Annotated in this window: 52 protein-coding genes (2 of these 52 cut by a window edge); 28 read left to right on the forward strand and 24 right to left on the reverse strand. The window is 64.4% G+C overall.

The genetic code is table 11. The features are described from left to right. The 4 genes from IVB07_RS25375 to IVB07_RS25390 all read right to left on the reverse strand — a co-directional run. On the reverse strand, nt 1-164 hold the 5' portion of the coding sequence (locus IVB07_RS25375) for a tripartite tricarboxylate transporter TctB family protein (protein WP_018458587.1). 322 nt of this gene lie to the left of the window's left edge; only the first 164 of its 486 coding nucleotides appear in the window; it begins with the start codon at nt 162-164; the stop codon falls past the left edge of the window. Further along, nucleotides 161-1129, reverse strand: coding sequence for a tripartite tricarboxylate transporter substrate binding protein (locus IVB07_RS25380; RefSeq protein ID WP_018458586.1), 969 nt, complete (start codon nt 1127-1129; stop codon nt 161-163). The genes IVB07_RS25375 and IVB07_RS25380 overlap by 4 nt, the downstream gene beginning before the upstream one ends. Before the next feature lie 103 nt (nt 1130-1232). Continuing rightward, nucleotides 1233-2075: an IclR family transcriptional regulator gene (locus tag IVB07_RS25385; RefSeq protein WP_018458585.1), complete on the reverse strand. Its 843-nt coding sequence runs from the start codon at nt 2073-2075 to the stop codon at nt 1233-1235. Between the two features lie 61 nt (nt 2076-2136). Beyond that, the gene (locus IVB07_RS25390; RefSeq protein ID WP_018458584.1) at nt 2137-4266 is read right to left on the reverse strand and encodes an acetate--CoA ligase family protein; all 2130 of its coding nucleotides are present in this window, start codon (nt 4264-4266) and stop codon (nt 2137-2139) included. A 348-nt stretch (nt 4267-4614) separates the two neighbouring features. On the opposite strand from IVB07_RS25390, the gene IVB07_RS25395 reads away from it, so the two are divergent. The 4 genes from IVB07_RS25395 to IVB07_RS25410 all read left to right on the forward strand — a co-directional run bounded on the left by IVB07_RS25395 (nt 4615) and on the right by IVB07_RS25410 (nt 9017). Continuing rightward, the gene (locus tag IVB07_RS25395; protein WP_162496371.1) at nt 4615-5307 is read left to right on the forward strand and encodes a GntR family transcriptional regulator; all 693 of its coding nucleotides are present in this window, start codon (nt 4615-4617) and stop codon (nt 5305-5307) included. A 78-nt stretch (nt 5308-5385) separates the two neighbouring features. Next, entirely contained in the window at nt 5386-7119 is a 1734-nt protein-coding gene (gene oxc / locus IVB07_RS25400) for an oxalyl-CoA decarboxylase (RefSeq protein WP_007608367.1), read from the forward strand. Nucleotides 7120-7183: 64 nt separating this feature from the next. After that, entirely contained in the window at nt 7184-8461 is a 1278-nt protein-coding gene (frc, locus tag IVB07_RS25405; protein WP_018458582.1) for a formyl-CoA transferase, read from the forward strand. 373 nt (nt 8462-8834) lie between these two features. Next, nucleotides 8835-9017, forward strand: coding sequence for a hypothetical protein (locus tag IVB07_RS25410; protein WP_007608360.1), 183 nt, complete (start codon nt 8835-8837; stop codon nt 9015-9017). Nucleotides 9018-9081: 64 nt separating this feature from the next. Here IVB07_RS25410 and IVB07_RS25415 read toward each other — a convergent pair whose 3' ends face one another. The 3 genes from IVB07_RS25415 to IVB07_RS25425 form a co-directional block, all read right to left on the reverse strand. Further along, a complete protein-coding gene (locus IVB07_RS25415) occupies nt 9082-9306 on the reverse strand; it encodes a hypothetical protein (protein ID WP_026233616.1) in 225 nt (74 codons plus the stop codon). A gap of 54 nt (nt 9307-9360) precedes the next feature. Continuing rightward, complete coding sequence (locus IVB07_RS25420; RefSeq protein WP_026233615.1) at nt 9361-9603, reverse strand: hypothetical protein; 243 nt, start codon at nt 9601-9603, stop codon at nt 9361-9363. 97 nt (nt 9604-9700) lie between these two features. Next, a complete protein-coding gene (locus tag IVB07_RS25425) occupies nt 9701-9910 on the reverse strand; it encodes a cold-shock protein (RefSeq protein WP_007593324.1) in 210 nt (69 codons plus the stop codon). Nucleotides 9911-10308: 398 nt separating this feature from the next. Between IVB07_RS25425 and IVB07_RS25430 the strand changes: the two genes are divergently transcribed. After that, nucleotides 10309-10752: an SRPBCC family protein gene (locus IVB07_RS25430; RefSeq protein ID WP_026233614.1), complete on the forward strand. Its 444-nt coding sequence runs from the start codon at nt 10309-10311 to the stop codon at nt 10750-10752. A gap of 39 nt (nt 10753-10791) precedes the next feature. Here IVB07_RS25430 and IVB07_RS25435 read toward each other — a convergent pair whose 3' ends face one another. After that, entirely contained in the window at nt 10792-12123 is a 1332-nt protein-coding gene (locus IVB07_RS25435; protein WP_018458577.1) for an Hsp70 family protein, read from the reverse strand. A 278-nt stretch (nt 12124-12401) separates the two neighbouring features. Between IVB07_RS25435 and IVB07_RS25440 the strand changes: the two genes are divergently transcribed. The 13 genes from IVB07_RS25440 (at nt 12402) to IVB07_RS25500 (ending at nt 28109) form a co-directional block, all read left to right on the forward strand. Then, nucleotides 12402-12539: a hypothetical protein gene (locus IVB07_RS25440; RefSeq protein ID WP_018458576.1), complete on the forward strand. Its 138-nt coding sequence runs from the start codon at nt 12402-12404 to the stop codon at nt 12537-12539. Between the two features lie 251 nt (nt 12540-12790). Further along, nucleotides 12791-14077, forward strand: a complete 1287-nt coding sequence (gene oxlT, locus IVB07_RS25445) for an oxalate/formate MFS antiporter (protein ID WP_026233613.1) — start codon at nt 12791-12793, stop codon at nt 14075-14077. Between the two features lie 255 nt (nt 14078-14332). Beyond that, nucleotides 14333-15655: an oxalate/formate MFS antiporter gene (gene oxlT, locus IVB07_RS25450; protein ID WP_018458574.1), complete on the forward strand. Its 1323-nt coding sequence runs from the start codon at nt 14333-14335 to the stop codon at nt 15653-15655. 174 nt (nt 15656-15829) lie between these two features. Beyond that, complete coding sequence (locus IVB07_RS25455) at nt 15830-16255, forward strand: CBS domain-containing protein (RefSeq protein ID WP_018458573.1); 426 nt, start codon at nt 15830-15832, stop codon at nt 16253-16255. A gap of 103 nt (nt 16256-16358) precedes the next feature. Then, nucleotides 16359-17378: a 2-dehydropantoate 2-reductase gene (locus tag IVB07_RS25460; protein ID WP_018458572.1), complete on the forward strand. Its 1020-nt coding sequence runs from the start codon at nt 16359-16361 to the stop codon at nt 17376-17378. Next, nucleotides 17378-18163 (forward strand): fumarylacetoacetate hydrolase family protein, encoded by a 786-nt coding sequence (locus IVB07_RS25465; protein WP_204510720.1) that lies wholly within the window; start codon nt 17378-17380, stop codon nt 18161-18163. The genes IVB07_RS25460 and IVB07_RS25465 overlap by 1 nt, the downstream gene beginning before the upstream one ends. Nucleotides 18164-18437: 274 nt before the next feature. Then, nucleotides 18438-19844 carry a hypothetical protein gene (locus IVB07_RS25470; protein WP_018458570.1) on the forward strand — a complete coding sequence of 469 codons (1407 nt, stop codon included), beginning with the start codon at nt 18438-18440 and terminating at the stop codon, nt 19842-19844. 183 nt (nt 19845-20027) lie between these two features. Further along, complete coding sequence (locus tag IVB07_RS25475; protein ID WP_007608336.1) at nt 20028-20228, forward strand: hypothetical protein; 201 nt, start codon at nt 20028-20030, stop codon at nt 20226-20228. A 70-nt stretch (nt 20229-20298) separates the two neighbouring features. Next, nucleotides 20299-20946 carry a hypothetical protein gene (locus IVB07_RS25480; protein ID WP_085352311.1) on the forward strand — a complete coding sequence of 216 codons (648 nt, stop codon included), beginning with the start codon at nt 20299-20301 and terminating at the stop codon, nt 20944-20946. A 1027-nt stretch (nt 20947-21973) separates the two neighbouring features. Further along, nucleotides 21974-22969: a nitronate monooxygenase family protein gene (locus IVB07_RS25485; protein WP_247363426.1), complete on the forward strand. Its 996-nt coding sequence runs from the start codon at nt 21974-21976 to the stop codon at nt 22967-22969. Between the two features lie 25 nt (nt 22970-22994). After that, on the forward strand, nt 22995-23963 hold the full coding sequence (locus IVB07_RS25490; RefSeq protein WP_018458567.1) for a zinc-binding dehydrogenase: 969 nt from the start codon (nt 22995-22997) through the stop codon (nt 23961-23963). Nucleotides 23964-24177: 214 nt separating this feature from the next. Next, on the forward strand, nt 24178-25551 hold the full coding sequence (locus tag IVB07_RS25495) for a cation-efflux pump (protein ID WP_085362399.1): 1374 nt from the start codon (nt 24178-24180) through the stop codon (nt 25549-25551). 227 nt (nt 25552-25778) lie between these two features. Then, nucleotides 25779-28109: a PAS domain-containing sensor histidine kinase gene (locus tag IVB07_RS25500; protein WP_018458565.1), complete on the forward strand. Its 2331-nt coding sequence runs from the start codon at nt 25779-25781 to the stop codon at nt 28107-28109. Nucleotides 28110-28112: 3 nt separating this feature from the next. Here IVB07_RS25500 and IVB07_RS25505 read toward each other — a convergent pair whose 3' ends face one another. The 14 genes from IVB07_RS25505 to IVB07_RS25570 form a co-directional block, all read right to left on the reverse strand. After that, on the reverse strand, nt 28113-29006 hold the full coding sequence (locus tag IVB07_RS25505) for a LysR family transcriptional regulator (protein ID WP_247766730.1): 894 nt from the start codon (nt 29004-29006) through the stop codon (nt 28113-28115). A gap of 152 nt (nt 29007-29158) precedes the next feature. After that, nucleotides 29159-32149: a bifunctional [glutamine synthetase] adenylyltransferase/[glutamine synthetase]-adenylyl-L-tyrosine phosphorylase gene (locus IVB07_RS25510; protein ID WP_247300167.1), complete on the reverse strand. Its 2991-nt coding sequence runs from the start codon at nt 32147-32149 to the stop codon at nt 29159-29161. Further along, a complete protein-coding gene (locus IVB07_RS25515; RefSeq protein ID WP_247766734.1) occupies nt 32146-33600 on the reverse strand; it encodes an ATP-binding protein in 1455 nt (484 codons plus the stop codon). Before IVB07_RS25515 ends, IVB07_RS25510 begins: the two co-directional genes overlap by 4 nt. Then, nucleotides 33584-34264 carry a response regulator transcription factor gene (locus IVB07_RS25520; RefSeq protein WP_035969420.1) on the reverse strand — a complete coding sequence of 227 codons (681 nt, stop codon included), beginning with the start codon at nt 34262-34264 and terminating at the stop codon, nt 33584-33586. Before IVB07_RS25520 ends, IVB07_RS25515 begins: the two co-directional genes overlap by 17 nt. Before the next feature lie 283 nt (nt 34265-34547). Next, a complete protein-coding gene (locus IVB07_RS25525; protein WP_018458561.1) occupies nt 34548-36131 on the reverse strand; it encodes a Do family serine endopeptidase in 1584 nt (527 codons plus the stop codon). Between the two features lie 232 nt (nt 36132-36363). Beyond that, on the reverse strand, nt 36364-36846 hold the full coding sequence (locus IVB07_RS25530) for a cytochrome c-type biogenesis protein (protein WP_026233610.1): 483 nt from the start codon (nt 36844-36846) through the stop codon (nt 36364-36366). 4 nt (nt 36847-36850) lie between these two features. Further along, nucleotides 36851-38833 (reverse strand): heme lyase CcmF/NrfE family subunit, encoded by a 1983-nt coding sequence (locus IVB07_RS25535; RefSeq protein WP_018458559.1) that lies wholly within the window; start codon nt 38831-38833, stop codon nt 36851-36853. Continuing rightward, nucleotides 38830-39339 (reverse strand): cytochrome c maturation protein CcmE, encoded by a 510-nt coding sequence (ccmE, locus tag IVB07_RS25540; protein WP_026233609.1) that lies wholly within the window; start codon nt 39337-39339, stop codon nt 38830-38832. Before ccmE ends, IVB07_RS25535 begins: the two co-directional genes overlap by 4 nt. A gap of 37 nt (nt 39340-39376) precedes the next feature. Next, nucleotides 39377-40492: a c-type cytochrome biogenesis protein CcmI gene (gene ccmI, locus IVB07_RS25545; RefSeq protein WP_026233608.1), complete on the reverse strand. Its 1116-nt coding sequence runs from the start codon at nt 40490-40492 to the stop codon at nt 39377-39379. Nucleotides 40493-40623: 131 nt separating this feature from the next. Next, nucleotides 40624-40893, reverse strand: a complete 270-nt coding sequence (locus IVB07_RS25550) for a hypothetical protein (RefSeq protein WP_007593394.1) — start codon at nt 40891-40893, stop codon at nt 40624-40626. Nucleotides 40894-40993: 100 nt separating this feature from the next. Further along, the gene (locus IVB07_RS25555) at nt 40994-42394 is read right to left on the reverse strand and encodes a hypothetical protein (RefSeq protein WP_018458556.1); all 1401 of its coding nucleotides are present in this window, start codon (nt 42392-42394) and stop codon (nt 40994-40996) included. 158 nt (nt 42395-42552) lie between these two features. Continuing rightward, nucleotides 42553-43929: a sensor histidine kinase gene (locus tag IVB07_RS25560; RefSeq protein ID WP_018458555.1), complete on the reverse strand. Its 1377-nt coding sequence runs from the start codon at nt 43927-43929 to the stop codon at nt 42553-42555. A 121-nt stretch (nt 43930-44050) separates the two neighbouring features. Then, nucleotides 44051-44722 carry a response regulator transcription factor gene (locus tag IVB07_RS25565; protein ID WP_018458554.1) on the reverse strand — a complete coding sequence of 224 codons (672 nt, stop codon included), beginning with the start codon at nt 44720-44722 and terminating at the stop codon, nt 44051-44053. Between the two features lie 231 nt (nt 44723-44953). Next, nucleotides 44954-45109, reverse strand: coding sequence for a hypothetical protein (locus tag IVB07_RS25570; RefSeq protein ID WP_007593402.1), 156 nt, complete (start codon nt 45107-45109; stop codon nt 44954-44956). Nucleotides 45110-45342: 233 nt separating this feature from the next. Between IVB07_RS25570 and IVB07_RS25575 the strand changes: the two genes are divergently transcribed. The 7 genes from IVB07_RS25575 (at nt 45343) to IVB07_RS25605 (ending at nt 50940) form a co-directional block, all read left to right on the forward strand. After that, nucleotides 45343-46326 (forward strand): Ku protein, encoded by a 984-nt coding sequence (locus tag IVB07_RS25575; RefSeq protein WP_247766735.1) that lies wholly within the window; start codon nt 45343-45345, stop codon nt 46324-46326. Nucleotides 46327-46383: 57 nt separating this feature from the next. Further along, on the forward strand, nt 46384-46620 hold the full coding sequence (locus IVB07_RS25580; protein WP_018458551.1) for a hypothetical protein: 237 nt from the start codon (nt 46384-46386) through the stop codon (nt 46618-46620). A 169-nt stretch (nt 46621-46789) separates the two neighbouring features. After that, on the forward strand, nt 46790-46972 hold the full coding sequence (locus IVB07_RS25585) for a hypothetical protein (RefSeq protein WP_018458550.1): 183 nt from the start codon (nt 46790-46792) through the stop codon (nt 46970-46972). 192 nt (nt 46973-47164) lie between these two features. Next, on the forward strand, nt 47165-47329 hold the full coding sequence (locus IVB07_RS25590) for a Flp family type IVb pilin (protein ID WP_018458549.1): 165 nt from the start codon (nt 47165-47167) through the stop codon (nt 47327-47329). 185 nt (nt 47330-47514) lie between these two features. Next, nucleotides 47515-49077: a hypothetical protein gene (locus IVB07_RS25595; protein ID WP_018458548.1), complete on the forward strand. Its 1563-nt coding sequence runs from the start codon at nt 47515-47517 to the stop codon at nt 49075-49077. Nucleotides 49078-49252: 175 nt separating this feature from the next. Beyond that, complete coding sequence (locus tag IVB07_RS40730) at nt 49253-50248, forward strand: glycosyltransferase family 2 protein (protein WP_018458547.1); 996 nt, start codon at nt 49253-49255, stop codon at nt 50246-50248. A gap of 8 nt (nt 50249-50256) precedes the next feature. Next, nucleotides 50257-50940: a class I SAM-dependent methyltransferase gene (locus tag IVB07_RS25605; RefSeq protein WP_018458546.1), complete on the forward strand. Its 684-nt coding sequence runs from the start codon at nt 50257-50259 to the stop codon at nt 50938-50940. A 1-nt stretch (nt 50941) separates the two neighbouring features. On the opposite strand, the gene IVB07_RS25610 is transcribed toward IVB07_RS25605, so the two are convergent. Further along, nucleotides 50942-52321 carry a hypothetical protein gene (locus tag IVB07_RS25610; RefSeq protein ID WP_247766739.1) on the reverse strand — a complete coding sequence of 460 codons (1380 nt, stop codon included), beginning with the start codon at nt 52319-52321 and terminating at the stop codon, nt 50942-50944. Between the two features lie 264 nt (nt 52322-52585). On the opposite strand from IVB07_RS25610, the gene IVB07_RS25615 reads away from it, so the two are divergent. From IVB07_RS25615 to IVB07_RS25625, 3 genes are all read left to right on the forward strand, one after another. Beyond that, nucleotides 52586-53005, forward strand: a complete 420-nt coding sequence (locus tag IVB07_RS25615; RefSeq protein ID WP_026233607.1) for a hypothetical protein — start codon at nt 52586-52588, stop codon at nt 53003-53005. A 215-nt stretch (nt 53006-53220) separates the two neighbouring features. After that, complete coding sequence (locus tag IVB07_RS25620) at nt 53221-54855, forward strand: thiamine pyrophosphate-requiring protein (protein WP_018458542.1); 1635 nt, start codon at nt 53221-53223, stop codon at nt 54853-54855. 114 nt (nt 54856-54969) lie between these two features. Continuing rightward, the gene (locus IVB07_RS25625; protein ID WP_018458541.1) at nt 54970-57471 is read left to right on the forward strand and encodes a GAF domain-containing protein; all 2502 of its coding nucleotides are present in this window, start codon (nt 54970-54972) and stop codon (nt 57469-57471) included. Between the two features lie 6 nt (nt 57472-57477). Here the strand turns inward: IVB07_RS25625 and IVB07_RS25630 are convergent, their stop codons facing one another. Further along, nucleotides 57478-57671, reverse strand: partial view of an MDR family MFS transporter gene (locus tag IVB07_RS25630; protein WP_018458540.1) — the end only. The gene runs 1387 nt beyond the window's last position; the window shows 194 of its 1581 coding nt (coding positions 1388-1581); the start codon falls outside the window, past its right edge; its stop codon occupies nt 57478-57480.

The following is a 57671-nucleotide window of genomic DNA, read 5'->3' on the forward strand; positions in this document are numbered from 1 at the left end:
ATCACGACCGGCATGGCTTCCGGCCCCATCCCGTACATCGCGGTCGATTGCAGGCCGTGCGCATCCCAGACCAGCACCGCGGCAAGACCTGCGAGCAGCGCGGCGATGACGACGCCGGCGCGATCGATGCGCCGCGGTGGCTGGACGGGATCGCCTGTGGTCATGACTTGACCAGGCCGACTGATCTCAGCACGTCCGTCACACGCACCGTTTCTTTCTTCAGGAAATCGGCGAAGGCGTCACCGCCGAGATAGGCATCCTCCCAGCCCTTCTGCTTGAGGATGTCTTTCCAGGCGTCCGACTTCACCATCTTCTCGACCGCGTCGCTGAGCGTCTTGCGCTGCTCCGGCGTGATTCCGGGAGGCGCGACCACCGAGCGCCAGTTGGCGATCACGAGGTCGATGCCCTGCTCCTTGAAGGTCGGGATGTCGCTGCCTGGAATGCGCTTCTCCGAGGTCACGCCGATCGCGCGCAGCTTGCCCGACTTGATCTGCCCATCATATTCGCTGAGGCCGGAAATGCCGGCAGTGACCTTCGCGCCGAGAATGGCGGCGAGCGACTCGCCGCCGCCCGAGAACGGGATGTAGTTGATCTTCTTCGCGTCGGCGCCGACGGCACCAGCGAACAATGCCGCCATCACGTGATCGACGCCGCCGGCCGAGCCGCCGGCGAAGGTCACCTTGGCGATGTCGGCCTTCACCGCGGCGGCCAGATCCTGCGCGGTCTTGATCGGCGAATTGGCCGGCACCACGATCACCTGGATTTCCTCGGTGAGGCGCGCGATCGGCGTCACCTGCTCGAGCGTGACGGGTGATTTGTTCATGGCGAGCGCGCCCACCATGACGAAGCCGTTGACCATCAGCTGGTTGCCGTCGCCCTTGGCGCCGTTGACGAACTGCGCGATGCCGACACTGCCGCCTGCGCCGGGAACGTTGGTGACCTGCACGCTGCGTGCGACGCCGGCAGCGACCAGCGCCTGCTGCATCGAGCGCGCGGTCTGGTCCCAACCACCGCCCGGCGCCGCAGGTGCCATCAGCTTGAGCTCGAGCTGCTGGGCAAAGGCCGGCGTGGCTGCCGCAAGGGTCAGCGCGACGGCTGCGCCGACGAGGCGCGCGGGAAGTTGAAACATGGGACGTCTCCGGGCTCATGCGGACGTTTGCCGCATCGTGTCGTTTGGTCGCATATCAGCCAAAACGGCCGACACTGTCCAGTGACATACCCCCGGTTTCCGATTAGCGGGGCGTCGGAATTGCCCCGCCGAGCGCTGCCGTCAGTTCGGCGGCAACATCACGGACGATTTGCCCGATTTCCGGTAACCGCTGATCGGTCAGCCGGCTGGTCATGCCGGACACCGAAATCGCAGCAAGCGGCTCGGCGCAGGCGTTGTAGACCACCGCTGCAACGCAGCGCAGGCCCATGCAGGCCTCTTCATCATCCAGCGCGTAGCCTTGCTTGCGGATCTTTTCGAGCTCCTTGAACAGGTCGCTCGGCCGCACGATCGACTTCTCGGTCAGGCGTGGCATGCCGTGATGGCGGATGACGGCGCCGACGTCCTCGTCGGAATAGGTCGCGAGCACCGCCTTGCCGACGCCGGAGGTCACCATCGGAACGCGGCCGCCGACTTGGGTCAGCGAGCGCATGATCTCGCGGCTCTCCATCCGGGTCAGCACGATGATGAACTCGTCGTCGACCACGGCGAGATTGGCGGTCTCGCGGGTAAGATCACGCAGCTTGCGCAAGTAAGGAATGGCCTGGGCACTGAAATTGCGCCGCCGCGCAAAGCTCGCGCCCACCGTGAAGCTGCGCACGCCGACATGCCATTTGGATTCGGCGCGGTCGAACTGCACGAAGCGGCGGCTTTCCAGCGTCGCCAGCAGGCGATGCACGGTCGAGGCCGAGAGCCCGGTGCGGACGGCGAGATCGCTGAGGCGATAGCCTTCGTCGTCTTCGGACAATGTCTCGAGGATCGACAGCGCGCGATCGACGGACTGCACGCCGCCGTCGCGCGCGTCGTGATCGGCCGCCGATGGCGATCGGGGCTCGATCGATTTGCGCCGGATCACGTTCCTGCCCATCGCGACCTGACTGTTCTCACCTCTCCCCGCGCGCGGGGAGAGGTGAAGCGGCATCGTCGGCTCAGAGCAGCCCTGCTCCGCGCGCCCATTTGTACTTGGCACCGAGGACCTCGACCGGCAGTTCGGTCGAGTAGGCATAGGCCGGAATGCCGTTCTGGTAGAGATATTCGGCGGCTTCCTCAACCTCGACGTCGCCGGCGAGCGAGGCGACGATCGGCTTCACGAAGCCCTTGGCCTCCATCTCCTTCTTCACCTCGACCATGTTGCGGGCGAACACCATCGGCGGCGTGACGATGGTGTGCCAGTAGCCGAGGATCAGCGAGTGGATGCGCTCGTCCGTCAGGCCGAGTTTTACGGTGTTGACGTAGGTGATCGGCGGCTCACCGCCGGTGATGTCCACGGGATTTCCGGCCGCGCCAAACGGCGGGATGAACTTGCGGAAGGCCGCATCCAGATCCGGCGGCATCGACATCAGCGACAAGCCGTTGTCGACGCAGGAGTCCGACAACAGCACGCCCGAACCGCCTGCACCGGTAATGATCAGCACGTTCTCGCCCTTCGGCGTCGGCAGCACCGGCACGCCGCGCGCGAATTCGAGCAGCTGCCGCAAGCTACGGGCGCGGATCACGCCGGACTGGGCCAGGACATCCTCGTAGATCTTGTCGTTGCCGGCGAGCGCGCCGGTGTGCGACGAGGCCGCCTTCGCACCGGCGGAGGTGCGGCCGGCCTTGAGCACGATGACCGGTTTTTTCTTGGAGACGCGTTTTGCGGCTTCCGCAAAGGCGCGGCCGTCCTTGAGGTCTTCGCAGTGCTGCGCGATCAGGTTCGTGTTCGGATCCTGCTCGAAGAAGGCGAGCAGATCGTCCTCGTCGATGTCGGACTTGTTGCCGAGGCCGACGATCGCCGACACGCCCATCTTGGCCGAACGGGAGAAGCCGATGATGGCCATGCCGATGCCGCCCGATTGCGAAGACAGTGCCGCGTGGCCCTTGACATCATAGGCGGTGCAGAAGGTCGCGCAGAGGTTGGCAGGCGTATAATAGAAGCCGTAGATGTTCGGTCCCATCAGGCGGATGTCGTACTTCTTGCCGACTTCGACGATCTCGGCCTGGAGCTCCGGCGCGCCGGCTTCCGCGAAGCCCGACGGAATCAGAACCGCGCCGGGAATTTTCTTCTCGCCGCATTCGGTGAGCGCCGCGGCCACGAACTTCGCGGGAATTGCGAACACCGCGGTGTCGATCACGCCGGGCACGTCCTTGACGCTCTTATACGCCTTGTAGCCGAGGATCTCGGCGGCCTTGGGATGAATCGGGTAGATGTCGCCCTTGTAGCCGCCGTTGATGAGGTTCTTCATCACGGAATTGCCGATCTTGCCGTCTTCGGCTGAAGCGCCGACCACTGCAACCGCCTTCGGCTGCATGATGCGGCTCATGGCCGCGACGATCTCTTCGGTCGGGCGCGGCTTCGGCTTGGGCACGTAAGCGAAGTCGACGACGATGCGGACGTCGGCCGCGATGGCGTCCTTGGCCGTCGCGAACACCGGGTTGAGATCGAGCTCGACGATCTCGGGGAAATCCGTGACGAGCTGCGAGACCTTGACGATGACATCCGCAAGCGCGGTGCGGTTCACCGGCTCGCCACCGCGAACGCCCTTCAAAATCTCATGCGCCTGGATGCCGTCGAGCATCGACAGCGCATCTTGCTTGGTCGCGGGCGCGAGGCGGAAGGTTATGTCCTTCAGAACTTCGACCAGCACGCCGCCGAGGCCGAAGGCAACCAGCTTGCCGAACGAGGCGTCGGTGATCGACCCCACGATCACTTCGGTGCCGCCGGCCAGCATCTGCTGCACCTGGACACCCTCGATCTTGGCATCGGACTTGTACTTCCTGGCGTTGGAGAGAATCGTCTCGTAGGCCTTCTCGGCGTCTTCGGCCGTCTTGAGGCCGACGATGACACCGCCGGCTTCGGTCTTGTGGAGAATGTCCGGCGAGACGATCTTCATCACCACCGGAAACCCCATCGAGGCGGCCATTTTGCCGGCCTCGCCGGCCGACTTCGCCACACCCTCCTTCGGCACCGCAATGCCGTAGGCGTCGCAGACCAGCTTGCCTTCCGGCGCGGTCAGGCTGGTGCGCTTGTCCGCCTTGACCTGGTCAAGCACCTTGCGGACGGCATCTTTGGAATTGGACATGTGGCTCTCCCTTGACCTTGGTTCTTGCGTTCTCAAAGCGCGCGCGCGTTGCGGCTGCCCGTGATGCTTTCCATTCGCCGCGCTCTGTTCCATGTCGCGGAACGGAGTGGCATAAAGCCGAGATTACTCCGCCGGCTTGGATCAAAAATGGCTGGCGATGGCATTTGGTATGCCAGAAGCCAACTTGTCAAGCTGCAGCGCACCTTAGAACGCTGCAAAAAATAGGCAGCTTGACATTCTGGTATTTGGTATGCCAAAAACTTTCCCGTTAATAATCCTGTAAAAGACGACTCCCACTGGAGGAGATTCGTCGTGTCACTGCGGAAACCAACCAAGGCGTTGCCGAACATGGCCGAGGCAGATATCGCAATCGTTCGTATTGCCCCGGAGTCGAGCTTCAAGAACAAGGCGTATGACGCCTTGAAGGAAGCCATCCTCAAGATGGACATCTACTCGACGCCCGAACCCGTCATGCTCGACGAGCGCGCGTTGTCCGAGCGCCTCGGCGTGAGCCGCACGCCGATCCGCGAAGCCATCGCGATGCTAGAGCAAGACGGTTTCGTGAAGACGGTTCCTCGCCGCGGCATCATGGTGGTCCGAAGGACCAAGAGCGAGATCGTCGACATGATCCGCGCCTGGGCGGCGCTGGAGAGCATGGCGGCTCGCCTCATCACCGCCACAGCGCGCAAGAAAGACATCACGGCGCTGCGCGACTACTTCAAGGAATTTGGCAAGGATCGCCTGCCCGAGGATCACGTCGAGGAATATTCGCGCGCCAACATCGCCTTCCACCAGGCGCTGATCTCGCTGTCGGAATCACCGGTGCTGGTCGATCTCACCAACGACTTGCTGCTGCATGTGCGTGGCTATCGGCAATTGACCATCGGACGCAAGGACCGCACCGCGACGTCGCTTCCCGAGCATCTCGGCATGATCGAAGCCCTGGAGGCGCGCGATACCGAGCTCGCCGAGAAGCGCGCCCGCGATCACACCCTTGGCCTTGCCGCTTACGTCGAAGCGCATGGTCAGGAACTCTTCTAGCCGGCAACGTTCACCAAAGGGCGAGGCATCGCCCCCAAAAGCCTGAAACGGCATCTTGAGACCAGGGAGACAAGGCCCATGCTGAATACCGCGACCAAGTCCGAAGCACCGGGCACCGAGCAGGAATTGACGGATGGTTTTCATCTCGTCATTGACGCGCTCAAGCTGAACGGCATCAACACCATCTATAATGTGCCGGGCATCCCGATCACGGATTTGGGCCGCATGGCGCAGGCGGCCGGTATTCGCATGATTTCGTTCCGCCACGAGCAGAACGCCGGTTATGCGGCGGGCATCGCCGGCTACCTCACCAAGAAGCCCGGCATCTGCCTCACCGTCTCCGCGCCCGGCTTCCTCAACGGTCTCACCGCGCTCGCCCACGCCACCACCAACTGCTACCCGATGATCCTGATCTCGGGCTCCTCCGAGCGCGAGATCGTCGACCTCCAGCAGGGCGACTATGAAGAGATGGACCAGCTCGCGATCGCCAAGCCGCTGTGCAAGGCAGCCTACCGTGTGCTGCACGCCCAGGACATCGGCATTGGTCTTGCCCGTGCCATCCGTGCCGCCGTCTCCGGCCGTCCGGGCGGCGTCTATCTCGACCTGCCGGCAAAGCTGTTCGGCCAGGTGATGAACGCCGATGCCGGCCAGAAGTCGCTGGTCAAGGTAATCGACGCGGCTCCCGCGCAGATCCCCTCGCCCGCTTCGATCAAGCGCGCGCTTGATGTTTTGAAGAGCGCAAAGCGCCCTCTCATCATCCTCGGCAAGGGCGCGGCCTACGCGCAGGCCGACGAGGAGATCAAAACCTTCGTCGAGAAGAGCGGTATCCCCTTCCTGCCGATGAGCATGGCCAAGGGTCTCCTCTCAGACACCCATCCGCAGTGCGCAGGCGCTGCCCGCTCGACGGTGCTGAAGGAATCCGACGTCGTCCTGCTGATCGGCGCCCGGCTGAACTGGCTGCTCTCGCACGGCAAGGGCAAGAACTGGGGCGAAGCGCCCAAGAAGTTCATCCAGGTCGACATCGAACCGCGCGAGATGGACTCCAACGTCGAGATCGTCGCGCCCGTCGTCGGCGACATCGGCTCGGTCGTCTCCGCCTTCAACCAGGCGATGGCTTCGGGCTGGACCGCCCCGCCTGCCGAATGGACCAAGGCGATTTCGACCAAGCGCGAAGAGAACGTCGCCAAGATGGCGCCGAAGCTCATGAACAACAAATCGCCGATGGACTATCACGGCGCGCTCGGCGTGCTGAAAAACGTCATCAAGGATCATCCCGAGGCGATCCTCGTCAACGAGGGCGCCAACACGCTCGACCTCGCCCGCGGCGTCATCGACATGTATCGCCCACGCAAGCGTCTCGACGTCGGCACCTGGGGCGTGATGGGCATTGGCATGGGCCAGGCGATCGCGGCTGCTCTCGAGACCGGCCATCCCGTGCTCGCGGTCGAAGGCGACTCGGCCTTCGGCTTCTCCGGCATGGAGGTCGAGACCATCTGCCGCTACAATTTGCCGATCTGCGTCGTCATCTTCAACAATGACGGCATCTATCGCGGCACCGACGTCAACGGCGCCAACGCCGATCCGGCGACGACGGTGTTCGTCAAGGGCGCCCGCTACGACAAGATGATGGAAGCCTTCGGCGGCGTCGGCGTCAATGCCACCTCACCGGACGAGCTCAAGCGCGCCGTCAACGAGGCCATGGCTTCGGGCAAGCCGACGCTCATCAACGCCGTGATCGATCCGGCCGCCGGTTCCGAGAGCGGCCGCATCGGCAACCTCAATCCGCAGAGCGTTCTGCAGAAGAAGAAGTAAGCATCCCCGTCAACCCACAAGGTCCCTGCGGGTGCAGGGGTAGATCAGAGTACGGAGCAACACGATGACAAAAGCGCTCGAGGGCGTTCGCATTCTCGACTTCACCCACGTCCAGTCCGGGCCGACCTGCACGCAGTTGCTCGCATGGTTCGGCGCCGACGTGATCAAGGTGGAGCGCCCGGGCGTGGGTGACATCACCCGCGGCCAGCTGCAGGACATCCCGAATGTGGACAGCCTGTATTTCACCATGCTCAACCACAACAAGCGCTCGATCACGCTCGACACCAAGAACCCCAAGGGCAAGGAAGTCCTCACCGAGCTCATCAAGAAGTGCGACGTGTTGGTCGAGAATTTCGGCCCCGGCGTGCTCGACCGCATGGGCTTCCCCTGGGAGAAGATCCAGGCGATCAACCCGAAGATGATCGTCGCCTCTATTAAGGGCTTTGGTCCCGGACCATACGAGGACTGCAAGGTTTATGAGAACGTCGCCCAGTGCACCGGCGGCGCCGCCTCCACCACCGGCTTCCGCGACGGCTTGCCCCTCGTGACCGGCGCGCAGATCGGCGACAGCGGCACCGGTCTGCATCTGGCGCTCGGCATCGTCACCGCACTCTATCAGCGCACCCATTCCGGCAAGGGCCAGCGCGTCACCGCCGCGATGCAGGACGGCGTGCTCAATCTCGCGCGCGTCAAGCTGCGCGACCAGCAGCGCCTCGCCCATGGTCCGCTCAAGGAATACAGCCAGTTCGGCGAAGGCATTCCGTTCGGCGATGCCGTGCCGCGTGCCGGCAACGATTCCGGCGGCGGCCAGCCCGGCCGCATCCTGAAGTGCAAGGGCTGGGAGACCGATCCCAACGCCTATATCTACTTCATCACCCAGGCCCCGGTCTGGGAGAAGATCTGCGACGTGATCGGTGAGCCCTCCTGGAAGACCGATCCGAACTACGCCAAGCCGGCCGTCCGCCTGCCGCGCCTGAATGAGATCTTCGGCCGCATCGAACAATGGACGATGACGAAGACGAAGTTCGAGGCGATGGAAATCCTCAACAAGGACGACATTCCCTGCGGCCCGATCCTGTCGATGAAGGAGATCGCCGAGGACCAGTCGCTGCGCGCGACCGGCACCGTGGTCGAGGTCGACCACCCCACCCGCGGCAAGTACATCTCCGTCGGCAACCCGATCAAGCTGTCGGACTCCCCGAGCGAGGTGGAGCGATCCCCGCTGCTCGGCGAGCACACCGACGAGATCCTGCGCACCGTGCTGGGCTTCTCGGACCATCAGGTCGCCGATATCCACAAGTCCGGCGCGCTCGATCCGCCGCAGAAGCAGGCCGCCGAATAAGCGGGCTTATCTCACGACGCGAAAGGCCGCCGGCTTCGGCGGCCTTTTTGTTGGCGCGCAAAGGCTGCATCGCACGATCGGCGCGCTTGCCGCGCCGCCAAGGCTGGATTAAAGATTGGTTCGCGAGGAACAGATGCGGTGGCCGGCCGTTGCTCCCTCGACCGGTGTGCTCCCGGAAATGCGAGCATGCCGGAAATGCCAGCATGCCATCTCCACGGCGAGTGCAGTACGCCTCGCAAAGACCCTGCCCCACGCTGAAGAACTGGTCGCCTTCGCTTCCGAGGATGGCAAGTCGGCCTTTCAGTTCGGGCACGGGTGGCGTCGCGTCCGGCACTCGCCAGGACCACGCTCGTTGATCAAATTGAGGGCTTAAATGTCGAAAGATCAATCCTCTGATCGCGCCAAGCGTGAAGCCAACAAGGCGTTCAAGCCTGCGACAACGCAGAAGCCGATCAATGACTATGCGAAGGACCAGAACTCCTTCAACGAGAATCGCGAACGGCTGAAAGCGGAGCGATTGGCCCGGGAGGCGAAGCCGGGAAGCGGCTCCGAATAGGCACGACGATCCCAGACTCCGACCGCGAATTCCGCTAAAGGCGGGGCGCCGAAATCCGCCTGGTCTACAGCATCGAGAGCACGACGATTCCGTCTTCGACTGCACCAGAAGCGAGCTGCGCCCGCGCCATGCGCTCGAACTCGGTCCGGTTCTTGCGAAGATAACTGAAAGCCTGCTTCTGCGTCAGGAACGTCGTCGCAAGACGGCACATCTGTCGTCCCGCGCCAAGCGCGAGAAAGAAGGTGATGGTGCCACCGCCATCCGACTTTATTCTAGGCACGACCCGCACTCTTTGGCATGTGATCGGCCCTCTCCAAATTGTCCTCGGCGCAATGGAAGCCAGTTATGGCGTCACCTTCTTCTTGCGCTTCGTCGGGACGGGCGGCGGCAGCGACGCCTGAAGGGCGGCGTCTGCCGCTTCCTTGGCCTGGCGCAGCTCTCGAAGCCGCGCCATGTTCTTGCGAACATCGACGGCTTGCTTTCCAACGTCCACCATCGCCCGCGCGCCTTCCTCAGCGGCCAAACGCTGACGGTTAGAACGCGCGATGCTTTCGGGTGACGGTTCGGCCGGTCTCTTGGCGCTCATTATTCACCCTGCTCTGCAACGGACAAAAACCCGCTCAATCCTGGGATCGAGCGGGTGGCATGGCCGTTTCAGTACATCCGTGAAACGGCACCAAGGCTTAGGCCAGCGAGAGATTCTCAGCGCTGACCTTGCCCCGCATCTTGTCGGTCTTGAGTTCGAAGTTGACCTTTTGGCCTTCAGCGAGACCTGCAAGACCAGCCCGCTCGACCGCGCTGATGTGAACGAACACATCGTTGCCGCCGTCGTTCGGCTGAATGAATCCAAAGCCCTTCTGGCCGTTAAACCACTTTACAGTACCTGTCGTCATTTTCTTCTCCAAAGCGCATACGCGCAGGTTCCGCGTGATCGTCACGCAGAACAAATTCTATTCGTCGATGTCTATGGAAAAGGAGCCCGCGGGCGCATTCAACAAGGCACAGCGGCTGAACGAACAGCCTCAACGTATACCTCATCCTCGCCATTTGCAAGGCTTGACGGAATTTAACGGCTCGGGAGCCCGGCGGTAGGTGCAGGACGCGCGCTATTCAGCGCTCATCTTTCGCCCCCCGGCGAGCTGCTCTCGAAGGCTGCCGAGCGCCCCATGCGTGGATCCATCAAAAAAAATCGAGACGCCGCGTCGGATCGGCAGCATCTCCTTCGTCATCTGGACATGAACGGGCAGTAGACGCCCACGTCGAGCCCGGCGATTCATGAGGAAGAATGATCATGCCCAGCACTGTCCGCCTGCACCGCGTTCTCACGACCAGCCCGGAGAAAGTCTATCGCGCCTTCCTGGAGGCGGATGCGTTGGCAAAATGGCTTCCGCCGAATGGCTTCACCTGCACCGTCCATCATTTCGAGCCGAAGGTCAGGGGCACGTTCAAGATGTCGTTCCGTAACTTCACGACGGGCAACAGCCACGCCTTCGGCGGCGAATATCTCGAGCTCGTCCCCGGCGAACGTCTCCGTTACACCGACAGGTTCGACGACCCCAATCTGCCGGGAGAGATCCAGGTCACCGTGATCCTGAAGAAAGTATCCGTAGGCACCGAGCTGGATATCACGCAGGCCGGCATCCCCGACGTCATCCCGCCGGAGGCTTGTTATCTCGGCTGGCAGGAATCGCTGCGCAATCTGGCGAAGCTCGTCGAGCCTGAGATCAAGCAATAGCGATCGGACGCGACTTAGGGGCGGCCGCGTGACCGTAGGCTACGCGCCCGCCCTCGACTGGAGCCCGCCGCTTGCGGTCCAGCGGTCCGGGTCCGGGCTGTGTCCGATCAAAGCAAGGCCGTACGCAATCGACTCGAACTGATCGCCCGACATCAGCCGTTCGTTGCCGAACCGCTCGGCGAACAGTTTTCGAACGGCCGGCACGAAAGACGTGCCGCCGGTCAAAAACACCTTCTCGACCTCGCGCGCGGTGATGCCGGCTTCGCCCAGCACCTTGTCGACGGTGGCCCCGAGCCTCGCGATGTCGTCGGCAATCCAGGCTTCGAAATTCTTCCGCGTGATAGTCGAGCCGATATCGACCCCGCCTCCTTTGAAGCGGAACTCCACCTGATCCTGGGCCGACAGCGCGACCTTGGCGTCGGACACCGCGCGGTACAGCGCAAAGCCGAGGTCGAGATCGACGATGGTGATGAAATCCTCGAGCAGAGCCGGCTTCACCGCGGTGCGCGCAAGCTCCCGGAGTTCGCGCAGGTCGCCGTTGCTCTTCATCATCGCGAGCTGATGCCAGCGCGCGAGATTAGTGTAGTGGCCGGTGGGGATCGGCAGCACCTTGTCGAACGAGCGGAAGCTCGAGCCCTTGCCCAGCCGCGGCGAGACGACGTGATCGACGATACGGTAGTCGAAGGTGTCGCCCGCAATCCCGATGCCGGCATGGCCGAGCGGCTCGGCGCGCAAGGCGCCGCCGGCACGCGAGAACCGCATCACCGAGAAATCGCTGGTGCCGCCACCGAAATCCGCGACCAGCACGGTCGCATCGCGCTCCAGCCGGCGGGCGAAGGAGAACGCCGCGCCCACGGGTTCGTAGACATAGCGGGCGTGGCCGGCGCCGAGGCGCTCGAACGCGGCCCGGTAGCGCTGCATCGCCAGCGCTTCGTCGGGATTGCCCCCGGCGAAGCGGACGGGGCGACCGACTGTAATGGTGGACGTCTCGAAGCCGAATTTATCGCCGCCATGCCGCGCCAGCGTCCGCAGGAACGCCGCCAAAATATCCTCGAACTTGTAGCGCTGCCGGAACACCTGGGTGGTGTTGAAGCTGGAGCTTGCGGCAAAGGTCTTGAACGACTGGAGGAAGCGGTAGACATGGCGTCCTTCCAGGAACTGCTCGATCGCCCACGGGCCGCCTTCAGCCTGGGCGCCGGCTCCCGGCCGGTCCTCCCAGAAGCACAGCGCTGACACGAAGACGCTGTGGCGCTGCTCACCATGGTCGAAGCGGATGGCCTCGACCCGGCGATCGTCCGCCGCAAGGGCCACGACCGTGTTGCTGGTCCCAAAATCGATGCCGATCGAGACGGCGGGCGAGGCGCTCGACATGAACCACTCTGACAGATGATTGGAGGGGGCAGACCACTAACGGCTTCATGTGCCGCTGCCAAGGCTCCGTTTTTGGATATCGACGGTCAAATGGTTCAGTTTCGGCCGGCTTTGGGCATATCCCGCTCAAATCGGCCCATTTAACTGATTATTATGCTGCAATGCGAAAAGCTAAATGCTGCTATGCAATGGCATGCATAGACATTGGCATCTGGTATACATAAATTCCCTTTCGAAATGAGACAGCACTACTGACCGTCTCGAGAAAGGGATTTCCGATGTCCAAGACCGCTTCCGTCGCTCTCGCGCCCTCCTCCACGCTGTTCGCCCGCCTGATGGCAACGATCGACCGCCTCCTGATGGCGAGCGCCGAGATCTCGAATCACAACGGCGACCTGCCGCGCTTTGGCCTGTAGGCCGGACAGCCGCCCGCGCCTGCGCGCGCAGCGGGAGACGGTTTTAGATCAGTCCGCATACTACTTTTGATGAATGGCCCCGGATCACGGGGCCATTTCTACTTGTGCTGTCCTGAGTCACAGCCGCAACCGGGCAAGGTCCTGCGGCATTTGCGCACGGTGACCGGACCAGCGCTTGAAGCTTGGCATAATGCATACAAGAATGCCGTTCCAGCGCTCGCAGAAAAATGAGAGGCGCCACGGGAGGCTTTATGACGGACATGGTGCAAGCAACCGCCCCGACAGCCGCGCGCGTTAGCGACACGTATCGCTGGACGCAATTGGCAGTTGGCGTCGCGGCGATGGTAATGATCGCCAATTATCAATACGGCTGGACGTTCTTCGTCCCCGACATCCAGAAGAAGTTCGGCTGGGATCGTGCGTCGATCCAATGGGCCTTTACGCTGTTCGTGCTGTTCGAGACCTGGCTCGTGCCGATCGAAGGATGGTTCGTCGACAAATACGGTCCGCGCATCGTGGTGCTGGTCGGCGGCGTGCTCTGTGCCGCCGGCTGGGCGATCAACGCGGAGGCGACCACGCTCAACGGCTACTATCTCGGCATGATCATCGCAGGCATCGGCGCCGGCGGCGTCTACGGCACCTGCGTCGGTAACGCGCTGAAGTGGTTTCCGGACAAGCGCGGTCTTGCCGCGGGCATCACGGCCGCTGGTTTCGGTGCGGGCTCCGCGCTGACCGTCGCGCCGATCCAGGCCATGATCAAGGACAGCGGTTTCCAGACCACCTTCCTTTATTTCGGCCTCGGACAAGGCATTATCATCTGCATCCTCGCCTTCTTCCTGCTCGCGCCGAAAGCAGGTCAGGTGCCGAACGCGGTCGTGAACGCCAATCTGCAGCAGACCCGGCGCAACTACCAGCCGACCGAGGTGCTGCGTCAGCCGATCTTCTGGCTGATGTACTTCATGTTCGTGATTGTCGGCGCTGGCGGCCTGATGGTGACGGCGAACCTGAAGCCGATCGCGGCGGACTGGAAGATCGACAACGTGCCGGTCACGCTGATGGCGGTGACGATGACCGCGGTGACCTTCGCGGCCACGATCGACCGCGTGCTCAACGGCCTGACGCGTCCGTTCTTCGGCTGGATCTCCGACATGATCGGCCGCGAGAACACGATGTTCATCGCCTTCGGCATGGAAGGTATCGGCATCTGGATGCTCTACCTCTGGGGCCACGATCCGCTCTGGTTCGTGCTGCTCTCGGGCTTCGTGTTCTTCGCTTGGGGTGAGATCTACTCGCTGTTCCCCTCGACCTGCACCGACACGTTCGGCGCCAAGTTCGCGACCACCAATGCCGGCCTGCTCTACACCGCGAAGGGTACGGCCGCGCTGCTGGTCCCGATCGGCAACTACATGCAGCAGTCGTCGGGCAGTTGGGACAACGTGTTTATCATCGCAGCCGGCGCCAACATCCTGGCCTCGGCGCTGGCGATCGCGGTGCTCAAGCCCTGGCGCAAGGTCGTGGTCGCGCAATCGACCGTCTGACGCGCTCCAAAAGCGCTTCTCGCGCAAAACGCCCGGCCTCGCGGCCGGGCGTTTTCGTTGTGCGCGACGTTTTCGTGAACCCGCCGTCCCTAAAGGAACTCCGCAAATTTTCAGGCGCGCGCCAAGATAGGGCTTGCAATCTGGAATATGGTATACCAAGGTCGCCACCGCGCTTGCGACGATAAGCCACAATATTGCGACATCAGGTCATCTTGCGACCGGTGTCGAACCAGACAGGCGCTTGGGAGGTTCTTGATGATTTCCAGCACCGATGGCGCTGTCACGGCCGCGCCTCTCCGCACAGGTTTCCGCTGGCTCCAGCTGGTCATGGGCATCGTCTGCATGGCGATGATCGCCAACCTGCAATATGGCTGGACCCTGTTCGTCGATCCGATCGATCACGCGCACCATTGGGGACGCGCCGCGATCCAGCTCGCCTTCACCATCTTCGTCGTCACCGAAACCTGGCTGGTGCCGATCGAGGCCTGGTTCGTCGACAAATACGGCCCGCGCATCGTCATCATGTTCGGCGGCGTCATGATCGCGCTGTCGTGGATTCTCAACTCCTATGCCGATAGCCTCACCTTGCTCTACGCGGCCGCGATCATCGGCGGCATGGGCGCGGGCGCCGTGTACGGCACCTGCGTCGGCAACGCGCTGAAATGGTTTCCCGATCGCCGGGGCCTTGCCGCCGGTGCGACTGCCGCCGGCTTCGGCGCAGGCGCTGCACTCACCGTCGTGCCGATCGCAGCCATGATCGCAACGAGCGGCTATCAGCACGCGTTCCTCACCTTCGGCATCGGCCAGGGCGTGATCGTCTTCGTGCTCGCCTTCTTCATTCAGCCGCCGCGGATCTCGATCCCGCCGAAGAAGAAGCAGCTCAATCTGCCGCAGACCAAGATCGACTTCACCCCGCCCCAGGTGCTGCGCACCCCTATTTTCTGGGTCATGTATCTCGTGTTCGTCATGGTCGCCTCCGGCGGCCTGATGACCGCGGCGCAGATCGCCCCGATCGCACACGACTTCAAGATCGCCGACACGCCGGTCACGCTCGCCGGATTCCAGATGGCGGCATTGACGTTCGCGATCTCGCTCGACCGCATCTTCGACGGTTTCGGACGGCCGTTCTTCGGCTTCGTCTCCGACACGATCGGCCGCGAGCACACCATGTTCATCGCCTTCGGCACCGCCGCGCTGATGCTGCTGACGCTGTCGGCCTATGGCCACGTCCCTGTCGTCTTCGTGCTCGCCACCGCGGTCTATTTCGGCGTGTTCGGCGAGATCTACTCGCTGTTCCCAGCGACCTGCGGCGACACCTTCGGCTCGAAGTTCGCAACCACCAACAACGGCATGCTCTACACGGCGAAGGGGACCGCGTCCCTGCTCGTTCCGCTCGCCAGCGTGATCTCGGCCACGTATGGCTGGAAGGCCGTGTTCGTGGTCGCAGTCGCGCTGAACGCGACGGCGGCCCTGACGGCGCTGTTCGTGATCAAGCCGATGCGCCGCTCCTTCATCCTCGGCAAGGAAGCCGAGAGCGCCAACGCCGCGACGGGGAACGCCAAGACCGAGACGGCATAACGAACACTCCTTGCACGGTGAGACAGGGGGCGCAGCGATGCGCCTCTTTCTTTTTGGCTCACGGCAAACGTCAGCATTGTTGCCTCAAGATTTTTCGGAACAGCCAAATCGAGTGCTTGACGATTGGCATTATGTATACCACACTTGCCGCATCATTCACCCAGGGAGGTTGCAATGCTGGTCGGAGACATTCTGCGCAAGAAGACACCGCGCGTTGTCACGGTGCGAATGAACGAAACGGTGGGTATCGCCGCCAAGCTGATGCGCGCCAACAATATCAGCGCACTTGTGGTGAAGGACGTGGTCCGCTCCGAGGGTAACACCGCGGTCGGCATGTTCACCGAGCGCGACGTCGTGCGCGCCGTCGCCGAGCACGGCGCCAATGCCGTCAACGTCAAGGTTTCGCAGCTCGTCTCGGTGCAGCAGCTCGTATCCTGCACCTCAAACGACACGATCGAGCACGTCCGCCATCTGATGAACCGGAATCACATCCGGCACCTGCCTGTCATCGACGATTACAGCCTCGTCTCGGTCATCAGCATGCGTGACATCGCCTCCTTCGTGGACGAAGCGATCAACGGCACGCCGCAAGCAGCTTAAAGCGTCTCACTTCCCCTGCGACTACCGTCCCCGGCTCGGACCTTCCGAGCCGGACCGGATCTTTCGTCCCGAAATCCGGCTTCCGCTGCTTCGCGAGGATTCCATGAAGATCTGCATCTACGGCGCCGGCGCAATCGGCGGATATCTCGGGGTTCAGCTCGCGCGCGCGGGCGCCGACGTCAGCCTCGTCGCACGCGGCGCGCACCTTGCCGCGATGCGCGAGCGCGGCCTGACGTTGCTCGCGGGCGAGGAGAAGCACACCGTGCATCCGCGCTGCACCGACGATCCCGCCGAGCTCGGTGTGCAGGACTACATCATCATCACGCTGAAGGCGCACTCGATCACCGGCGTGATCGAGACAATGCAGCCGCTGCTCGGACCCCACACCCGCATCGTCACCGCCGTCAACGGCATCCCCTATTGGTACTTCTACAAGCACGGCGGCCAATACGAGAATTCGACGCTGGAGAGCATCGACCCCGGCGGACGGCAGTGGCGCGAAATTGGCGCCGAGCGCGCCATCGGTTGCATCGTCTATCCCGCCACCGAGATCGAGGCGCCCGGCGTGATCCGTCACGTCTACGGCAACAACTTTCCGCTCGGCGAGCCCTCCGGCGAGATCACCCCGGACGTGCAACGCCTCGCCGATCTCTTCGTCGCAGCCGGGCTGAAGGCGCCGGTGCTCGACCGCATCCGCGACGAGATCTGGCTCAAGCTGTGGGGCAATGTCTGCTTCAACCCGATCAGCGCACTCACCCATGCAACGCTCGACGTGATCTGCACCGATCCGGCCACTCGCGCGCTGTCGCGCGCGATCATGATGGAGACGCAAGGCATCGCCGAAACGTTCGGCGTCAAATTCCGCGTCGACGTCGAGCGCCGCATCGAAGGTGCGCGCAAGGTCGGCGCGCACAAGACCTCGATGCTCCAGGATCTCGAGCGCGGCCGCCCGATGGAGATCGACCCGCTCGTCACCGTCGTGCAGGAGATGGGCCGCCTCACCGGCGTCGCCACCCCCGCCCTCGATTCAGTGCTGGCGATGGTGACCCAGCGCGCCCGCATTGCCGGTCTCTACGACGGCATCCCGACCCCATCGGATCCGCGCGCACTGGCGGTGGCGTGATGGCTGGCGAGATCAAACAATGGCTCCGCTTCCGGAATAGCGGTGCGACCGGCTTCGGCACGCTAACGTCGTCGGGTATCAGCGTCCATGAGGGCGAGATGTTTGGCCGCCATGCAGCCACCGGCAAGACGCTGGCGCTGTCGGAGGTCGAACTGCTCGCGCCCTGCGTGCCCAGCAAGATCGTCGCGCTCTGGAACAATTTTCATGCACTCGCGGCCAGGCTCAACCAGCCCGAGCCACCGGAGCCGCTCTACCTCCTGAAGGCCACCACCAGCATTACGACGCCAGGCGCGGTGATCCGCCGTCCCTCTTATTACGATGGCAAGACCACGTATGAAGGCGAGCTCGGCATCGTCATCGGCAAGACCTGTGCCCGGGTGTCGCCGGCGGAAGCGGACAGCTTCATCTTCGGCTACACCTGCGTCAACGACATCACCGCCAACGACATCCTGACCAGCGACCCGACCTTCCCGCAATGGGCACGGGCCAAAGGCATCGACGATTACGGCCCGTTCGGCCCCGTCATCGCGACCGGTCTCGATCCGGTCAGGCTGGTGGTCCGCACCATCCTCAACGGTGCGGAGCGACAGAACTATCCGATATCGGACATGATCTTCACCGCGCAGGAGCTGGTCAGCAGGATCTCCCACGACATGACCCTGCTCCCCGGCGACCTCATTGCCGTCGGCACCTCGGTCGGCGTCGGCGTGATGAAAGAGCCGGTGAACATTGTGACCGTCGCGATCGACGGCATCGGCGAGCTGACCAACGAGTTTCGGCTGTAGCTTCTCTCTCCGTCATGGCCGGGCTTGTCCCGGCCATCCACGTTCTGTTGGCGCGGAGGCGCGTGGATGCCTGGGACAAGCCCGGGCATGACCAGCGCCCTGAACGTCTGCCCCCAACACGGGAAACGCGCCTCTCCCCCTCCACCGATCGGCTGACGCATTCAGCCGTGGATCGTGAGGCCGGACCTATCCAGCAAGCTCCCGCCGCCCTTGATCTCGGTTCCGCTCTCCAATAGCAATTATGGCGATAATGTGCCGGCGTGAGGAAGTCACGATGTGGCTGTTTTTCCTGGTTGCCTGGTTTGTTCTGCTCACTGCCATCGCGATCTTCGCCCAGCAGGCGCTCGGTTACGATGTCGGCCACCTGCCTGCCTGGTTCGGAGGCCTGCCCGTCCCGCAGCGTGTTGCGACCGGCGCGATCCTGGCCTTGGCGTTGGCACTGATCGGCGCCTCCGCCTGGCGGCTCTCGCGCCAGGACCGGCGCCTCGACACATTGCGCGACCGCCTCAAGAAGACCCGCGAGGACGTGGTCGTCGCCCACGCCCTGCAGAACCACCTCGACGCCACCGTCCAGCACCTGATCGAGAGCGATCCCCGGGAGGCCGTTTCCGCCCTGCACGACAAGCTGGGCGAGACCGAGCAGCGCGCCCTGCTGCAGCGGGGCCGCAACGAATCCACCGACATGCACGACCAGCTCGCCGAAATCCGCCGCCGCCAGCAGGAATTGCGCGATATGGTCGGCAAGATCGCCGAGCAGCGCCGCGCGGTCGAGCCGGTTTTCACTGAGATCCGCGACCGCCAGAACCAGCTCGAACGCTCGCTGCACGACCTCGAGACCGACGACCGCAAGAACAACCTCGCCGACCGGCTCAAGGACATCGCGGGCGACGTATCGACGCTGCTGTCCCGGGTCGGCGCGGTCCAGGACACCTTTGCGACCCTGAACCAGTACAAGGACGATCTAGCGAAGTCCCACGCTGAGCTGGTGCCGCTGCGCGCGTCGGACGCTGGCCTCAATGCGTTGATCGGCGAGCTGAGCCTCAGCCATGAGCGCCTCGCCAAGAGCGTCGACGAGCTCGAAACCGGCGGCGAAGCACCGCTCGGCGCCCGCGTCGAGACGCTGTCGAAGAACAAGATCGAGATCGAGCAGCGCCTGGCCCGCATCGACGACAGCTTCCACATCCTGAAAGGCATCGGGCTCGACTTCGAAGAGCTCGGCGAGCGCCGGGCCCAGCTCGAACGCTCGCTCGCCCGTGTCGAGATCGACGCCGAGGGCAAGACGCTTGCCGACCGCCAGAATGCGTTGAACGATTTTGTTCTCCAGTCGCGCCAGCGCCTCGGTGCGTTACAGGAAACGCTGGCGACGCTGAACGCCTTCAAGACAGAGCTGTCGAAGTCGCAGGCTGACCTCGTCCCGCTGAAGGCGCCCGTGTTCGGAATCGAGGCCATGATCGCGGACGTCGGCACGACGCACGACCTCCTCGCCAAAACCGTCGGCGAGATCGAGGCAAACGGCGACGTCACCCTCGCCTCGCGCGTCGACGCGCTGACCAAGAGCAAACGCGAGGTCGAAGACCGCCTCGCCCGCATCTTCGACAGTTTCAACGCGCTCGACGGTTTGCGAAAAGACATCGGCGGCATCTTCTCGACGATCAGGAACAGCCTGAACGGGATCGGGTGAGGCCGAGTCGCGTAGGCTGGGCAGAGCGCGCCGAAACATCCAGACACATCACATCTCCGCGCGGCCGGCAGATGCCGCCAACATGTCGCGCCGATGCCGCACTGTGGACGCATTCGGCCGCCCTTCTGTGAGGCGTGTCTGGGGGCACGGCGGTGCCGTGTTTGGACCAAACCTTCTAGGGGTATGACTGTGAAGAAGATTGTATTTGTCGTGGGTGCTACGCTTGCTCTGGTAACGGTCGCGAATGCCGCGGATCTGCCGCGCCGGCAGCCCGTTCCCGTCTATTCGGAGCAGGCGCCGATCGGCAAGATGCCGATTGGCAAGAGCCCGGTTGGAAAGGCCCCGATCGGCAAGGCGCCCGGCCCCGTCGCAGCGCGCTACTGACGCGTTAGCGAAATACCCGCAGAAGCAAGCGTAGACTCTGCGTGAGTGGCCGACAGTCGAGGGGCACAGCGTGACGAACAAACCTGATCGATCGGGACCCTGCATCCTTGCGGGATTCGCGCTCGCGGCCATGCTCGCGTGTACGACACCTTCGGCCTCGGCCCACGAAGCGAACAAGCGCGTTGCTGACGCAAACGCGCTTGCCACGACCGACACCGTATCACGGCCGGCGCCATCGACCCGGCGCCCGGTCGCGCGCGCGGAAAAAGGTCCGTACTACGTCGATTTCCGCGCCCGCACGGCGGCGAGCTGGGGCCACGCCTTCGTCTGGTACGGCAAGACCAGCGAGCGCGCCGTCGAAGTGGCAGGGCTCACGCCCGCCGGCGACACCTGGGCCTATGTGCTTGGTCACCTCACCTGGGTGCCGGCGGAGACCGGCGCGAGCTACGGCGATCTCGACCCGGAGTATCTGACCGCGAACTACCGCGTATATCTGAACGAAGCCGACGCCAAGCGCGTGTTTGCCTATATCAAGAAATTGCAGGCGAGCTCGCCGGTCTGGAACGCCGAGACCACCAATTGCACCGGCTTCATCGGCGACATCGCCGAGTACATGGGATTGAAGGTCCCCTACCGCTGGCAGCGCCCCGAAAACTTCGTCAACAGCCTCAAGGAAATGAACGGCGGCCGCCAGATGGTGCGGCTGTCGACGGAATAGCCCGGCAGGGTTCGCCCGTCGGGCAAAACAGCCGCACAAATTTCGCGCGCCGCCTGTCAATCCCCGTCTGCCAAAATATTCCACTTTACCGAAATTCGGATTTGGCGCACCTACGACACACCCTGACCCGGGACAAGGGGCGGATCGCGATCGTCACGGACCGCGGGTGGGGCAGCGATGGACGCGACGGCGTCGGGCGCGGCGAGCCTTGCAGGGCGGGAAACCGTGAGCACAGGCTTTCGCGCCTACGACACGGCGCCGACAGCGTCTTCGCATGGCTTCGGGTGCGAGCACACGCCAGCTCCCGAAGACCCAGCGAGGACGTGCGCGGACGGCGAAGTCGTGTGGTCCTGACGCCCGGGGTCTGTGCGTCAAGTCCTGTGGTGATGCGTGCTGCCCGACCGGGCGCTTGCATCAGCCATCTGCGGGGCGACGGGGGCAATAGTGCATCGCTCCCCGGGGAGAGCACGAAGTAAGCCGTAAACCACCGCGCAGGGAAGGCCGGGCGATTGGCTGACCTGTGGTCCACCCCGTGTGCATTCTTCTGGCGCACGGACTTGCGGGTGCCAGCGGGCGCCCGGCCTTCCCTGCGCCCTTGTCACGACGAGGGCGATGCGATCAGGCAAAGCTCGGGCGAAATGCGCCGCGAGGATGCGAAGATGCGTCTGCTGTTTGCAAGTCGGATCGAGATTGATCGGAAGATTGTGCGTCCGTGCCCCGGACGCAGCGCAGCATCCCCCGGCAGAGCGAAGCATCGTCCGGTTCGACGGTGCGCTGCAGAGCCGGCGCCCATCTTTCAGAGCGCTCGCTGGGCATGGGTCGCGGCTCTGCGCGGCAACGCGAAGAGGCGTTGCAGCGCGTCCGGGACACGAGCCCGCGTCAATTATCCGCCTCACGGAATCCCCCCACTCCCCGCATGATCGCCCCGCCTCCACCGCACGCCCTCGCAATAGACTTTTCCCGACCCGGGCGGCATCCTGCCGGCATCGACCGATAAAAGAGCGCCACGCAAGCGGGGAAACAGATCATGCTGCAGACACGGTTCACCAAGCTCGTCGGAGTCGAGCACCCGATCGTCCAGGGCGGCATGCAGTGGGTCGGGCGCGCCGAGCTGGTCGCCGCCGTCGCCAATGCCGGCGCGCTCGGCTTCATCACGGCGCTGACCCAGCCGACACCGGAGGACCTCAGGAAGGAGATCGCCCGCTGCCGCGATCTCACCGACAAGCCGTTTGGCGTCAACCTCACCATCCTGCCCGCAATCAAGCCGCCGCCTTATGCCGAATATCGCGCCGCCATCATCGAGAGCGGCATCAAGGTGGTCGAAACCGCCGGCAACAAGCCGCAGGAGCATGTCGACGAGTTCAAGAAGCACGGCGTCAAGGTCGTGCACAAATGCACTAGCGTCCGTCACGGGCTCTCGGCCGAGCGCATGGGCGTCGACGCCATCTCGATCGACGGGTTCGAATGCGCCGGCCATCCCGGCGAGGACGACACCCCCGGCCTGATCCTAATCCCGGCCGCCGCCAACAAGATCAAGATCCCGATGATCGCCTCCGGCGGCTTTGCCGACGCCCGCGGCCTCGTCGCCGCACTGGCGCTCGGCGCCGAAGGCATCAACATGGGCACCCGCTTCATGGCGACCAAAGAGAGCCCCATTCATCAGCTCATCAAGGAGAAGATCGTGGCCAATGACGAGCGCGAAACCGAGCTGATCTTCCGCACCATGCGCAACACCTCCCGCGTCGCCAGGAACGAGATCTCGACCAAGGTCGTAGCGATGGAGAAGGAAGGCGCCAAGTTCGAGGACATCCGCGAACTCGTCGCGGGCGCCCGCGGCAAGATGGTCTACGCGACCGGCAACTCGGACGAAGGCATCTGGTCGTCGGGCCAGGTCCAGGGCCTGATCCAGGACATCCCGACCTGCGCGGAACTGATCTCCCGCATCGTGCGCGAAGCGGAGGCCATCATCCGCAGCCGGCTCGAAGGCATGATCGTTCATCCGACAGCGCAGGCTGCTGAATAATCACTGCAAGAAGCGAGAGCAATTCATGAAGGCTTATGTCTACGGCCCTGGTGGCGCTACGATTTCCGACGTCGCTCAACCAAAGCCTGAAGGCACGCAGGTGCTGGTCCGGGTCCGCGCCTGTGGCCTCAATCGCGCCGACACCGGCATGCGCAAGGGCCACGCCCATGGCGCGGCCGGCGGCGCCGGCACCGTGCTCGGCATGGAATGGGCCGGCGAGGTCGCCGCGCTCGGACCGGATGCCAAGGGCCTCAAGGTCGGCGACCGCATCATGGGCTCGGGCGGCGCGGCGTTTGCCGAATACACGCTGGCCGATCACGGCCGGCTTTTCCACGCGCCCTCGAACATGAACTTCGAGGAAGCCGCCACCCTGCCCGTCGCACTCGCGACCATGCACAACGCCGTCGTCACCATCGGCGGCGTGCAGCCCGGGCAAGCCGTGCTGATCCAGGGCGCAAGCTCCGGCGTCGGCCTGATGGCGATGCAGATTGCGAAGCTCAAGGGCGCCAGGCTCGTGATCGGCTCCTCGACCGATGCTTATCGCCGCAGCCGGCTGAAGGAGTATGGCGCCGATCTTGCGGTCGACTCCTCTGACCCCTCATGGGTCGACGAGGTGCTGAAGGCGACGAACGGCGAAGGTGTCGACCTCATCGTCGACCAGGTCTCGGGCAAGGTCGCGAACCAGAACCTCGCGGCGACCAAGGTCAAGGGTTGCATCGTCAATGTCGGCCGGCTCGGCGGCACCCATGCCGATTTCAACTTCGACCTGCACGCGGCCCGCCGCATCGATTATGTCGGCGTCACCTTCCGCACCCGCACCGTCGCGGAGGTCCGTGAGATTTTTGAGGAGGTCCGCAAGGACATCTGGGGCGCCGTCGAGTCGCGAAAGCTGCAGCTGCCGATCGACAAGGTGTTTGCCTTCGACGACATCGACAAGGCCTTCGAGCACATGGAGGCCAACAAGCACCTGGGGAAGATCGTCGTGACGGTGTAGTGGCCGCGACGACCAGAGAGAGCGGCAGCGCACCAGTCTCTCCACTCGTCATGGCCGGGCTTGTCCCGGCCGTCCACGTCTTTGTCGCTCCGAAGAACGTGGATGCCCGGGACAAGTCCGGGCACGACGGAGTTCACCTGCTCCTGCAACTCACTAGCGTCTACGCCTGTGGATCGTCGCTTGATGTTCACCCGCGGCTTGCTAAATCCCCGCCATGAGCTCCCAACACAACAAGACCTCAGTCGCAGCGATCTCGATATTCGCCAGCGGCGGCATGGCGGCGGCCAAGTTCGCGGTCGGGATCGCGATCGGCTCGCTGGCGCTAATCTCCGAGGCGCTGCATTCGTCGATCGACCTGGTCGCCACCATCATCACCTGGGCGGTGGTGCGGGTGTCCGACAAGCCGGCGGACGAAGAGCATCATTACGGCCACGGCAAGCTCGAAAGTGTCTCGGCACTGGGCGTCACCGCCCTGCTCTACGTGCTCGCCGGTGGAATCCTGGTCCAGTCCTACAGCCATCTCCGAGAGGGAGTTGCGCCGCCGACGATCTCCGCCGTCCCTTTCGTCGTGCTGGTGATCGACATCGCCGTCAATTTCTGGCGCGCCCGTGCCCTGCACCGTGCCGCACGGGAGACCAGGAGCCAGGCGCTCGCCGCCGATGCGCTGCATTTCGCCTCCGACGTGATGGGCTCGTTCGCCGTGATCGTGGGCCTGATCCTCGCCGGCCTCGGCTTCTGGTGGGGCGACGCGGCTGCCGCCGCCGCAGTGGCCGTGATGATCGCCCTGCTCGGCCTGCGCATGGCCGGCTCGACCGTGCAGACGCTGGTGGACCGCGCTCCGGAAGGCGCGCATGAGACGGCCACGGCCGCGATCCGCAGCGTGCCGGGCGTGATCGACATCGAGCGGCTCCGCGTGCGCATGGTCGGTGCCACCACGTTTATCGACACGATCGCAAAGGTGCCGCGGACCTACCCCATCGACCGGGTCGAGGACATCAAGCGCAACGCGCAAGCAGCCGTCGAGACGGCCTTCGGCGATACCGACCTCACCTTCACCGCAGTCCCCGTGGCGCGCGACAACGAGACCGTGCGCGACCGCATCATGGTCATCGCCCACAATTCGGGCCTCGCCATCCACCACGTCACCGTGCACGATCTCGGCGCCAAGCTGATCGTCAGCATCGACCTCGAGGTCGACGGGGGGATGCAGCTCTACGCCGCCCATGACGTCGCCAACACGCTGGAACGCAACATCCAGGAAGAGTTCGGCGCAGATGTCGAGGTCGACGTCCACATCGAGCCGCTGGAACCGGAACTGCCGTTCGGGGTCGATGCCGAACCGGAACGGGTGCGGGCCATCGCCGCAGCCTTGACGGAATATGCCGCCAGCGGCGAGATCCACGACATCCATAATGTTCGCGTCCGCAACACCGACGCCGGCGAGATCGTGAATTTCCACTGCCGCGCCGAGCCGTCGATGAGCGTGATCAAGGTGCACGAGCATGTCGATGCGATCGAGCGCGCGCTGCGGCGCGCGTTCCCGAGCGTGAAGCGCGTCATCAGTCACGCCGAACCGCCGCGCGCGTGACAGAGAATGTGCGAGGAGTCACACGTTCTCGTTTCGGACTCGCCGCGCACGTAAGTTTGCGGACGCACGACGCACAAACTGCGCGTTGGATAAGAATAAATTCGCGTTAACGATTCGTTGACTCTCGACAGCCCGCGAAATCTGGATTCAAATCGACCATGATTCGGAAGCGATGTGGGGCTGCTTCCGAAGTCCAGTTGCAAGCAGGTTTCCAGGGGGCTTTAGGCATGTCGCGTGCAGACGCCGCGAACGCGTGCGTCCAATCCGATTCGATCAAAGGATTGGCGCAATCGATCGCGAAACCTGCCTATCATCGGCTCCTGATAGCGGAGCCTGCGCTGCGCCGCGCCGTGCCGACGCTCATCATCGCATTCCTGATCACGATCTGCCTCGGCGCGTTCGTGCAGGTCGTCGACCAGACGCGCCAGAAGCGGCTGGTGATCCGCCACGACATCTCGGCGCTCGCCGACCTGCTCGCCGAGCGTATCGACCGCCTCACCTCCGGGCGACAGGAGCGGCTGAAGAACATCGAGAGCCTCCCGGCGTTGCTGCCCGACCTCATTCCAACCTGGGGCACCGCCTCGGGCCGCCACGTCATCGTCACCTCGGCTGGAATCGACCGCCGCATCCTCGCTCGCATCCCGATCGACAGCGATCCCTCGGGCAACGACCGCCTGCTCGACGCAATCACGACGGCGCAACTGCTGGCGGCACCGCCGCGCGACGACAACATCTCCGATATGACGCTGCCGAACGGCAACGCCGCAATGGCGACCGCGCGGCAGATCAAATCGTTGCCCGGCTTCGTGACCGTGATCCAGGAGCGCAACGAGCCGATCTGGGGCTCGGACGCCGCGCTATCGGTGACGCTGTCGGCCACCACCGGCTTCGTGGTCCTGATCCTCGGCTTCGCCTTCCACTGGCAGTCCACCCGTGCCCGCGAGGGCGACCTGATCAACGACGCCGTGCGCGGCCGGATCGACACCGCGCTCAACCGCGGCCGCTGCGGGCTGTGGGACTGGGACCTGTCGCGCGGCCGCATCTTCTGGTCGCAGTCAATGTTTTCAATGCTCGGCCTCGACGGCCGCAACGAGCTCCTCACCTTCGGCGAGGTCAACGCGCTGGTGAAGTCCGACGACATCGACCTGTTCGAGATCGCCGACCAGCTCATCTCCGAGAAGATCGACCACATCGACCAGACCTTCCGCATGCAGCATGTCGACGGCCACTGGATCTGGCTCCGCGTCCGCTGCGAGAAGACCAGCGGCGCGACCGATTCCAGCGTTCACCTGATCGGGATCGCGGTCGACATCACCGAGCAGAAGAGCCTCGCCGAGCGGACCGTGGAAGCCGATTTGCGCCTGCGCGACGCGATCGAGACCATTCCCGAAGCCTTCGTCCTGTGGGACGCCAGCGACCGCTTGGTGCTCTGCAATTCGCACTTCCAGCGCCTGCACAAGCTGCCCGACAGCGCCGTCATCCCCGGCACCTCCTACGAGACCGTGCTGGAGGTCGGCCGCATGCCGGAGGTTCGCACCCGGCACAACGAGACTGCGAGCCAGGGCCCCGGTGCGCGGACCTTCGAGGCGCAGCTCGACGACGGCAGCTGGCTGCACATCAGCGAGCGCCGCACCAAGGACGGCGGCTACGTCTCGGTCGGCACCGACATCACCCGCATCAAGGAGCACGAGCAGAAGCTGGTCGACAACGATCTACGCCTGCGCGCCACCGTCATCGACCTTAAGCGCTCGCAGGCAGCCCTGGAGCGCCAGGCGGGCGAACTCGCCGATCTCGCCGAGAAATACCAGCGCGAGAAGACCCGCGCCGAGGAAGCCAACCAGACCAAGTCGAAATTCCTCGCCAATATGAGCCACGAGCTGCGCACGCCGCTGAACGCGATCATCGGCTTTTCCGAAATCATGGGCTCGGGCATGTTCGGCGAGCTCGGCTCGGAGAAGTACCAGGAATACTGCCACGACATCCTGACCAGCGGGCATTACCTGCTCGAAGTCATCAACGACATCCTCGACATGTCCAAGATCGAGGCCGGCCGCATGAAGCTCGACATGGAAGAGCTCGACCTGGCGCAGACGCTGGCGGAATCCCTGCGGGTCGTCACCGGCCGCGCGCAGGACAAGCACCTGACGCTCGACGCCGACATCGCAAAGTCCATCTCCGTCGTCGCCGACCGTCGCGCCACCAAGCAGATCATCGTCAATTTGCTCTCCAACGCCGTGAAGTTCACGCCCGACGGCGGACGCATCGTGGTGCGCAGCCGGCAGCTCGACGACAGGATCGTGCTGATGATCGCCGACACCGGCATCGGCATCGCGCCGCATTCGCTGGCGCGGCTCGGCCGCCCCTTCGAGCAAGTCGAGAGCCAGCTCACCAAGACCTATCACGGCTCGGGACTGGGGTTGGCGATCGCCCGCTCGCTGGCGCAGCTTCATGGCGGCTCGATGCGGCTGCGCTCCAAACTCGAGGTCGGCACCGTCGTGCGCGTCACCCTGCCCCGCAACGCGATCAAGTCGGCGTCCGGAATATCGGCCGCGGCCTGAATTCTACGATTGCAGCGACGGCGCGACTTCTCGCGCGACATTGACCAGCGCCGCGATCAGCGGCGTCATCGGATCACGCTGCGGGATCACCATGCCGATGCTGTAATTGACATCGGGATCGATGATCGGGATCGAGCGCACCGTATCGGACAGGCCGAGCGTCTCGGCGAGCTTGGCCGGCATCACGCTGGCCCAGCGCCCCGTCTTCACATGCGTGAACAGCACCAGCAGCGAATTCGAGGTCAAGGTCGGCGTCGCCTCGGCGCCGACCGAACGTAACGCGCGGTCGATGATGCGGCGGTTCTGCATGTCGCGCGTCAGCAGGCACAGCGGCACCTGTCCGACCTCCCGCCACGTCACCGTCTCGCGATCACCGAACATTCCATCCGGCGCGGTGAGCAGACGATAGCTCTCGCTGTAGAGCGGAATGGTGCGCACCTTGCCGATCGGCTCGTTCTCGATATAGGTCAGGCCTGCATCCACCTCGAGATTCTCGAGCAACCCCAGCACCTCGGATGAGGTGGTGGACTGGATGCGGAAACGCACCTCGGGATGCCTGGCGCGGAACGGCGTCGTCAGCGCAGCGACCATACCGAGCACGGTCGGGATTGCCGCAATTCGGATCTCGCCGGAGAGCTGATGCTTCAGCCCGTTGATCTCGTCACGCATCGCGCGGGCATCGCCCACGATCCGCCGCGCCCAATCCAGCGCCCGCTCGCCTTCCGGCGTAAAACCCTGGAAGCGGGAGCCGCGCTGGACCAACATCACGCCGAGGATCTCCTCGAGCTGCTTCAGCCCGGTCGACATCGTCGGTTGCGTCACGCCGCACATTTCGGCGGCCCGGCCGAAATGCCGTTCCTTCGCCAGCGCCAGCAATAGTTCAAGCTTGTCGAGCAACCGTTCGTTCCCTCGGATCGTATGGTGGCATGCAAGCTAGCATGCCCTACCCCTTGCGACACGCAAAAACCGCCACGAATGCCTAGCGCTGCATCCAGCGCGTCGCCGCGACGCCCGCGGCGCGGGCTTGGAGCCGAACGTGCGGGAGGCGCTCACCTCGCTGAAGCCGACGACGACGTCCCTTCCAGCAGCGCCCTGAAGACACGGCGCACCTCGCTCTGCGTCTCCTTCACGCGCGCCTCCAGCGAGGAGAAATGCGGCGCATCGCCGGCGCGTGCCATCACGCGCAGAAGGTCGGTGCCGGCGGTCTCCGGCTTGAACCGGTCGCTGACGCAGAGCCGCAGGATCTGCGTCAGGTCGTGATACAGCCGCGCCGCGGCCCGCAATATCTCGGTCTCCGATTGCGCCAGCACGCCCAGCCTGCATGCATTTTCCAGCACCTGCATGGTGCCGGCGTCGAGAATCTCCGGCTTCTCGTGCGCATGCACGAGCTGGAGATATTGCGCGATGAAATCGATGTCGACCATGCCGCCGGCGGCATATTTGAGATCCCAGCAATCGGCCTCGCCCTTCTCCTGGGCGATCGCGCGCCGCATGTCGGCAACATCGTTGGCGATGATTCCGGGATCGCGGCGGCGGGTCAGGACATCGCGGATGACGCGCTCGATCCGTTCCCGGAATTCGGGCGAAGCGGACACGACGCGCGCGCGCGTCAGCGCCATGTGCTCCCAGGTCCAGGCCTCGTTGGCCTGGTAGTCCGCGAACGAGACGAGGCTCGAGGCCACAGGGCCGGCACGCCCCGAGGGGCGCAGCCGCATGTCGATCTCGTAGAGCACTCCGTAATTGGTGCGCGTCGTGAACGCGCTGATCAGGCGTTGGGTGAAACGCGCGAAGTAATGTGCACCTTGCAGCGACTTCGCACCGTCGGAGTCCGGACTGTCGCCGTCGAAATCGTAAAGCAGGATCAGGTCGAGATCGGACGACGCGGTCATCTCGCGGCTGCCGAGCCGGCCCATCGCGATGATCGCGGTCTCCTGCCCCTTGATCCGGCCATGCTGGGCGGCGAAGCGGTCGGCGACGAGGCCATGCACGGTATGGACGATGCCCTCGGCGACGTCAGCAAAGGCCGTGCTCGCTTGCTGCGCCGAGACCGTGCCCGAGAGAATGCGCGTGCCGATCAGGAACAGGCTCTCCTGCCCGAACAGGCGCAGGCGGTCGAGGAACTCTTCGTAAGAGCCGGCATCCTGCACCGTGCTCGCAAGCCGCCCCGACAATTCCTGCCTGTCGGGCATGGCACCGAAGAAGCGCGGATCGATCAGGCCGTCCATGAGCTGCGGCTGCCGCGCCAGCATCTCGCCGAGTCGGGGCGCCGCGCCCAGCACCAGGGCGACCAGTGCGACGAGATCGCGGTTCTGCCCGAGCAGCGTGATCAGCCGGCCGCCGCGCTGAAGCGCTCCAAGGAAATGGTCGAACGCCACGACGGCCCGATCCGGCTCCTCGGCATGAGCGAGACCGTCGATGAGAGCCGGCACGAATTCGACGAATGCGTTGCGCGTCGCTTCGACGCGGAACACGCGGTACTCGCCGGTGATCCAGTCACGCACGGTCTGCGCGACGGCGGCAGGCTTCTTGAAGCCGAGCGTGGCCAGATACTGAAGCAGCCGCGGATCGTCGGGACCCGCACTGTAGTCGAGCGCCGGCAGCTTGGCCGTGCCGGTCGGATCGTCGCCTTCGAACAGTTTTTCGTAGTGGCCCTGGACGATCTCGAGCTGCCGCAGAAGGTCGCGGGCAAAGGCCTCGCGATCCGGATAGCCGAAGAACCAGGCGAAACGCTCGACCGCCTCCTTGTCCTCGGGCAGCGTGTGGGTCTGCTCGTCTGCGATCATCTGGAGGCGATGCTCGACCCGGCGCAGGAATTGGTAGGCCGTGGTCAGCTCGTCACGCGCCGAAACCGTGATCCAGTTGCTGGAAGCAAGCACGCCGAGCGCGGCGAGCGTCGGCCGCACACGCAGTTCGGGATGTCGCCCCCCGGCGATCAATTGCTGGGTCTGGGCGAAGAACTCGATCTCGCGGATTCCGCCGCGCCCGACCTTCACGTTATGCCCTTCGACCGCAACCTCGCTCTGGCCGCGATAGGTCTGCATCTGCCGCTTCATGTCGTGAACGTCGGCAAGCGCGGCAAAGTCGAGATGCTTGCGCCAGACGAAGGGCGCGATCTCCGCGAGTAGCGCCGCGCCCGCCCTGGGATCGCCGGCGCAGACTCGCGCCTTGATCATCGCGGCGCGCTCCCAGGTACGCCCTTCCCGCTCATAATAGTTCAGCGCGGCATCGCGCGAAATCGCCACCTGCGTCGAGGATGGATCGGGACGCAGGCGCAGATCGACGCGGAAGACGTAGCCGTCATAAGTGCGCTGCTGGAGAATGCGTGCCATCCCCTGCGTCACCCTCACGAAGAACGGCTGGGGTTCGATATCCGCGGCAAGCGTCGTATTGTCGGGATCGAAGAACACGATGAGATCGATGTCGCTGGAATAGTTCAGCTCGCCTGCGCCCATCTTGCCCATCGCAAGCACGATCAGCCCGCAGCCCTCCTCCGGCGCCTCGGGATTGGGCGGCGAGAGCTTGCCGCGCGCGGCTTCCTGCCGCAGGAGGTATTGAAGCGCCGCCCGCACCGAGGCCACCGCGAGATCGGTGAGCGCTGCGGTCACCCGCATCACCGGCCAGACCCCGCCGATGTCGCACAGTGCGATCAGGAGCGCGGCCTCCGCCTTCATGCGGCGAAGCAGCCGCATCACCTCGGCTTCATCGGATGCCGCGAGCACGGCGCCGTTCGCCTCCGCGATCAGCGTGGCGAGATGCGCATCCGGATCGCATTCCAGCAGCCGGATCAGGCGCTGCGGATCAGCGCGCAGCAGCTCAAACAGATAAGGCGAGAATTCCGCGATGCCGGCCAGGATGTCCCGCGCGAAGCGGTGAGCCAGCAGCGTTTCAAGACGGGTGAATTGCGCTGGCTCGAGCTCGGCCAGCCAGCTTTCAAAACGTCCTTGGTCGGTGACGGAAGCGGCAATATGGGGAGCCTCCGCGAAGCGTGCGGCAAGTCTCTCACCATGCTTGTCCGCGTTTCCCGGCGCGGAGTGGTTCATGCCACCTTCTGTGGCACATCCGGCATTGGCGGAGCAACCCTGTCGCCCGCGCGCGCCGGCAGCACCAGCGTGGCGACAAGACCGGGCTGGGCGTCACCCAACCTTAACTCACCGCCATGCAATGTCGCGACCGCGGAGGCGAGACTGAGACCGAGGCCGGATCCAGGCAGCGTGCGGCTCGCTTCCAGCCGCACGAATCGTTCCACCACATGCTTGCGGTCGCCTTCGGGGATTCCGGGACCGCGATCGGTGACGCTGAGCAGCACCTGATCGCCCTCGCGCCTCGATTCGATCGTGATCTGCCTGCCCTCCATGCTGACCACGGTTCCCGCGGATTGCGTGACCGGCTTGCCGTATTTGATCGCATTCTCGACAAGATTGGCGAGGGCCTGGCTGATCAATTCGCGGTTGGCGTGAACCGGGGTCGGCTCGCACCTGACCTTCAAAGTCATGCCGTCGTCTTCGGCCAGCGGCTCGTAGAGTTCGTGAATGCCGTTGGCGACATCGGCCGCGTCGAAATCATCCATGTTGCCGCGCGCCTGCCCGGACTCGGCGCGCGCGATCATCAGAAGCGCGTTGAAGGTACGGATCAGCCCGTCGGATTCCTCGATGGTCCGTTCCAGCGCGGCGCGGTAATCGGCCTCGCCGCCGGATTTCGCCAGCGCCTCCTCGGCGCGGTTGCGAAGTCGCGTCAGCGGCGTCTTGAGATCGTGGGCGATGTTGTCGGAGACCTCCTTCAGCCCCGCCATCAGCGCCTCGATCCGCTCCAGCATGGCGTTGAGATTTTCGGCGAGGCGGTCGAGCTCGTCGCCACTGCGCCCTACCGGCAGGCGTTCGCTGAGATCGCCGGTCATGATCCGATGGGCGGTGCCGCTCATCGCATCAATGCGCCTCAAAACCCTGCGCGCCACAAAGATGCCGCCGCCCAGGCCGAGCACAACGACGATCAGGATCGACCATTGCGCGGCCTTCGCCACGATGCCGAACAGCCGTCGCCGCTCGGCCAGATCGCGTCCGATCAGAAGCCGGAAGCCGTTTTCCAGTTCGGTGACGCGGACGAGCGCAAGGTGGTCGCGATCGTCGGTGTCCTCGATACGCCGGTAGGCGGTCTCGGACCAGCCGCGCTTCGCCATCACGCCGGGCGCCAGCGAGCCGACATTGCCGGCGATCGCCTGCCCGGTCGGCGTCGTCACGAGATAGAGGTTGGCACCCGGACGCAGCGCCCGGTACTCGATCGCGAGCACGAGAGCGCGCAAGCCGCGGCGGCCGTAGATCTCGCTGATCTCCGAGGTCTCGGCATTGACCGTCTGCGTGATCTCCTCGGTGATCAGCCGCCGCGTATTCCAGGCGAAATAGGCCAGCAGCGAGGCCGCGAACATCGCGAACAACAGCAAATAGACCAGCGTCAGCCGGAATGCCGTGGTGCGGACGAGTTTACCGAATGCCGTCACGGATCATGTATCCCGCGCCGCGGATCGTGTGCAGCAGCGGCCGCTCAAAACCCTTGTCGATCTTGGAGCGCAGCCGCGAAATGTGCACGTCGATGACGTTGGTCTGCGGATCGAAATGATAGTCCCAGACGTTCTCCAGCAGCATGGTGCGGGTCACCACCTGGCCCGCATGCTTCATGAGGTATTCGAGCAGGCGGAATTCGCGCGGCTGGAGCGTCAGCTCGTCCTTGCCGCGCGCGACGCGATGGGAGAGCCGGTCGAGCTCGAGATCGCCGACGCGGTACAGCGTGTCCTCGGCCGGACCGCCGCGGCGGCGCGACAGCACCTCGACCCGGGCCAACAGCTCGGCGAAGGAATAGGGTTTCGGCAGATAATCGTCGCCGCCAGCGCGCAGGCCCTTGATGCGGTCGTCGACCTGGCCGAGCGCCGAGAGAATCAGCACTGGCGTCGAATCGTCCTTGTCGCGGAGCGCGCCGATCACCGACAGGCCGTCGCGCTTGGGCAGCATGCGGTCGACCACCAGCACGTCGTAATCGCCGTTCTCGGCCATGGCAAGGCCTTCCTCGCCGTCGGCGGCGTGGTCGGCAATGTGCCCGACCTCACGAAAAGCCTTCACGAGGTAGTCGGCGGATTCGCGGTCGTCTTCGATGATGAGGAGGCGCATCGTGCGTTCGGCAACGGTCAAGGGAGTGAACCTTCTCTAAACATGGCGCGAGCGGCAATCGCATGCAAGCCGAGTGAGAGACTCTGGCATCGAGAAAAAGGCGGGCGGTGAAGCTGGGGGGACTTCACCGCCCTAGGCCTTCCGACGGAGGGGGGCGTATTCCACCGGAAGGTAGATAGGGGAAGCAAACGTTGCGCTGCTCCCCCGAAGGGCGCCGTCGGCGGGGGCGACTGATGCCGGCGACACCCTTCATCTCGGAGGCCTCCTGAGGCCGAGCCCTTGGTTAGCCCTTCGCGATGGGCACGGCGACGAAGCGCGACTGACCGCCGCTCTTCACCCGCATCAGGACGCTGTTCTTGTTGTCAGTCCGCGCCGTGTTGATGGCGTCGCGAACTTCGCCGGCGGTGCTCACGCTCTTGCCGCCGACTTCGAGAATCACGTCACCTTCCTTGAAGCCGCGTTCGGCTGCGGCGCTCTTCGGATCGACTTCGGTGACCACGACGCCTTCCTTGCCGGCGCCGGCCACGGAATCGGCGGGCGCGACGGTCATGCCGAGCTTGGGCACGTCGGTGCCGCGGCTCGCGCCCTTGCCGCTGTCCTTGTCGATGTCGGCCTTTGCTTCGATCGTGTTCGGCAGCTGGCCGAGGGTGAGGTTCACCACCTTGTCCTGGCCCTTGTGCAGCACGTTGAGCTTCACGGTCGCGCCGGGCGCCAGGCCGCCAATGGTGCGGGCGAGCTCGCGCGCGTCCTTGACCGATTCGCCGTTGACCGACGTGATCACGTCACCGGACTCGATGCCGGCCTTGGCCGCCGGACCATTCGCCTGCGGCTCCGCAACCAGCGCACCTTCGGCCTTCTTCATGCCGAGGCTGTCTGCGATGTCGGGTGTCACCGGCTGGATCTGCACGCCGATCCAGCCGCGGCTGACCGAGCCCTTGTCCTTGAGCTGCGCCACCACGCTCTTCACGGTGCTGGCGGGGATCGAGAACGCGATGCCGACGCTGCCGCCGGAAGGCGAGTAGATCGCGGTGTTGACGCCCATCACCTCACCATTGGTGTCGAACGCGGGACCGCCGGAATTGCCCTTGTTCACGGGGGCGTCGATCTGGATGAAATCGTCGTAGGGGCCGTTGCCGATGTCGCGGCCGCTGGCCGAAACGATGCCGGCAGTCACGGTGCCGCCGAGGCCGAACGGGTTGCCCACCGCGAGCACCCAGTCGCCGATCCGCGGCTTGCCGTCGGCAAGCTTCGCGAACGGGAAGTTCGAGCTGCCCTCGACCTTGATCAAGGCAAGGTCGGTGCGCTGGTCGGTACCGATCACCTTGGCGGTGTAGGTCTTGCCGTCGTCGGTGGTGACCTCGACCTTGTCGGCGCCGTCGACCACGTGGTTGTTGGTCACGGCAAAGCCATCAGCCGAGATGAAGAAGCCGGAGCCCTGGCCCTGCACGACGCGGCCACGACCGCCACCACCCTTCAGGCCCGGGACGCCATCCGGACCGCCGAAGCGGCGGAAGAACCGCTCCATCGGCGAGCCCGGCTGGAACGGCGAGGAGGAATCATCGCCGTCGTCGTTGCTCGCGGTCTTCTCCTTCATGTTGACCTTCACCGAGATCACCGACGGCTTCACGCGCTCGACAATGTCGGCGAAACCGATCGGGCGTTCGACCTTGCGGACCTCGTTGTTGACCTGCGCAAGCGCCGGGGTCGAGAACAGGTCGGCGGGCGAGGTTGACGTGCCGAAGCCGTAGACGGCGGCGCCGAGGCCGGCGACGACCGAGGCCATCAGCGCGATCTTGCGGGCCGAGAAAACGGGCCGGCGGGGCTGCCGGTAGGACGGAAGGTTCGAGAGGTCGGAACGGTCGGTCATGCAGAGATCTCCAGGGCCTTGAAATCCATTTGGCGCCTGACGGCGGCACCTTACGGACCTGAAGATGGGGGCTGTCGCCTTACCGTGCGCTGGCGGCGGGGTTAAACTTTTGTAATGAACCGGACATGCGGATGCGGCAGTTTATCGCGGCCAAAACTAGTGAACCTGCAGGAACTTAACCAAGTTCCAGGAACCCCCGCGCAGTGCCGGCTTGATGCGCGCAGCAACGTAGCTAGCTGGATTTGGCTTCATCCGCCATCAATGCGGCGAGCCGCGCTTCCTCGTCGGGCGTGAGCGGCGGAGCCGGTAGGTCTGCACCATTTCGCGCGCGCCGGCGGATTTGCAGCCATAGCGCCAGGCTGCCGCCAATCAGCAGCAACGGCGCGAGCAGCCACAGCAGCATGTTCTGGCGCTCGAAGCGCGGCTTGAGCAGCACGAACTCGCCGTAGCGCGCGACCAGGAAATCGAGCACTTGCGAATTGCTGTCGCCGGCCGCGATACGCTCGCGCACCAGGAGCCGCAAATCGCGCGCCAGCGGCGCATCGGAATCGTCGATCGACTGGTTCTGGCAGACCATGCAGCGCAGCTCACGCGACAGATCGCGTGCACGCGACTCCTTCACCGGATCCGACATGATCTCGTCCGGCTGCACGGCATGCGCCGCAGGCAAGGCCAGCAGCATCAGCGCGATGAACGCGACCATCATTCGGCGCATCAGATCACTCCGCCGGCTGCAGGCGCTGCTTGGCACGCGCCGGTTTCGGCGCGCCGACTCGCAGGCGCCGGTCCGACAGCGATAGCACGCCGCCGAACGCCATCAGCACCGGTCCCCACCAGATCAGCAGCACCAGCGGCTTGTGATAGATGCGCACGGCAATGGCGCCTTCGGCAGTGGCGTCGCCGAGCGAGATGTAGAGCTGGCTGGCGCCGCGCGTCAGCAGCGCGGCCTCGGTGGTCGAGGAGCCGCGGGTGGTGAAGCTGCGCTTGGACGGCGTCATCACGCTGAGCATCTCGCCGTCGTGGCTGACGTTGAATTCGGCGATCATCTCGTGGAAGTTCGGTCCCTGGCGCTGAAACAGGCCGTCCAGCTTGACGTCATAGCCGGCGACATGGGCGACGTCGTTCTGCTTCATCGTCGCGATATATTCGCTGTTCCAGGTGGTCTCGCAGACGATTCCGATCAGCGCAACGCCGAGGCCGGCATGCGCAAATACCGAGCCCCAGGCCGAGCGCGGCAGACCGCGGGCACGATGCAGCGTCGTCGCGAACGGCAGCCGGAACAAGCCGGTTCGTTCGGCCAGATCCGTGACGGCGCCGGCAATGACGAAGACGCCAAGTCCGATTGCCAATGGCGCGAGCGCGCTGCCGCCGCGCACCCAGCCCCAGACCATCGCGACGGCGATAAGCCCGGCAACGCCGGCCGCCAGCAGGCGTTGGGTGACGCCTAGCAGATCGCCGCGTTTCCACGCCAGCATCGGCCCGAACGGCACGGCGAGCAGCAATAGCGTGAACAGCGGAGCGAAGGTGAGATTGTAGAACGGCGCGCCGACCGACATCTTGAAATCGGCGAGCATCTCCATCGCCAGCGGATAGAGCGTGCCGAACAGCACCACCGCGCAGGCCACAGTGAGCAGCAGATTGTTCAGCACCAGCGCACCCTCGCGCGAGATCGGTGCAAACAGGCCGCCCTGCTTCAACGACGTCGCGCGCCCCGCGAACAGCGACAGGCTGCCCCCGATGAACAGGCAGAGAATCAGGAGAATGAACACCCCGCGGGTTGGATCGGTCGCGAAGGCATGCACCGAGGTGATGACCCCCGAGCGCACCAGGAAGGTCCCAAGCAGCGATAGCGAGAAGGTCAAGATCGACAAGAGGATGGTCCAGACCTTCAGCGCGTTGCGCTTCTCCATCACCAGAGCCGAATGAAGCAGCGCGGTGCCGGCAAGCCAAGGCATCAGCGAGGCGTTCTCGACCGGGTCCCAGAACCACCAGCCGCCCCAACCCAGTTCGTAATAGGCCCAGTACGAGCCCATGGCGATACCGAGCGTCAGGAAGATCCAGGCGACCAGCGTCCACGGCCGCACCCAACGCGCCCAGGCGGCATCGATCCGCCCCTCCAGCAACGCCGCGATCGCGAAGGAAAACGAAATTGAGAAGCCGACATAGCCGAGATAGAGCATCGGCGGATGCACGGCGAGACCGATGTCCTGAAGCACCGGATTGAGATCGCGTCCCTCGATCGGCGGGTTGGTGATGCGCAGGAACGGGTTGGAGGTCACCAGGATGAAGAGATAGAAGGCGCTGGCGATCCACGCCTGTACGGCCAGCACGTGCGCGCGCAGCGACAGCGGCAGATTGTTGCCGAAGGCCGCGACCAATCCGCCGAACAGCGCGAGGATCGACACCCACAAGAGCATCGAGCCTTCATGGTTTCCCCACACGCCAGTGATCTTGTAGAGCAGCGGCTTCATGGAGTGGGAATTCTCGTAGACGTTGACGACGGAGAAGTCCGACTCCACGTGCAGCATCACAAGCGCGATGAACGACGCACCGACGAACAGAAGCTGCGCCAGCGCAGTGGAGCGCGCCACATTCATCAGCGCGTCATCGCGCAGCCGCGCGCCGATCAGGGGCACGATGGACTGGATCAGTGCCAGTCCGAGCGCCAGCACCAGCGCGTAATGTCCTGACTCCGCGATCACCGAACTGCTCCCTGCGGATTGCCCTGCGCGGTCGTGGCCGCGGGCTTGACGCCGTCGGAAGCTTTGGCGCCGTAATCATCCTTCCAGTGCCCCTGCTTCTTCAGGGCATCGGCGACGTCCTTTGGCATGTAGGTCTCGTCGTGCTTGGCGAGCACGGTGTCGGCCTTGAACACGCCGTCAGCATCGAGCGCGCCTTCGGCGACGACGCCCTGCCCTTCGCGGAACAGATCGGGCAAAATGCCCTTGAAGGCGACCGGAAGCTTTGCGCCGCCGTCGGCGACCTCGAAGGTCACAGCGAGATTGTCGCCGCGCTGGAGCGAGCCGGGCTGCACCAGGCCGCCGAGGCGAAACCGCTTGCCGGGCGCAACGTGCTTCTCGGCGACCATGGTCGGCGTCGAGAAGAACACGATGGAATCGCGCAGAGCGTTGAGCACCAGCGCGGCCGCGAGGGCGAGCACGGCAAGCGAGCCGCCGATGATGGTCATACGTCGCTGCTTGCGCGTCATGGCGTATCCATTCCCTGCCCGTCTCGTCCTGACATCATCATCCGTCGAGCCCGAGTGTCTTGAGGCCTTCATCAAGCTGGCGCAACCGTGCTGCATCGTTGGCAACCGCCTGGCGGGCATCGGTCGATGCCCCCACCGCCTTGTCGCGATCACCCATGACGAGATAGGCGCGCACCAGGCGCAGCCAACCCTCGACGTCGTCGCCGTTCTGCTTGAGGCGCGTGGCGAGCCGTTCGACCATGCCGCGAACCATCGCGTTGCGATCGACCTCTTTCATGTCCTTGGAAGCTGCGAGGGTCTCATCCGACAGCGCCGGCATCGTCGCGCCACCGCCACCGACCCGCGCGAGCGAGGTCTGCACCAGAGGTCGCCACGGCGCATCCGCCGGCGCTTTCGCCAGCAGCGCGCGCCAGATATTGGCGGCATCGGCCTTGCGGCCGTCCTGCTCGGCGGCGAGACCGAGAAAATAGTTCGCCTTGGGGTCGTCGGCGCTGAGCGCGCGCGCGCGCTCGAACTCGGTCTTGGCTTCGGCGGTCACGACGCCGCCGGCGGCGGCCGAGATCGCTTCGCCGAGATCGGACCGGCGCTCCGCGCTCTCGCCATTGTAGGTGAGCGAGTTGCGATAGGCGCGCACGGCGTCGTCGAAGCGACCGAGCCGTTCCAGCACGGGCGCGATCACGTTCCAGCCGCGCCCGTCGGTCGGATTCTTTTCCAGATGTTGCTCGACCTGTACGACCAGATTCTCGAGCGACTGCGCCATGCCGGACCCGGATCCGCGCTCCCGCTGCGCCAGTGGAAAGTCCTGAAGCCTGGGCGAGCCGAGCGGCACATAGACACCAATCGCAACCAGCGGCAGGCCGGCAAGCGCCAGCACGGCCGCCGCGCGGCGCCATTTGAGGCTGGATTTCGGTGCCGTTGCGGGCTCGCTGCCGGCCGCGGCAAGCAGCCTGCGGCTGACCTCGACGCGCGCGGCCTCGGCTTCGGGCGCGGCGATCAGCCCTGCGGCAAGATCACGCTCGATCTCGGCGAGTTGGTCCTTGTAGACCGCGACCTCGCTGCCCTGATTTTGCGCGCGTCCGCTACGGCCGAGCGGCAAAAGCACGGCGAAGATCGCCGCGACCGTCATCAGCGCGAACACGAACCATAGCATCATCTGGCAAGCTTCCGGCAGCGCGCAAGCCGCGCCCACAGGTCGCTTTACACCACGGCCGGACGATGCGGCAATTGACAATTGTCAATTCGGCGCGACCGCGCACAGTCCCGAAATGGTGAAAATCCAACGGCTTAGCCGATCTCGAAGTCCGCGCTTTGAGCGGCGTCCTCGCCATGCCCGTTGAAGGCCTTCAGGAAATATGTTCCCGGCTCGATAGCGTCGGGCAATCTGATGCGCAACGCCCCGACGGGAACGGGTGATGCAACCCTGGTGACGGTCTCAGGAAGCTGCCGACCGCTTGCCTTCTCGACCAGCACCACCTTCGCGCCGACCATCAGCCTTTGATATTTGGCAACAACGACGCGATTCTCGATTTCGATGGAACTGATAACGGATTTCATGCGCCCACAGATAGAAATATAAAAAACCTGCACGGCGACCGTAGGGCCAGCCACCGACACCGTCAACCTGAAATTGTGACTACTGAAATATGCGCCTGGATCAGCTAGCGCGCGACGATTTGCGCTCGCCCGTGGCCGCGTTCTCCGCGGCGCGGCTCATCAGCGAGGCATAATCATCGCCGAACAGCACCTGGCAGAAGCGGATCGCGGCCTGCACCTGCTGCTGCCGATAGGTGCGGACCTTGTGATCGGCGCCGCGCAGCGACTGCACCAGCTGCTCAGTCGAACGCTCGACATATTGCTGGAGGTCGGAATAGGTGCGCAGTGTCACCTCGTTGATCGCAAGCTCGCTCGCATAATTGCGGCAGGTGGCGACGAAATCGATCAGCGCGACGGTTTCCTCGACCTCGGTGCTGTCGATCCGCGCGCCCGGCGGAATGTCCTTCTCGGCGCGCTGGCGCAGGATGCGGCGGACGCGGCCGGGAACACTGTCGATCTCGGATTGCAGCGCGTTAGAGATGTCGGCCCGGATCGAGGTCAACTGCTTGCCCCAGGCGGAATCGTTGCGCAGGTCGAGCTCGGTACGCAGGCCTCGCACGCCGTCGTGCAGCGTCTTGAGATTGGCGGCGACATTGTCGAAATGGCCGCGCTTGATGTCCATGCGCAGGATGGCCGCCACGCAGGACAGATCATGCAGCGCGATCGTGACGGCGACGCCATAGGGCGTTGCCGCAACACGGATCTCGTCGTCGGATGCGGCAATCTTGATGGCGAGGCGGATGATCTGCCACGGCGCGGTCATCCGCTGCACGACGATGGAGAGCGCGAAGGGCAGCATCTGCGGGGTCTGGAGGACGGGAATGTTGAGCGCTGCAGTCACCGATGCGATCTGGGCATCGCCGAAGGCGCGCAAAGAGCGCGGCAGCTTCTCGTTCAAGGTGGCAATGGCGTCGCGGACCGCGAGCACCGCCCCGCTCGAATAGAAGTCCTCGATCACGTTGGGCGGGCCAACGCGTGCGAGCGCACGCGACTTGTCGCCCCCGCCCGGCCCCGTCAGCTCGAAGATGGCATCCGCAGCGACCGCCTGGAGCTTCGAGGTCAGCGCTTCGACCTGGCCTGCGCTGTCGGCCGGCGTGCGCGCCAGCGCCGCCTCGAGTTCCTTCAGCTTGTCCGGAGCACCGTCGCGGCCGAGCCATTGCCAGATCGGAGCCAGCGAGGAGCGGCGGACCTGCCCGACCCGGATCGGAGCGCCTGCTTCGACGAGGAATGGTTCCAGCACCTGGAACAGCAGCCGCGACAGATCGTCCGTACGCGGCGGTGCGGCCTCGTCGGCTTCCGTCTTGCGGACAATCTTGCGCAGCTGATCGAGCACGAGGGTTGCCACGGCCGTGTCCTGGCCGCGCTCGAGCGCACGCTCGAACTCTCGCATCAGCAGCGCCTGCGCCTGCGGCGGGAGCTGCGCGAGATAGTCCCTCAGCCGCTCGATCGATGTCTGGCTCATGCGCCCGGGTAATGAACGGTAAATGGCGGACGTGGGATCCGTCCTCCTCGATCATAGGTGGGGCCACTTAAGAAGCCGTTTAGGAAGTCGCTCCGAATACCCCTGGTTTCGTCCGGATCGGGGTGCCGCAAGCCAAATAGTCGCATCGGAACAAGGGATTATATTCCGGGGAGGACCAGCTCCGCCCGCAGGCCCCCCGTCGGTGCGCGGCCGAGGGAGAGGCTGCCGCCATAGAGCGCAGCGAGCTCGGTCACGATCGACAGTCCCAGGCCCGATCCGGGCTTGGACTCGTCGAGCCGCTGGCCGCGCCGTGAGACCTGGGTGCGCTCGGCCTCCGACAGGCCGCGGCCGTCATCGTCGACGATGATATGCAGCCGCGGACCGATGCTCGCCTGCTGCGGCGCTTCCGCCAGAACTTCGATGAAGACCCGCGACGCCGCCCATTTGCAGGCGTTGTCGACGAGGTTGCCGACCATCTCCTCCAGATCCTGCCGCTCGCCGCGAAATTTCGCCGACGGATCGGCCTCGGCCTCGACCACGATGCCGCGGCCGCGGTGGATCTTCTCCATGGTCCGCCGCAGTGCCTCGATGGCCGGTGCCACCTCCGTCACCGTCGCAACGACCGAGACCCGCGCCGCGATGCGCGCGCGCTCGAGATGATGGGCGACCTGGTCGCGCATCACGTCGGCCTGCTCCATCACCTTGGCCGCGAACGGATCGGTGGCATGCGCGCCGGCCTCGTTCACGATGACCGAGAGCGGCGTCTTGATGGCGTGGGCGAGATTGCCGACATGGGTGCGCGCGCGCTCCACGATCTCGCGATTGGCGTCGATCAGCGCGTTGGTCTCGCGCGCCAGCGGTGCGATCTCGACCGGGAACTCGCCCTCGAGCCGCTCCGCCCGCCCGGACCGGATGTCGGCGATGGATTCGGAGATGCGCTTGAGCGGCGCGAGACCGAAGCGGACCTGAAACACGGTGGTCAGCAGCAACACGATACCGAGCGCGGTGAAGGTGCCGCCGAGGTAGTAATCGAAACTGCGCGTCTCGTCGAAAATCTCGGTGTCGTCACCGGCGACACTGACGAGAAATTTGCCGTCCGCGCCGAGATCGACCGGCCGCTCCACCATGCGCAGGTTCTGTCCCTCTGGACCGTCGACATAAGCGATCCGGATGCCCGCGGCTGTGAGCTCGGTGCCCTGCTCTTCAAGCTTTGGCAGCTTCTTGTCCCAGAGCGAGCGCGAGGAGCGCACCTCCGGCTTTTCGGTGTCGGTCCGCGTGATCTGCCAGTACCAGCCGGACAACGGCAATTCGAACAAGGGCTCGCCGAGCGACTGGAACTGGCGGTCCGGCGGCTCGTCGGGGGTGGCGACCTCGGCGATCAGCGTGCGGAGATAGAGATTGAGCCGGCGGTCGAAGGCGCGCTCGGTGGCGTTCTTGTAGACCGACGACAGCACCACGCCGGTGATGGCCAGGATCACGACGAGCCACGCGGTCGCCGACAGAAACAGGCGGTTCGCAAGCGAGCTGGCGGGCATCGGAATGATCCCGGAGGCGCGGGGTGGCATGGCGTCGGAACTCATGACCCGAACAAGGCCCCTGCTGCGCCGCCCGTCAAGCCAAGATACGTCTAGACGAGATAGTTCGAGACACCGCGCTTCAAGCGCCGGGGGCCGGCGGGGTCAGGAGATAGCCGAGGCCACGGACAGTCTGGATGATGTCGACGTCGAGCTTCTTGCGGATGCGGCCGACGAAGACCTCGATCGTGTTGGAGTCGCGGTCGAAGTCCTGGTCGTAGAGATGCTCGACCAGCTCGGTACGGGACACGACACGCCCCGAATGGTGCATCAAGTAGGCCAGAAGCCGATATTCGTGCGACGTCATCTTGATGGGATTACCCGACACGCTGACCCGGCCGGTCCTGGTGTCGAGCGTGACGGGGCCGCAGGTCAGCTCGCTCTGGGCGTGGCCGGTGGAGCGGCGCAGCAGCGCGCGGATCCGCGCCAGCACCTCCTCCAGGTGGAACGGCTTTGCGACATAGTCGTCGGCACCGGCATCGAAGCCCTGGACCTTGTCGCTCCAGCGGTCGCGCGCGGTGAGGATCAGGACCGGCATGGTGCGGCCGTTGCGCCGCCAGGCCTCCAGCACCGAGATGCCGTCCTTCTTCGGCAGGCCGATGTCGAGCACCACGGCATCGTAGGGCTCGTTGTCACCGAGAAAATGCCCCTCCTCCCCGTCGAAGGCGCGATCGACGACATAGCCGGCGTCGGTCAGCGCCTTGGTAAGCTGGCGATTGAGATCGGGGTCGTCCTCAACGACGAGCAGGCGCACGCTTCTCTCCAGAATTAGGCCGCATGAACACCTGCACAGATGAGCAATTCCGGCGTGAACTGAATATGAACACCGGGGAACCGGCCGCGTTACTTTTTGGTCATATCCGACCAGTTCGCAGTTAACGCACTGCGCCCGCCATGCCACCGGACGAACCGACGGCATGGCGGGCGCAATGTGCCGCGTTACGCGGCGAGTCGGAAGGTGCAAACCGTCCGGTCGATCTGCCGATCAGGTCCGGAAGAACACGAACCAGATGACCGCGAGGATCAGGATCGCGAGCCCGGTTGATATGGCGAGCAGCGCCGCCACCGACGGCCCAGGCTCGCCCTGGCGCGCCTCCGTCGGAGTTTCCACGATCTGACGTTGGTCTCGCGTGGTTGCCATGGTGACCTCAATTTCTGGCCGTCGCATCGGATGGCCGCGACTCCTCGCGGCGAATGTCCAGTGGCAACGCATGATCGGATATGATGTTCCGGTTTTTGCAGCCGGATCGGGCTGCAACCGCGCGCCGGGCGGCCGATTAACGCAGTTGCAAGATTCAGCGATCCGCCTTGCTATGATTCGGTGTTCCCCGATGGTATCTTCGTCTTCTGTCCCCGTTGCGTTTGGAGTAGCCCATGGCCCCCCGCGCCAATTGGAAGGGTTTTCTGCGTTTGTCGCTCGTGACCTGCCCGGTCGCGCTCTATCCGGCCACTTCGGATACCGAGAAAGTCTCGTTCAACCAGATAAACCGCAAGACCGGCCACCGGATCAAGTACCTCAAGGTCGACGCCGAGACCGGTGACCAGGTGACTTCGGAGGACATCGTCAAGGGCTACAAGGTCGACACCGACACCTATATCGAGGTCACCAAGGACGAGCTCGACGACATCGCGCTGGAGTCCACCCACACGATCGAGATCGACGAGTTCGTACCGAAGACCGACATCGACAGCCGCTATCTGATCCGCCCCTACTATCTCGTGCCCGACGGCAAGGTCGGCCACGACGCATTTGCGGTGATCCGCGAGACGATCCGGAGCATGGACAAGGTCGCGATCGGCCGCGTGGTGCTGACCAACCGCGAGCACATCATCGCGCTGGAGCCGCTCGGGAGCGGCCTGATGGGGACGCTGCTGCGCTACCCCTACGAGGTGCGCGGCGAGAAGGACTATTTCGACGACATCCAGGACGTGAAGCTGACCAAGGACATGCTCGACCTTGCAAAGCACATCGTCGAGAAGAAGTCCGGCGCGTTCGAGCCTGAGCTGTTCGAGGACCATTACGAGACCGCACTGATCGACCTCATCAACAAGAAGCGCAGCGGCGCGCCCATCGCAGCAAAGGCCGCGCCCAAGACCAGCGGCAACGTTATCAACCTCATGGACGCGCTGAAGAAGAGCATCGCGAACGAGAAGGACGCAGGCCCCGCGGCGAAGGTGGCCAAGGACGTGACCAAGGACGCCGTCAAGGGCAAGAAGCCGAAGAAGCGCGTCGAAGGCCAGCGTGAGATGCTGCTGCCGATCACCGGCAAGGGCGGCAAGGACACTGCTGCGAAAGCCGCTCCCAAAAAGGCGGACAAGCCGGTGCGCGCGCCGGCCCGGGCGAAGAAGGCCGGCTAGCGGCATCGCACAGCGCCGACGCCGTGATGCTGCCCCTCGTCGATCGGCCGACCTGACATGCCCTGGTCGACCGCGTTCGACGAACCCATCTCGTTACGTGGCGGGCGCAAGCTGCGGACGCTGCAAGAAGCTGCCGATCACATCATGCGACTGCCCGAGGATACGCAGGATGCGAGCCACTGGCAGACCGCGATCGAAACCCTGATCAACGCGGCCGAGACCGGCGGCGGCTGGATGATGTTCGCCCGCATCGCGGTGTTGCGGGCGCTGAATGCGGACGGTCGGCGCGAGTGAGCCGGGCGCCCCGCTCGAGAACAGGCTCAACAATCCGTTAAGTCAAGCCGCGCTTTCAGCGTCTGCCTGCGGCCGGAGGGCACGTAATCCTACGGAAGACAAAATTAACCGACGCTTCCCGCTCAGCGCAGCATCGTCGCCCCTCGATTGAACTCGGGGTTGCAGGCTCGTGAAGCAGCAGGACGCCAGAAAGAATTACATCGGCATCGTCAACGACGCGGCCGAGGAAGAAAGCCTGGCCGGCAGCTCCGCGCGAGCGCAGCCGTCCGTGGTCAGCTATCTGGTCGGACGTCTGGCGATAGTGCTGAAACGCTCCAGCAAGGCCGCACCGGAACGCCAGATCTCGTCCTGAGACGGGATGACGACATCGCCAAATGCGTCCGAATTGGGTGACGAAACCTTAAGTCAATCGATGTCACCATATCAAACGGCAGGTGAGGACCATCCGCCCTGCGTTTTGGCGCGCTCACGAAAACTTAGTGAATCAATTTACCATTCCGAAAACGGCACCGGCCTAGGTTGGACGGATGAACAGGAGTTGACGATGACTTTGCTCAAGTCATTTCTTGCCGACGAAAATGGTGCCACCGCCATCGAGTATTGTCTGATCGCCACCGGCATCGCGTTCGCGATCATCACGGCCGTGAACAACACGGGCAGCGCACTCCTGAGCAGCAAATTCAACTCGATCAGCGCGGCGATGAAGTAGCCGGCATAGCCGGCGCGCCGCAATCGCATCAGCACGAATCCGCGTGCAGCGCGCCGGATGATAGGCTCCTCCTTCCGATGCGGCGGCGACCCCAGTTTGATTTTCGCGAAGTTCGCATTATTGGCGTTGTGTCGCGCGGTTGCGCTGTCGTAGAGCGTAAGCTCAAACTCTAGCGGCCCTATGACATGATTCCTTCCGACAAGCCGACCTCGACAATCTGGGCTCGTCTTGGCTCGGACCGATCGACGCCGATCAGCGTTCTTGCTGTCCTGGCGGCCCTGTCGTTTCTTCCGGTGCTGCTGACCGCTATCCCCGCGATGGTCGACTATCCCAATCATCTCGCCCGGATGTACATTCTGAGCCAGAACGGCACTCCCAATGCCAATCCGTATTACGAAGTGGCCTGGGCATTCTATCCCAACCTTGGAATGGATCTGCTGGTCCCGCAAATGGCGCGGCTGATCAACGTCGAGAACGCCACGCGCCTGTTTCTGCTCCTGAGCCAATTGCTGATCGTCGGAGGCGCGCTTTTGCTCGAATGGGCCCGGAAGGGACGGGTCCATCTCGCCGGCTTTGCGGCGCTCGCTTTCCTTTATTGTCTGCCGTTCAGCTGGGGCTTCGTGAATTTCGAGTTCGGACTGGGCCTCGCTCTTTGCGGCATCGCCGTCTATCTGATGCTCGCGGAGCGCCCATGGCCACTGCGTTTCGTCGTCAACATGGTCTTCGTCGCTGCGCTGTTTGCAGCACATTTCTTCTCCCTCGGCGTCTATGGCGCGACGCTCGGCGTCTACGAGCTCTCGCGCATCCGCCATGGGCGAAGGTCGTACGGGGTCGCCGCCGCGCGGCTCGGCGCGTTGGCCATACCGGCGCTTGCCCTCTTTGGGATCATGCGCATGACCGCGGGATCGATCGGAAGCGAAGGAACGAGCTGGTTCATCGGATTCAAGCCGATCTGGCCGTTGCGCATCATGAACGGTTACAATCTGACAATCGCAGCGGCGACCGGGCTTACGCTGATGGTCTCGCTGTTCTTCGCCGCAAGACGCGGCGTCCTCAAGCTCGAAACAGCCGGGACCTGGCTCGCGATCGGCTTCGCGCTGCTCTACGTCGTCATTCCCTCGAAGCTGTTCGGAACCTCGTTCGTCGACCTGCGCGTCATTCCCGCTGCGGCTCTGATCCTGCCGGCCTTCTGCTCGCTGACGCTGCCCAGCCGGGCGTGGAGAATGGCAGCGCTCGCCGCGATCAGTGGCGTCATACTGATCAATCTCGCCGTCGTGCTCACGGTGTGGCTGCCTTACCGCACCGACTATGCGGCCATCGTCGAGTCGTTCCACAAGATCGATCGCGGCTCGCGCATCCTCGTCGCCAGCACGGACGACAATGGAGACCCGCCCTTCGCCGACCTCACCTCATATCCGATGTACTATGCACCTACGCTGGCCGTGCACTATGCCAACGCGTTCGTGCCCAATCTATTCACGGAAGCGGGCAAGCAGCCCGTGCGGCCACGCGAGGACGTGCGCCGTCTTGCCATTCCCTACGGGGGGCCGGTGCCGCTGGGCGTGCTTACCGCGATTGCGGCAAGCCGGCCGCCGGCAGGCGTTCCGCCGTTCGTCCGCACCTGGCATCAGGACTTCGACTATCTCTATGTCCTCGGGCCGCGAGCCGCAAACCCGCTGCCGGATCTGCTGGAAGCGCTGGACACCTCTGAGCGATTTGTTCTCTACAAGATCCGCCGCAAGTCCTAGACCGCAAGTCCTAGGCCGAAGCCGCGGCTGCCCAGCGTGGTTAATCGGGCATCACCATCTGCACCCGCCTTTTGGAAGCCACCGCGGTGCCCCATATCCTTAATGGTTGTGGCAAGGCGACCTTAACCACCGCCGGCATAGACTTCCGCTCCTGCAACGAGTTGGACTCTCTCGCATGGCGGCCAATTTCCAGTCGATCCGCTACAGCCTCGTCATCCCCGTGTTCAACGAGGAAGCCGTGCTGCCGGTGCTGCTGCGCAGGCTCGACCTCGTCTTGTCCCGGCTCGACGGGCCGGCAGAGGCGATCTTCGTTGACGACGGCAGCAGCGATTCCAGCTCGATCGTGCTACAGGCACTCGCCACGCGCGACCCGCGCTTTCGCTATATCGGCCTGTCGCGAAATTTCGGGCATCAGATCGCCATCACCGCCGGCATGGACGCCGCGCAAGGTGAAGCGATCATCGTCATGGATGCCGATTTGCAGGATCCGCCCGAAGTGATCGAGCAATTGATCGCAAAATGGCAGGAAGGCAACGACATCGTCCACGCCCGCCGCCTGTCGCGCGACGGCGAAAGCCGATTCAAGCGCGCGACCGCGCATCTGTTCTACCGGCTTCTCGGCAGGATGTCCTCGGTCGGCATCCCCGCCGACGTCGGCGACTTCCGCCTGATCGATCGCAAGGTGCTCGACGCGCTTCGGCAGATGCCGGAGCAGGACCGCTTCGTACGCGGCATGATCGCCTGGCTCGGCTTCCGGCAGGCGGAGGTCACCTTCCACCGCCTCGAGCGAGCAGCGGGCGAGACCAAATATCCGCTGTTCAAGATGCTGCGGCTCGCGATGAACGCCGCGCTCGGCTTTTCCGATCTGCCCTTGCGCCTGGCAATCTGGTGCGGATTGACGGTCTCAGGTCTGGCACTGCTCTATGGCGGCTGGGTGATCCTGTTGTGGCTCAGCAACGATAGTCATCTCGTGACCGGCTGGTCCTCGACGATGGTCGTCATGTCCCTGCTGTGTGGAATGAACATGCTGATGACGGGTATCGTGGGGCTTTACGTCGGCCGCATCCATGCCGAGGTGAAACGTCGACCGCTCTACGTGGTGCAGACCCGCGCTGGCTTCGACCGCAACGAGGCGGCAGCCGCACCCGCGATCCACGCCGTCAACGAGTGACACAGCGCATGACCGAGCTCTTCGACGGCTATCACGACAACTACCGTGACGTGGTCCAATCCTCGATCGACTTCTCCGGCTTGCCGCATCATTTCTTCATGCGCGCCAAGGCCGATCTGCTGGGCAACCTGATCGCGCAGCGGCTCGACACGGAGAGGCCCGACATGCTGGACGTCGGCTGCGGCGTAGGCAGCCTTCATCCACTGCTGCACGGCATGGTCGGCCGCTTGAGCGGCATCGACGTCTCGTCGGCCAGCCTGGCGCAGGCGCGCGCTGACAACGGCAGGGTCGACTACCGTGAGTTCGACGGCCGCACCTTTCCTTTCGACGATGCCAGCTTCGATCTGGTCACGGCCGTCTGCGTGATGCACCATCTCGTGCCAACGGAATGGGCGCAATTCATCGCGGAGATGCGGCGCGTGACGCGCCCCGGTGGACTCGTCTGCGTCATCGAGCACAATCCGTACAACCCGCTGACCCGTCTTGCCGTCGCGCGTTGTGAGTTCGACCGGGACGCCGTCTTGCTCGGGGCCGGCACAACCCGAAAATTGATGGCTGCCGGCGGCTTGCGCGAGATCGGTGCGCGCCATTTCCTGCTGCTGCCCTGCGACACCAAGCCGTCGCGGCGTCTCGAAGCGACCCTGAGCGGCGTGCCGCTCGGCGGCCAATACGCCGCCTACGGGACCGCTTGATCTATCTTTGCGGTATATCTCGCCGCTTGTGCACGACCGCCACGTCGTCGCTGTAGACGCGCTGCCATTGGGGCAGCCGGTCCAGCATCGCTATAGCCGGCGTCCCCGGCGCGAGCAACGTCGCGCCGATGCTGTATTCGTCGAGCAATCTGAGAAAGTCGCCGAGATCGACGAGCGCCAGGGCGCGATTGTAGCGGTTGATGAACGCTCCCCCGTACAGTTCACCGCGACCGTCGATAAAGGTGGGAATGCCGGCAAAGATCAAATAGCCACCGAAGGTATAATCGTTGAGCACGTGCCCCGCTGCGGCGAGGTTGGCTTCAGCGATGGCAGCCTGAGGGGTCATGGCCGGAGCCGGCCGTATATCACGGGCCAGCGTCGCCCCGCTCACCGCAATCAACACACCGAGGGCGGCCAGGTTCAGGCGGCGCGACGAGCCGGCCGCATCTTTCCCAATCGGTCCGCCGAACTTTCGCCCCAGCGGAGCCGCCAGATAGAGCGGCGCCAGCATGGCCAGCAGATCCGCATTGCGGATCTGGGCCAGCGCGAAATGCAGCAAGCCGATCACGACCAAGGCCCGGACCACCGGCAGCGTCACGCCGCGCGAGAGCGCGAAGATCCCGGCCAGCAGCAACAGCTCGAAGAAGCCTATATGGCTGAAATCCTGCGGCCGCCATTCCGCGATCCAACCGAGCGCGGGGCCGAGGCCGAGCGTGCTCAGCGGCATCAGCAGCGGTTCCGGCCCGTAGGGGGTCAGGCAGGACGCCGCGACCGCAAGCGCCGTGAACGGCAGCCAACGCAGGAATACGCGTGGCCATTCACTACGCTCCTCGCAGAGCAGCGCCTCGAGCCCTGCAGGGCCGATCAGTCCAAGCGCCAGCACCACACTGCCGTGCAGATTGGCCCACACGACCAGCAGCGGAAGGGCCCAGTACGGCGGAGGCCCTCGACAATCCATGCAGCGTACCAGGGCCGCCGCCCAGGTCACCATCAGCGGCAGCACCAGTACATGTGGCCGCGCCAGCATATGCGGCGCCAAGAGGATGACGGCCACGATCACCATGAGCAGCGTCTGGGTCGGCGAAAGCTCGCGCAGCAGGAAGAAGGTGAACAGGCCAAAGGCGAGCGCTATCGCCGCGGCGCCGACGACGAGGACGCCTGGCCAGCCGGCGAGCGCGTAGGCTGCGGCGTAGATCACCTCCGAGAGCCATTCGAAGGTGATCCAGGGAGCGCCGTGCCTCGAAAAGGAAAATGGGTCGGTCGCTGGCAGCGTGCCATGCGCGATGATCCAGCGCCCGACCTCGATGTGGGAATAGCTGTCGGGATCATTGAGCAGCCGCGGTCCAAGGATCAGCAGCAGGCCATAGACGCCAAGGCTCACCAGCCAGGGAAGCGCCGCACGCGCCGAAAACGGTTGAACCTCGCTGTGGACGACCTGGTCACTCATGGCGAGCGCAAGTTAGGGCGCAAGCGTTAAATTCCTCTTTGACTTGACAGGGCCTGGCTTGGTGCGCGGCGGGCCGGTCACGCTTTGTGAACTATATTCCCGGTAGCGAAATCCGGGCTGCGGCGCTTTGACGACCATGCGGGTCCTGATACGCTTCACACTGTCAATCGACGAACCACGGCGGCTTGAAGGATGCGGATGAGAAGCGTGATGCTCTTGGCTTTCAGCCTCATCTTTGTTGGCGTCTGGTCGCAGGACAGCGCGAGAGGGCAGACTTCGGCCGCGCCGTCGGTTTCGCTTTCTCCGCCCAATGCATCGCCGCCGCATGCGGGCGCCAAAACTTCCAGACCTCCGCCGGCAGCATCCATCAGAGAAGCTTCGCCGCCGGTGATCGGCGGGCTTCCATCGGCGCCGAACCCAGCTGCCGACTACGATGGCTTCAGCGTAGGTATCGGCGACGGCAACGACACCTCGAGCCAGGTAGTCCCGCCTGTGAGGTCACGCAATGCGAAGGGCTCCAGGGCCGATCCGGGTGCGAAAGGCGCCGCTGAGCAATTGATCGATCAAGAAGACGAGTCGCTGAAACGCAAGCTGATGATCTGCCAAAGCTGCAAGTAGCGGTCGTAGTCCGGATGGAGCGCAGCGAAATTCGTCACTGGTCTATCCGGGTGGAACGGCCCCGGATTGCGCTGCGCTCCATCCGGGCTATGGCACTCGCTGCATAGCTGACCCACCGCGACTCTCATCGTCCGCGCTTTACCCTCCCCGGATTTCCTGATCCTCTCTCCCCTAATCGGCCGGAGCAACCGGCCTACGCCAGGGAGAGAGACGCCATGAAGCTCGGCACCGCGATTGCGGAAATCATGAAGCGCGAGGGGATCGGGATCCTCTGCGGCTATCCGGTCAACCATCTGATCGAGCATGCGGCCAAGGCCGATATCCGGCCGGTGATGGTGCGGCAGGAGCGCGTCGGCATCCACATGGCGGATGCGATCTCGCGGGTGACATCGGGACGCTCGATCGGCGCGTTCTGCATGCAGCATGGCCCCGGTGCGGAGAATGCGATGGGCGGCGTTGCGCAATGCTACGGCGAATCCGTTCCCGTACTGGTGCTGCCAATGGGCTATCAGCGCAGGCTTGCGCATATCGAGCCGAACTTCAATTCCAGCGAGGCGATGAAGGCGTTTTCGAAATCGTCGGAGCCGATCATCCTGGCCGCGGAAGTCGCCAACATTTTTCGCCGCGCCTTTACCAAGCTGAAGAACGGCCGCGGCGGCCCTGTGATCGTCGAGATCCCTGCGGACATGTGGAACGAGGAGGTGCCGGAGCCGCTGAACTACACGCCTGTGCTGCGCACCCGCTACGGCGCGGATCCCATTCATATGAAGGAGGCGGCCGACCTGCTCGTCAACGCCAAGCGCGCGGCGATCTATGCCGGCCAGGGCGTGCATTACGCCCAGGCGTGGCCACAACTGAAGCGGCTGGCCGAACGGCTCGCCATTCCCGTCACGACCAGCCTTGGGGGCAAATCGTCCTTCCCGGAAACGCATCCGCTCTCGCTCGGCTCCGGCGGCCTTGCGGTGCCGCGCGCCGTGCCGAAGTTTCTGGCTGAGGCCGACCTCATTTTCGGCATCGGCTGCTCCTTCACTGAAACAAGCTTCGGCATCGCGATGCCCAAAGACAAAACCATCATCCACTCCACACTCGATCCGAACCATCTCAACAAGGACGTGGAAGCCAGGATTGGCCTCGTCGGCGATGCCGGGCTTGTGCTCGACGCGCTGCTGGAGGAGATCGGCAAGACCGTCAGCGCGGATCGCGACGCGTCGGCGGTGGCAGCCGAGATCGCGGCTTCGCACAAGGAGTGGCTGGCGAAATGGATGCCGAAGCTCACCAGCAATGATGCGCCCTTGAGCCCCTATCGCGTGCTGTGGGACCTGCAACATACCGTCGACATCCGCAACACCATCATCACCCACGATGCCGGCAGCCCCCGCGACCAGCTTTCGCCGTTCTGGAAGTCGGTCGAGCCCCTCACCTATCTTGGCTGGGGCAAGACGACGCAACTCGGCTACGGCCTTGGGCTGGCCATGGGCGCAAAGCTCGCAAAGCCTGACAAGCTCTGCATCAATGTCTGGGGCGACGCCGCGATCGGCTTCACCGGCATGGATTTCGAGACCGCGGTGCGCGAGCGCATCCCGATCATGTCGATCCTGCTGAACAATTTTTCAATGGCGATCGAATTGAAGGTGATGCCGGTCTCGACCGAGAAATATCGCTCGACCGACATTTCCGGAGACTACGCCGCGATGGCGCGCGCCTTCGGCGGCTATGGAGAGCGGGTGACGAGACCTGAGGACATCACCCCCGCGATCAGGCGCGGCATCCAGAAGACGCAGGAAGGCGTTCCCGTGCTGCTGGAGTTCATCACCAGCAAGGAGACCGAGGTGTCGCGGCCGGGCACGTGAAGCGGGCCGGATTCCGGCAGCAAAACTCGCTGTCGCGGAGGCTGGCTCCGGCCGCAGGAGATGTGATAATCCGCCTCGGTGCCGCGCTTGTCGCGGCATCAAGCCGGATTGCGAATGACCGCCCCTTCCAACGACATCGCGGAATTTAAACGCCTGTTGCAGGCGGCCACAGCCGAGAACGCGCAGCTTCGCAGCGAGCTCGCGATTGCGCGCGATCGTCAGAACGCCAGCGCCGGGATTCTGCGCACCATCGCGGCCTCTCCGTCCGATGCCCGGCCGGTCTTCGAGGCGATCGCGTCCAGCTCCCGGCGCTTGCTCGGCGGCTTCTCCGCCACCGTGCTTCAGTTCATCGAGGACGAGCTCCACCTCGTGGCGTTTACACCAACGAGCCCCGAGGCGGACGAAGGGCTCAAGGCGTCGTTCCCGCGCAAGATTGCCGACTTTCCGACCTTTGCGCTGGTGCGTGGCGGCGAGACGATCCAGTTTCCCGATAGCGAAGCCGCGGAGGTCCCGGAGCTGAATCGGAACCTTGCGCGGCTGCGCGGCTTCCGCAGCGTGCTGTTCATGCCCCTGATGAATCGGGCGACGCCAGTCGGCATGATCAGCGTCACGCGCGCCGAGCCCGGCGCGTTCGCAGCCGACCACGTCCAGCTGCTCCAGACCTTCGCCGATCAGGCAGTGATCGCGATCGAGAATGCGCGCCTGTTCAACGAGACACGCGAGACGCTGGAGCGTCAGACCGCCACCGCCGACATTCTGAAAGTGATGGCCGCCTCGCCGTCCGACGTACAGCCGGTGTTCGACGCCATCGCGGCCAATGCCAACCGGCTGATCGGCGGCTTCTCCACCGCGGTGCTGCGCTACATTGGGGGCGCGGCGCACCTTGCGGCGTTCACGCCGACCGATCCGGCCGGCGATCGCGTGCTGCAGGCCTCGTTCCCGGTGCCATTCGCGCAGTTCCCGCCCTACCGGCTCGTGGCCAATGGTGTGGCGGCGCAATTGCCCGACACCGAAGTCGAACCCGCAGCCCGCGACATCGCGCGCGCCCGGGGCTACCGCAGCATGCTGTTCGCGCCCTTGATGAGCGACGGCGCGGCGATCGGCGTCATCATCGCCACGCGGCGCGCGACCGGCGCGTTCGGCGAGCATCACGTGCGGCTATTGCAGACCTTCGCTGACCAGGCGGTGATTGCGATCAAGAATGTCAGCCTGTTCAACACCACGAGGGAAGCGCTGGAACGGCAGACCGCGACCGCCGACATCCTCAAGGTGATCGCGGCCTCGCCCGCGGATGTGACGCCGGTGTTCCAGGCGATCTCCGACAGCGCCAAGTCCCTGGTCGGCGGACATTCCTCCACCGTCACGCGCGTCATCGACGACCTGCTGCACCTGGCCGCCTTCAGCACCGACAACGAAGCCGGCAATGAAGAGCTGCTCAATTCGTTCCCGGTGCCGCTGTCGGCATCCGGCATTCACAGCCGGGTGGCAAGAAGCGGAGAGTTCGCATTCCGCAGCGACATGCAGAACGAGCCCGACCTCACGGACGCCATGAGAGAGCTGGCGCGGACGCGAGGCTATCGCAGCATCCTCGTGATCCCGATGCTACGCGACGGCGTCGCGATCGGCACCATCGGCGTGACGCGGCCGGAGGCCGGTCCTTTCCCGGACAAGGCGATCGCCCTGCTCAAGACCTTTGCAGACCAGGCCGTGATCGCCATCGAGAACACGCGCCTGTTCAACGAGGTGCAGGACCGCACCCGGGACCTCGCCAAATCGCTCGACGATTTGCGCGCTGCCCAGGACCGGCTGGTCCAGACCGAGAAGCTGGCTTCGCTCGGCCAGCTCACCGCCGGCATCGCGCACGAGATCAAGAACCCGCTCAACTTCGTCAACAACTTTGCATCGCTCTCCGCCGAGCTGACGGACGAGCTGAACGCGGCGCTCGCGCCTGTCCCGCTCGCGGACGACGTTCGTAGCGAGGTCGACGAGCTGACCGGACTGTTGAAGGACAATCTCGCGAAGATCGTGCAGCATGGCAGGCGCGCCGACTCCATCGTCAAGAACATGCTGCTGCATTCCCGCGAGGGCGGCGGCGAGCATCGGCTGAGCGACATCAACGCACTGGTCGAGGAGAGCCTCAACCTCGCCTATCACGGCGCCCGCGCCGAGAAGCCACAGTTCGACGTGACGCTGAAGCGCGAGCTCGATCCGGCGGCCGGACAAGCGGAAGTGTTTCCGCAGGAGATCACCCGGGTGCTGCTGAACCTAATCTCGAATGGCTTCCACGCGGTCGCCAAGCGCAAGTCGGATGACGGCGCCGCCGATTACGAGCCGGTAGTGATCGCCGCGACACGCGACCGGGGCGACAGTATCGAGATCCGCATCCGCGACAATGGCACCGGCATTCCGCACGAGGTGAAGGAAAAGATGTTCGATCCGTTCTTCACCACCAAGCCGGCCGGCGAAGGCACCGGCCTCGGATTGTCGATGAGCCACGATATCGTGGTGAAGCAGCACGGCGGCACAATCGACGTCGCGACGGAGCCCGGCGCGTTCACCGAGTTCACGATTCGATTGCCGCGAAGCAGCAGCTTTCCGGACGGACGCCGCGGCTAGCGGTTCTTATTCCGCCATCTCGACGGGTTGCGTCGTGGACGGACCGGCCAGCGGCCGCTCCTCCATCATGATCAGGCAGAGCGCGGCGCCAGCCATCAGCGCGGTGGCGGCGCCGAAGACGTAGCGGAACGCATGCCGCATGTCGTCCGCGGGGATCGCATTGACGGCGCCGTGATGCTCGCCGGCGAGCGGAACGTCGG

It is taken from the genome of Bradyrhizobium sp. 172 (assembly GCF_023101065.1).
Lineage (GTDB): Bacteria > Pseudomonadota > Alphaproteobacteria > Rhizobiales > Xanthobacteraceae > Bradyrhizobium > Bradyrhizobium canariense_D.

What these genes read in the sequence shown, in the direction of transcription:
- ccmI (WP_026233608.1), bottom strand. Translation starts at nt 40,492, where the DNA reads ATGATGCTATGGTTCGTGTTCGCGCTGATGACGGTCGCGGCGATCTTC.
- IVB07_RS25575 (WP_247766735.1), top strand. Translation starts at nt 45,343, where the DNA reads ATGGCCCCCCGCGCCAATTGGAAGGGTTTTCTGCGTTTGTCGCTCGTG.
- IVB07_RS25490 (WP_018458567.1), top strand. Translation starts at nt 22,995, where the DNA reads ATGAAGGCTTATGTCTACGGCCCTGGTGGCGCTACGATTTCCGACGTC.
- IVB07_RS25570 (WP_007593402.1), bottom strand. Translation starts at nt 45,109, where the DNA reads ATGGCAACCACGCGAGACCAACGTCAGATCGTGGAAACTCCGACGGAG.
- IVB07_RS25395 (WP_162496371.1), top strand. Translation starts at nt 4,615, where the DNA reads ATGGCCGAGGCAGATATCGCAATCGTTCGTATTGCCCCGGAGTCGAGC.
- IVB07_RS25510 (WP_247300167.1), bottom strand. Translation starts at nt 32,149, where the DNA reads ATGAACCACTCCGCGCCGGGAAACGCGGACAAGCATGGTGAGAGACTT.
- IVB07_RS25605 (WP_018458546.1), top strand. Translation starts at nt 50,257, where the DNA reads ATGACCGAGCTCTTCGACGGCTATCACGACAACTACCGTGACGTGGTC.
- IVB07_RS25485 (WP_247363426.1), top strand. Translation starts at nt 21,974, where the DNA reads ATGCTGCAGACACGGTTCACCAAGCTCGTCGGAGTCGAGCACCCGATC.
- IVB07_RS25620 (WP_018458542.1), top strand. Translation starts at nt 53,221, where the DNA reads ATGAAGCTCGGCACCGCGATTGCGGAAATCATGAAGCGCGAGGGGATC.
- IVB07_RS25550 (WP_007593394.1), bottom strand. Translation starts at nt 40,893, where the DNA reads ATGAAATCCGTTATCAGTTCCATCGAAATCGAGAATCGCGTCGTTGTT.
- IVB07_RS25420 (WP_026233615.1), bottom strand. Translation starts at nt 9,603, where the DNA reads ATGAGCGCCAAGAGACCGGCCGAACCGTCACCCGAAAGCATCGCGCGT.
- IVB07_RS25475 (WP_007608336.1), top strand. Translation starts at nt 20,028, where the DNA reads ATGACTGTGAAGAAGATTGTATTTGTCGTGGGTGCTACGCTTGCTCTG.
- IVB07_RS25470 (WP_018458570.1), top strand. Translation starts at nt 18,438, where the DNA reads ATGTGGCTGTTTTTCCTGGTTGCCTGGTTTGTTCTGCTCACTGCCATC.
- ccmE (WP_026233609.1), bottom strand. Translation starts at nt 39,339, where the DNA reads ATGACGCGCAAGCAGCGACGTATGACCATCATCGGCGGCTCGCTTGCC.
- oxlT (WP_018458574.1), top strand. Translation starts at nt 14,333, where the DNA reads ATGATTTCCAGCACCGATGGCGCTGTCACGGCCGCGCCTCTCCGCACA.
- IVB07_RS25460 (WP_018458572.1), top strand. Translation starts at nt 16,359, where the DNA reads ATGAAGATCTGCATCTACGGCGCCGGCGCAATCGGCGGATATCTCGGG.
- IVB07_RS25430 (WP_026233614.1), top strand. Translation starts at nt 10,309, where the DNA reads ATGCCCAGCACTGTCCGCCTGCACCGCGTTCTCACGACCAGCCCGGAG.
- IVB07_RS25615 (WP_026233607.1), top strand. Translation starts at nt 52,586, where the DNA reads ATGAGAAGCGTGATGCTCTTGGCTTTCAGCCTCATCTTTGTTGGCGTC.
- IVB07_RS25390 (WP_018458584.1), bottom strand. Translation starts at nt 4,266, where the DNA reads ATGTCCAATTCCAAAGATGCCGTCCGCAAGGTGCTTGACCAGGTCAAG.
- IVB07_RS25425 (WP_007593324.1), bottom strand. Translation starts at nt 9,910, where the DNA reads ATGACGACAGGTACTGTAAAGTGGTTTAACGGCCAGAAGGGCTTTGGA.
- IVB07_RS25500 (WP_018458565.1), top strand. Translation starts at nt 25,779, where the DNA reads ATGTCGCGTGCAGACGCCGCGAACGCGTGCGTCCAATCCGATTCGATC.
- oxlT (WP_026233613.1), top strand. Translation starts at nt 12,791, where the DNA reads ATGACGGACATGGTGCAAGCAACCGCCCCGACAGCCGCGCGCGTTAGC.
- IVB07_RS25625 (WP_018458541.1), top strand. Translation starts at nt 54,970, where the DNA reads ATGACCGCCCCTTCCAACGACATCGCGGAATTTAAACGCCTGTTGCAG.
- IVB07_RS25580 (WP_018458551.1), top strand. Translation starts at nt 46,384, where the DNA reads ATGCCCTGGTCGACCGCGTTCGACGAACCCATCTCGTTACGTGGCGGG.
- IVB07_RS25530 (WP_026233610.1), bottom strand. Translation starts at nt 36,846, where the DNA reads ATGCGCCGAATGATGGTCGCGTTCATCGCGCTGATGCTGCTGGCCTTG.
- IVB07_RS25495 (WP_085362399.1), top strand. Translation starts at nt 24,178, where the DNA reads ATGAGCTCCCAACACAACAAGACCTCAGTCGCAGCGATCTCGATATTC.
- oxc (WP_007608367.1), top strand. Translation starts at nt 5,386, where the DNA reads ATGCTGAATACCGCGACCAAGTCCGAAGCACCGGGCACCGAGCAGGAA.
- IVB07_RS25440 (WP_018458576.1), top strand. Translation starts at nt 12,402, where the DNA reads ATGTCCAAGACCGCTTCCGTCGCTCTCGCGCCCTCCTCCACGCTGTTC.
- IVB07_RS40730 (WP_018458547.1), top strand. Translation starts at nt 49,253, where the DNA reads ATGGCGGCCAATTTCCAGTCGATCCGCTACAGCCTCGTCATCCCCGTG.
- IVB07_RS25525 (WP_018458561.1), bottom strand. Translation starts at nt 36,131, where the DNA reads ATGACCGACCGTTCCGACCTCTCGAACCTTCCGTCCTACCGGCAGCCC.
- IVB07_RS25385 (WP_018458585.1), bottom strand. Translation starts at nt 2,075, where the DNA reads ATGGGCAGGAACGTGATCCGGCGCAAATCGATCGAGCCCCGATCGCCA.
- frc (WP_018458582.1), top strand. Translation starts at nt 7,184, where the DNA reads ATGACAAAAGCGCTCGAGGGCGTTCGCATTCTCGACTTCACCCACGTC.
- IVB07_RS25520 (WP_035969420.1), bottom strand. Translation starts at nt 34,264, where the DNA reads ATGCGCCTCCTCATCATCGAAGACGACCGCGAATCCGCCGACTACCTC.
- IVB07_RS25560 (WP_018458555.1), bottom strand. Translation starts at nt 43,929, where the DNA reads ATGCCCGCCAGCTCGCTTGCGAACCGCCTGTTTCTGTCGGCGACCGCG.
- IVB07_RS25455 (WP_018458573.1), top strand. Translation starts at nt 15,830, where the DNA reads ATGCTGGTCGGAGACATTCTGCGCAAGAAGACACCGCGCGTTGTCACG.
- IVB07_RS25410 (WP_007608360.1), top strand. Translation starts at nt 8,835, where the DNA reads ATGTCGAAAGATCAATCCTCTGATCGCGCCAAGCGTGAAGCCAACAAG.
- IVB07_RS25595 (WP_018458548.1), top strand. Translation starts at nt 47,515, where the DNA reads ATGATTCCTTCCGACAAGCCGACCTCGACAATCTGGGCTCGTCTTGGC.
- IVB07_RS25590 (WP_018458549.1), top strand. Translation starts at nt 47,165, where the DNA reads ATGACTTTGCTCAAGTCATTTCTTGCCGACGAAAATGGTGCCACCGCC.
- IVB07_RS25465 (WP_204510720.1), top strand. Translation starts at nt 17,378, where the DNA reads ATGGCTGGCGAGATCAAACAATGGCTCCGCTTCCGGAATAGCGGTGCG.
- IVB07_RS25435 (WP_018458577.1), bottom strand. Translation starts at nt 12,123, where the DNA reads ATGTCGAGCGCCTCGCCCGCCGTCTCGATCGGCATCGATTTTGGGACC.
- IVB07_RS25555 (WP_018458556.1), bottom strand. Translation starts at nt 42,394, where the DNA reads ATGAGCCAGACATCGATCGAGCGGCTGAGGGACTATCTCGCGCAGCTC.
- IVB07_RS25380 (WP_018458586.1), bottom strand. Translation starts at nt 1,129, where the DNA reads ATGTTTCAACTTCCCGCGCGCCTCGTCGGCGCAGCCGTCGCGCTGACC.